The organism is Azospirillum endophyticum, assembly GCF_016595245.1.
Lineage (GTDB): Bacteria > Pseudomonadota > Alphaproteobacteria > Azospirillales > Azospirillaceae > Azospirillum > Azospirillum endophyticum.
Map to the genome: position 1 here is coordinate 1 of NZ_JAENHM010000087.1, position 55,287 is coordinate 55,287.

The 55,287-nt window shown below is 65.9% G+C and carries 58 protein-coding genes and 1 tRNA gene (1 of these 59 only partly in view); 35 read left to right on the forward strand and 24 right to left on the reverse strand.

The window, feature by feature from the left end; translation table 11 throughout:
• A partial coding sequence (locus JHL17_RS33955; protein WP_211113678.1) for a hypothetical protein occupies positions 1-397 on the forward strand: 397 nt, incomplete at its 5' end.
• Between the two features lie 119 nt (positions 398-516).
• On the opposite strand, the gene JHL17_RS33960 is transcribed toward JHL17_RS33955, so the two are convergent.
• The 4 genes from JHL17_RS33960 to JHL17_RS33975 form a co-directional block, all read right to left on the reverse strand.
• A complete protein-coding gene (locus JHL17_RS33960; RefSeq protein ID WP_200199080.1) occupies positions 517-1,752 on the reverse strand; it encodes an argininosuccinate synthase in 1,236 nt (411 codons plus the stop codon).
• A 61-nt stretch (positions 1,753-1,813) separates the two neighbouring features.
• Positions 1,814-3,019, reverse strand: coding sequence for an MFS transporter (locus JHL17_RS33965; RefSeq protein ID WP_200199081.1), 1,206 nt, complete (start codon positions 3,017-3,019; stop codon positions 1,814-1,816).
• Positions 3,016-4,374, reverse strand: a complete 1,359-nt coding sequence (locus JHL17_RS33970; RefSeq protein WP_200199082.1) for an HdeD family acid-resistance protein — start codon at positions 4,372-4,374, stop codon at positions 3,016-3,018. The genes JHL17_RS33965 and JHL17_RS33970 overlap by 4 nt, the downstream gene beginning before the upstream one ends.
• 134 nt (positions 4,375-4,508) lie before the next feature.
• Positions 4,509-5,036 (reverse strand): SH3 domain-containing protein, encoded by a 528-nt coding sequence (locus JHL17_RS33975; protein ID WP_247894020.1) that lies wholly within the window; start codon positions 5,034-5,036, stop codon positions 4,509-4,511.
• Between the two features lie 247 nt (positions 5,037-5,283).
• Between JHL17_RS33975 and JHL17_RS33980 the strand changes: the two genes are divergently transcribed.
• Positions 5,284-6,273: a 2-hydroxyacid dehydrogenase gene (locus JHL17_RS33980; RefSeq protein ID WP_200199083.1), complete on the forward strand. Its 990-nt coding sequence runs from the start codon at positions 5,284-5,286 to the stop codon at positions 6,271-6,273.
• Positions 6,274-6,327: 54 nt separating this feature from the next.
• Here JHL17_RS33980 and JHL17_RS33985 read toward each other — a convergent pair whose 3' ends face one another.
• From JHL17_RS33985 to JHL17_RS34000, 4 genes are all read right to left on the reverse strand, one after another.
• A complete protein-coding gene (locus tag JHL17_RS33985) occupies positions 6,328-6,786 on the reverse strand; it encodes a MarR family transcriptional regulator (protein WP_200199084.1) in 459 nt (152 codons plus the stop codon).
• Positions 6,787-7,125: 339 nt separating this feature from the next.
• Positions 7,126-8,664: a lysozyme inhibitor LprI family protein gene (locus JHL17_RS33990; protein ID WP_211113679.1), complete on the reverse strand. Its 1,539-nt coding sequence runs from the start codon at positions 8,662-8,664 to the stop codon at positions 7,126-7,128.
• A gap of 104 nt (positions 8,665-8,768) precedes the next feature.
• Positions 8,769-9,413, reverse strand: coding sequence for a PAQR family membrane homeostasis protein TrhA (gene trhA, locus JHL17_RS33995; RefSeq protein ID WP_247894021.1), 645 nt, complete (start codon positions 9,411-9,413; stop codon positions 8,769-8,771).
• A 183-nt stretch (positions 9,414-9,596) separates the two neighbouring features.
• The gene (locus JHL17_RS34000; RefSeq protein WP_200199086.1) at positions 9,597-9,866 is read right to left on the reverse strand and encodes a ribbon-helix-helix domain-containing protein; all 270 of its coding nucleotides are present in this window, start codon (positions 9,864-9,866) and stop codon (positions 9,597-9,599) included.
• Between the two features lie 163 nt (positions 9,867-10,029).
• Here JHL17_RS34000 and JHL17_RS34005 point away from each other — a divergent pair, with 163 nt between their 5' ends.
• Positions 10,030-10,206 (forward strand): hypothetical protein, encoded by a 177-nt coding sequence (locus JHL17_RS34005; RefSeq protein WP_200199087.1) that lies wholly within the window; start codon positions 10,030-10,032, stop codon positions 10,204-10,206.
• Between the two features lie 208 nt (positions 10,207-10,414).
• Positions 10,415-11,029 (forward strand): Hint domain-containing protein, encoded by a 615-nt coding sequence (locus tag JHL17_RS34010; protein WP_200199088.1) that lies wholly within the window; start codon positions 10,415-10,417, stop codon positions 11,027-11,029.
• A gap of 74 nt (positions 11,030-11,103) precedes the next feature.
• Here JHL17_RS34010 and JHL17_RS38095 read toward each other — a convergent pair whose 3' ends face one another.
• Positions 11,104-11,613 carry a VapC50 family PIN domain-containing toxin gene (locus JHL17_RS38095; protein WP_486598862.1) on the reverse strand — a complete coding sequence of 170 codons (510 nt, stop codon included), beginning with the start codon at positions 11,611-11,613 and terminating at the stop codon, positions 11,104-11,106.
• A gap of 44 nt (positions 11,614-11,657) precedes the next feature.
• Here JHL17_RS38095 and JHL17_RS34015 point away from each other — a divergent pair, with 44 nt between their 5' ends.
• Positions 11,658-12,455: an IS5 family transposase gene (locus JHL17_RS34015; protein ID WP_200199179.1), complete on the forward strand. Its 798-nt coding sequence runs from the start codon at positions 11,658-11,660 to the stop codon at positions 12,453-12,455.
• A 71-nt stretch (positions 12,456-12,526) separates the two neighbouring features.
• Here JHL17_RS34015 and JHL17_RS34020 read toward each other — a convergent pair whose 3' ends face one another.
• Complete coding sequence (locus JHL17_RS34020; RefSeq protein WP_200199089.1) at positions 12,527-13,051, reverse strand: hypothetical protein; 525 nt, start codon at positions 13,049-13,051, stop codon at positions 12,527-12,529.
• 28 nt (positions 13,052-13,079) lie between these two features.
• Positions 13,080-14,237 (reverse strand): hypothetical protein, encoded by a 1,158-nt coding sequence (locus JHL17_RS34025; protein ID WP_200199090.1) that lies wholly within the window; start codon positions 14,235-14,237, stop codon positions 13,080-13,082.
• Between the two features lie 740 nt (positions 14,238-14,977).
• Here JHL17_RS34025 and JHL17_RS37810 point away from each other — a divergent pair.
• The 18 genes from JHL17_RS37810 (at position 14,978) to JHL17_RS34115 (ending at position 28,385) form a co-directional block, all read left to right on the forward strand.
• The gene (locus JHL17_RS37810) at positions 14,978-15,541 is read left to right on the forward strand and encodes a helix-turn-helix domain-containing protein (protein WP_200199091.1); all 564 of its coding nucleotides are present in this window, start codon (positions 14,978-14,980) and stop codon (positions 15,539-15,541) included.
• Positions 15,542-16,025: 484 nt separating this feature from the next.
• A complete protein-coding gene (locus JHL17_RS34035; protein WP_200199092.1) occupies positions 16,026-17,258 on the forward strand; it encodes a tyrosine-type recombinase/integrase in 1,233 nt (410 codons plus the stop codon).
• Positions 17,259-17,393: 135 nt separating this feature from the next.
• Positions 17,394-18,218, forward strand: coding sequence for a hypothetical protein (locus JHL17_RS34040; protein ID WP_200199093.1), 825 nt, complete (start codon positions 17,394-17,396; stop codon positions 18,216-18,218).
• Positions 18,219-18,343: 125 nt separating this feature from the next.
• On the forward strand, positions 18,344-18,529 hold the full coding sequence (locus JHL17_RS34045) for a MerR family transcriptional regulator (RefSeq protein ID WP_200199094.1): 186 nt from the start codon (positions 18,344-18,346) through the stop codon (positions 18,527-18,529).
• 82 nt (positions 18,530-18,611) lie between these two features.
• Positions 18,612-18,758 carry a hypothetical protein gene (locus JHL17_RS34050; protein ID WP_200199095.1) on the forward strand — a complete coding sequence of 49 codons (147 nt, stop codon included), beginning with the start codon at positions 18,612-18,614 and terminating at the stop codon, positions 18,756-18,758.
• On the forward strand, positions 18,751-18,963 hold the full coding sequence (locus JHL17_RS34055; RefSeq protein ID WP_200199096.1) for a hypothetical protein: 213 nt from the start codon (positions 18,751-18,753) through the stop codon (positions 18,961-18,963). The genes JHL17_RS34050 and JHL17_RS34055 overlap by 8 nt, the downstream gene beginning before the upstream one ends.
• A gap of 1 nt (position 18,964) precedes the next feature.
• Positions 18,965-19,708, forward strand: coding sequence for a DUF1376 domain-containing protein (locus JHL17_RS34060; RefSeq protein WP_200199097.1), 744 nt, complete (start codon positions 18,965-18,967; stop codon positions 19,706-19,708).
• Positions 19,708-21,012: a replicative DNA helicase gene (locus JHL17_RS34065; RefSeq protein ID WP_200199098.1), complete on the forward strand. Its 1,305-nt coding sequence runs from the start codon at positions 19,708-19,710 to the stop codon at positions 21,010-21,012. The genes JHL17_RS34060 and JHL17_RS34065 overlap by 1 nt, the downstream gene beginning before the upstream one ends.
• On the forward strand, positions 21,009-21,398 hold the full coding sequence (locus JHL17_RS34070; RefSeq protein ID WP_200199099.1) for a hypothetical protein: 390 nt from the start codon (positions 21,009-21,011) through the stop codon (positions 21,396-21,398). Before JHL17_RS34065 ends, JHL17_RS34070 begins: the two co-directional genes overlap by 4 nt.
• Positions 21,395-21,895, forward strand: a complete 501-nt coding sequence (locus tag JHL17_RS34075; RefSeq protein WP_200199100.1) for a hypothetical protein — start codon at positions 21,395-21,397, stop codon at positions 21,893-21,895. The genes JHL17_RS34070 and JHL17_RS34075 overlap by 4 nt, the downstream gene beginning before the upstream one ends.
• 49 nt (positions 21,896-21,944) lie before the next feature.
• Complete coding sequence (locus JHL17_RS34080) at positions 21,945-22,157, forward strand: hypothetical protein (protein WP_200199101.1); 213 nt, start codon at positions 21,945-21,947, stop codon at positions 22,155-22,157.
• A 38-nt stretch (positions 22,158-22,195) separates the two neighbouring features.
• Complete coding sequence (locus JHL17_RS34085) at positions 22,196-22,474, forward strand: hypothetical protein (RefSeq protein ID WP_200199102.1); 279 nt, start codon at positions 22,196-22,198, stop codon at positions 22,472-22,474.
• A 6-nt stretch (positions 22,475-22,480) separates the two neighbouring features.
• Positions 22,481-23,428: a hypothetical protein gene (locus JHL17_RS34090; RefSeq protein WP_200199103.1), complete on the forward strand. Its 948-nt coding sequence runs from the start codon at positions 22,481-22,483 to the stop codon at positions 23,426-23,428.
• 53 nt (positions 23,429-23,481) lie between these two features.
• On the forward strand, positions 23,482-23,850 hold the full coding sequence (locus tag JHL17_RS34095) for a hypothetical protein (protein WP_200199104.1): 369 nt from the start codon (positions 23,482-23,484) through the stop codon (positions 23,848-23,850).
• Positions 23,851-23,858: 8 nt separating this feature from the next.
• A complete protein-coding gene (locus JHL17_RS34100) occupies positions 23,859-24,515 on the forward strand; it encodes a hypothetical protein (protein ID WP_200199105.1) in 657 nt (218 codons plus the stop codon).
• Between the two features lie 134 nt (positions 24,516-24,649).
• Positions 24,650-25,294: a hypothetical protein gene (locus JHL17_RS34105; RefSeq protein ID WP_200199106.1), complete on the forward strand. Its 645-nt coding sequence runs from the start codon at positions 24,650-24,652 to the stop codon at positions 25,292-25,294.
• 11 nt (positions 25,295-25,305) lie between these two features.
• Positions 25,306-27,234 (forward strand): transglycosylase SLT domain-containing protein, encoded by a 1,929-nt coding sequence (locus JHL17_RS34110; RefSeq protein WP_200199107.1) that lies wholly within the window; start codon positions 25,306-25,308, stop codon positions 27,232-27,234.
• An 89-nt stretch (positions 27,235-27,323) separates the two neighbouring features.
• Entirely contained in the window at positions 27,324-28,385 is a 1,062-nt protein-coding gene (locus tag JHL17_RS34115) for a phage baseplate assembly protein (protein WP_200199108.1), read from the forward strand.
• A gap of 142 nt (positions 28,386-28,527) precedes the next feature.
• Here JHL17_RS34115 and JHL17_RS34120 read toward each other — a convergent pair whose 3' ends face one another.
• From JHL17_RS34120 to JHL17_RS34135, 4 genes are all read right to left on the reverse strand, one after another.
• A complete protein-coding gene (locus JHL17_RS34120) occupies positions 28,528-28,977 on the reverse strand; it encodes a hypothetical protein (protein WP_200199109.1) in 450 nt (149 codons plus the stop codon).
• Positions 28,974-29,216 carry a hypothetical protein gene (locus JHL17_RS34125; protein WP_200199110.1) on the reverse strand — a complete coding sequence of 81 codons (243 nt, stop codon included), beginning with the start codon at positions 29,214-29,216 and terminating at the stop codon, positions 28,974-28,976. The genes JHL17_RS34120 and JHL17_RS34125 overlap by 4 nt, the downstream gene beginning before the upstream one ends.
• A gap of 158 nt (positions 29,217-29,374) precedes the next feature.
• Complete coding sequence (locus JHL17_RS34130) at positions 29,375-29,599, reverse strand: hypothetical protein (RefSeq protein WP_200199111.1); 225 nt, start codon at positions 29,597-29,599, stop codon at positions 29,375-29,377.
• 85 nt (positions 29,600-29,684) lie between these two features.
• Entirely contained in the window at positions 29,685-29,927 is a 243-nt protein-coding gene (locus tag JHL17_RS34135; protein ID WP_282189401.1) for a helix-turn-helix domain-containing protein, read from the reverse strand.
• A gap of 227 nt (positions 29,928-30,154) precedes the next feature.
• Between JHL17_RS34135 and JHL17_RS34140 the strand changes: the two genes are divergently transcribed.
• The 5 genes from JHL17_RS34140 (at position 30,155) to JHL17_RS34160 (ending at position 37,286) form a co-directional block, all read left to right on the forward strand.
• The gene (locus JHL17_RS34140) at positions 30,155-31,000 is read left to right on the forward strand and encodes a transporter substrate-binding domain-containing protein (RefSeq protein ID WP_200199113.1); all 846 of its coding nucleotides are present in this window, start codon (positions 30,155-30,157) and stop codon (positions 30,998-31,000) included.
• Positions 31,001-31,226: 226 nt separating this feature from the next.
• Positions 31,227-34,112: a hypothetical protein gene (locus JHL17_RS34145; protein WP_200199114.1), complete on the forward strand. Its 2,886-nt coding sequence runs from the start codon at positions 31,227-31,229 to the stop codon at positions 34,110-34,112.
• The gene (locus tag JHL17_RS34150) at positions 34,109-34,621 is read left to right on the forward strand and encodes a hypothetical protein (RefSeq protein ID WP_200199115.1); all 513 of its coding nucleotides are present in this window, start codon (positions 34,109-34,111) and stop codon (positions 34,619-34,621) included. The genes JHL17_RS34145 and JHL17_RS34150 overlap by 4 nt, the downstream gene beginning before the upstream one ends.
• Positions 34,622-35,451: 830 nt before the next feature.
• Complete coding sequence (locus JHL17_RS34155) at positions 35,452-36,027, forward strand: hypothetical protein (RefSeq protein WP_200199116.1); 576 nt, start codon at positions 35,452-35,454, stop codon at positions 36,025-36,027.
• Positions 36,024-37,286, forward strand: a complete 1,263-nt coding sequence (locus tag JHL17_RS34160; protein ID WP_200199117.1) for a helix-turn-helix domain-containing protein — start codon at positions 36,024-36,026, stop codon at positions 37,284-37,286. Before JHL17_RS34155 ends, JHL17_RS34160 begins: the two co-directional genes overlap by 4 nt.
• Positions 37,287-37,673: 387 nt before the next feature.
• Here JHL17_RS34160 and JHL17_RS34165 read toward each other — a convergent pair whose 3' ends face one another.
• Positions 37,674-38,564 (reverse strand): LysR family transcriptional regulator, encoded by an 891-nt coding sequence (locus JHL17_RS34165; RefSeq protein WP_200199180.1) that lies wholly within the window; start codon positions 38,562-38,564, stop codon positions 37,674-37,676.
• 348 nt (positions 38,565-38,912) lie between these two features.
• On the opposite strand from JHL17_RS34165, the gene JHL17_RS34170 reads away from it, so the two are divergent.
• Positions 38,913-40,016: a hypothetical protein gene (locus tag JHL17_RS34170; RefSeq protein ID WP_200199118.1), complete on the forward strand. Its 1,104-nt coding sequence runs from the start codon at positions 38,913-38,915 to the stop codon at positions 40,014-40,016.
• Between the two features lie 4 nt (positions 40,017-40,020).
• On the opposite strand, the gene JHL17_RS34175 is transcribed toward JHL17_RS34170, so the two are convergent.
• Positions 40,021-41,472 (reverse strand): DHA2 family efflux MFS transporter permease subunit, encoded by a 1,452-nt coding sequence (locus JHL17_RS34175; RefSeq protein WP_200199119.1) that lies wholly within the window; start codon positions 41,470-41,472, stop codon positions 40,021-40,023.
• Positions 41,473-41,761: 289 nt separating this feature from the next.
• The gene (locus JHL17_RS34180; RefSeq protein ID WP_200199120.1) at positions 41,762-42,553 is read right to left on the reverse strand and encodes an enoyl-CoA hydratase/isomerase family protein; all 792 of its coding nucleotides are present in this window, start codon (positions 42,551-42,553) and stop codon (positions 41,762-41,764) included.
• A 200-nt stretch (positions 42,554-42,753) separates the two neighbouring features.
• Between JHL17_RS34180 and JHL17_RS34185 the strand changes: the two genes are divergently transcribed.
• The 4 genes from JHL17_RS34185 to purH all read left to right on the forward strand — a co-directional run bounded on the left by JHL17_RS34185 (position 42,754) and on the right by purH (position 47,981).
• Positions 42,754-42,828 (forward strand) — tRNA-Gly (locus tag JHL17_RS34185).
• A 161-nt stretch (positions 42,829-42,989) separates the two neighbouring features.
• Positions 42,990-44,285 carry an RsmB/NOP family class I SAM-dependent RNA methyltransferase gene (locus tag JHL17_RS34190; protein WP_200199121.1) on the forward strand — a complete coding sequence of 432 codons (1,296 nt, stop codon included), beginning with the start codon at positions 42,990-42,992 and terminating at the stop codon, positions 44,283-44,285.
• A 167-nt stretch (positions 44,286-44,452) separates the two neighbouring features.
• Positions 44,453-46,105 carry a heparinase II/III family protein gene (locus tag JHL17_RS34195; RefSeq protein ID WP_200199122.1) on the forward strand — a complete coding sequence of 551 codons (1,653 nt, stop codon included), beginning with the start codon at positions 44,453-44,455 and terminating at the stop codon, positions 46,103-46,105.
• A 271-nt stretch (positions 46,106-46,376) separates the two neighbouring features.
• The gene (purH, locus tag JHL17_RS34200; RefSeq protein ID WP_200199123.1) at positions 46,377-47,981 is read left to right on the forward strand and encodes a bifunctional phosphoribosylaminoimidazolecarboxamide formyltransferase/IMP cyclohydrolase; all 1,605 of its coding nucleotides are present in this window, start codon (positions 46,377-46,379) and stop codon (positions 47,979-47,981) included.
• A gap of 148 nt (positions 47,982-48,129) precedes the next feature.
• On the opposite strand, the gene JHL17_RS34205 is transcribed toward purH, so the two are convergent.
• The 5 genes from JHL17_RS34205 to JHL17_RS34225 form a co-directional block, all read right to left on the reverse strand.
• Complete coding sequence (locus tag JHL17_RS34205) at positions 48,130-49,026, reverse strand: RNA polymerase factor sigma-32 (protein WP_200199124.1); 897 nt, start codon at positions 49,024-49,026, stop codon at positions 48,130-48,132.
• Positions 49,027-49,312: 286 nt separating this feature from the next.
• On the reverse strand, positions 49,313-50,293 hold the full coding sequence (locus JHL17_RS34210; protein ID WP_345773936.1) for a hypothetical protein: 981 nt from the start codon (positions 50,291-50,293) through the stop codon (positions 49,313-49,315).
• Positions 50,294-50,513: 220 nt separating this feature from the next.
• Entirely contained in the window at positions 50,514-51,014 is a 501-nt protein-coding gene (locus JHL17_RS34215; RefSeq protein WP_014248912.1) for a CarD family transcriptional regulator, read from the reverse strand.
• Between the two features lie 367 nt (positions 51,015-51,381).
• The gene (gene fdxA, locus JHL17_RS34220) at positions 51,382-51,714 is read right to left on the reverse strand and encodes a ferredoxin FdxA (protein WP_200199126.1); all 333 of its coding nucleotides are present in this window, start codon (positions 51,712-51,714) and stop codon (positions 51,382-51,384) included.
• 209 nt (positions 51,715-51,923) lie between these two features.
• Entirely contained in the window at positions 51,924-52,832 is a 909-nt protein-coding gene (locus JHL17_RS34225; RefSeq protein WP_247894022.1) for a LysR family transcriptional regulator, read from the reverse strand.
• Positions 52,833-53,007: 175 nt separating this feature from the next.
• On the opposite strand from JHL17_RS34225, the gene JHL17_RS34230 reads away from it, so the two are divergent.
• Positions 53,008-54,222 (forward strand): YbfB/YjiJ family MFS transporter, encoded by a 1,215-nt coding sequence (locus JHL17_RS34230; RefSeq protein ID WP_200199127.1) that lies wholly within the window; start codon positions 53,008-53,010, stop codon positions 54,220-54,222.
• 117 nt (positions 54,223-54,339) lie between these two features.
• Positions 54,340-54,750: a CBS domain-containing protein gene (locus JHL17_RS34235; RefSeq protein ID WP_200199128.1), complete on the forward strand. Its 411-nt coding sequence runs from the start codon at positions 54,340-54,342 to the stop codon at positions 54,748-54,750.
• A 47-nt stretch (positions 54,751-54,797) separates the two neighbouring features.
• Here the strand turns inward: JHL17_RS34235 and JHL17_RS34240 are convergent, their stop codons facing one another.
• On the reverse strand, positions 54,798-55,287 hold the 3' portion of the coding sequence (locus JHL17_RS34240) for a TerC family protein (protein WP_200199129.1). 230 nt of this gene lie beyond the right edge of the window; 490 of the gene's 720 nt are visible here — the last part of the coding sequence; its start codon lies off the right edge, out of view — the gene reads right to left on this strand; its stop codon occupies positions 54,798-54,800.

The following is a 55,287-nucleotide window of genomic DNA, read 5'->3' on the forward strand; positions in this document are numbered from 1 at the left end:
GAACAGCGCCGCAAAAGGCGCCATCCACCGTTCAAGACTGTCTGGAACGGGAGACATGACAGGGCTCCGCTGGTTGGAACCCTGGGGTCAACCCGACTGGAACCAGAGGATCACGATGACCGTGGACGCCATGCTGGAGCGTATCGAGAGCTTCAATCGTGCCCGAGGCGGCGGCGTGACCGTGCGCAAGGTCGCCCGTGGTTACACCCACCTCAGCCAGCGCACCGGTGCCCCTGTCGCGAGGTTCAGGATCACAGGCGACGACGACAAGGTCCAGGTTCTCTGGTGGAACGGCAAACGATGGGGAGCATCAGGGCCATTCGGCATCGCAACAATGCCGCTCGACCGGGCTCTCCAACACGTCGCAAATGAGCCTCACTTCTGGATACACGCCTGACGCAAAAACGCAAATTGGCCAAAGTCGAGCTGATCGTTGGTTACGGCAAACGAAAACCCGCCGGCGAGGTATCGCCGGCGGGTTCGGAACCGTGACCGTACACAGCTTTGGACGGTGGATCAGCCCAGCTTCTGCTTGGCCATCGCGCCCAGACGCAGGCGGAGTGCGTTCAGCTTGATGAAGCCTTCCGCGTCCTTCTGGTTGTAGACGCTGTCCTGCTCGAAGGTCACATAATCCATACGGTACAGCGAATTGGGCGACTGGCGGCCGACGACCGTGACGTTGCCCTTGAACAGCTTCAGACGGACGGTGCCGTTGACGAGCGACTGGGTCTGGTCGATCAGCGCCTGGATGGCCAGACGCTCCGGGCTCCACCAGTAGCCGCAATAGATCAGCTCGGCGTAGCGCGGCATCAGCTCGTCCTTCAGGTGGCCGGCGCCACGGTCGAGCGTGATGCTCTCCATCGCGCGGTGCGCCACCAGCAGGATGCTGCCGCCCGGGGTCTCGTAGACGCCGCGCGACTTCATGCCGACATAGCGGTTCTCGACCAGATCGAGGCGGCCGATGCCGTTCTCGCCGCCCAGGCGGTTCAACTCGGTCAGCAGGGCCGCCGGCGACAGCGCCTTGCCGTCGATGGCGACCGCGTCACCGTTCTTGAACTCGACCTCGATGTAGGTCGGGGTGTCCGGCGCCTTTTCCGGGGCGACGGAGCGGGTGTACATGTCCTCGTCCGGCTCGACCCACGGATCCTCCAGCGCCTTACCCTCGTAGGAGATGTGCAGGAGGTTGGCGTCGGTGGAGTAGGGAGCCTCGCCGCGCTTGTCCTTCGCGATCGGAATCTGGTTCTTCTCGGCGTAGTCCAGCAGCGTGGTGCGGCTGTTCAGGGTCCACTCGCGCCACGGCGCGATGACCGTGATGTCGGGGCGCAGGGCGTAGTAGCCCAGCTCGAAGCGGACCTGGTCGTTGCCCTTGCCGGTGGCGCCGTGGGCGACGGCATCGGCATCGACCATGTTGGCGATCTCGATCTGGCGCTTGGCGATCAGCGGCCGGGCGATCGAGGTGCCGAGCAGGTAGGTTCCCTCGTAGAGCGTGTTGGCGCGGAACATCGGGAAGACGAAATCGCGCACGAATTCTTCGCGCAGATCGTCGATGAAGATGTTTTCCGGCTTGATGCCCAGAAGCTCGGCCTTCTTGCGGGCTGGCTCCAGCTCCTCGCCCTGGCCGAGGTCGGCGGTGAAGGTCACCACCTCGCAGGCGTAGGTTTCCTGAAGCCACTTCAGGATGACCGAGGTGTCGAGGCCGCCCGAATAGGCGAGCACCACTTTCTTGATCTGTTTGCCGGACGCGCCGCTCATGGGACTGCTCTTGCAGTAGAGAAAGGTAAGGCGGCGACCGTACGGCCTTTCCCGCCCGCCTTCAAGCCCCCGTGCCCGATCCGGTCTCCGACGCCGCCCTTTCCCGCAGCGCCGCCGCCGCGAAGAGCAGGCAGGCGGCAGCCGCGAAGAAGGCCAACCCATGCCGGGTCAGCTCCATCGCCGCCCCTGCCAGCACCGGACCGGCGAGCGCGCCGACGCCCCACATCAGCCCCATGGCGGCATAGATGCCGACCAGCTCCGCCCCCTGGAACCGGCTGCCGACGATCGCCAGCATGATGGTGTAGACGCCGACGAAGGCCCCGCCCCAGACGAACAGAAGCGCGTAGGTCGCAAGCTCGCTCATCAGCGCGATGGGCCAGACCAGCGCCCCCAGGGCGGCGCAGGCCGCCAGCCCGATCACCAGCGTCAGCCGGTCCATCTTGTCGCCCAGCCAGCCGATGGGGAGCTGAAGCAGGATGGCGCCGATCATCATGCAGGACATCAGGCTGGTCGCTCCCGTCTCCGACCAGCCGAGCTTGGTGGCGTAGATCGCCAGGAAGGACAGGCCGGCGGTTTCGATGGCGGCGTTCAATATGATGGCGCCGATGGCGACCGGCGCCAGCCGGATGAAATGCAGCGGCCCCTGGCGCGACGGCCGTTCGAACTCCGGCGCCTGGATGCGGGGGGAAGCGACCAGCAACGCCGCGGCGGCGGCCACGCCGGCGCCGGCCAGATAGGGTAGCGCCCCGCCGGATCCCAGCAGCGACAGCATCAGCGGCCCGAGAGCGAAGCCGGCGGACAGCGCCGCGGTATAGACCGCCATGGCGCGGGCGCGGGTGGCCTCGCCGCTCAGGCTGTTGGTCCAGGTTTCCGACAGCACGAACAGGGTTTCCGAGGCGGCGCCCAGCAGGATGCGCAGGGGGAACCACATCCAGACCGGGGTGGCGGGAAACAGGGCGAGCAGCAGGGCCGATCCCAGCAGCGCCAGCACCACCAACCGGCGGATGCCCAGGCGGGCGACGATCCGCGGCAGCAGCACCGCCATCGCCAGGACGCCCAGCGCGTGCATCGCCGCGTTGGCGCCGATGGTCAAGTCGTCCAGGTTCCGGCGCGACAGGTCCAGCGCAATCAGGGCAGCGCTGAGGCTGTAGGTCAGCCCGAACATCATCGCCGTGGCGATCACGGCGGCGCGCGACAGCAGGCCGCCTTCATCCCGTGCCGGGGGCGGCGGTGCGCTTGTACCCGCAGTATGGTGCGTATCGGTCATGACGGCTGCGTGTCCAGTTGATCGCCCGGTTCGCCCGCCTGCGGCCGGCCGCGCAGCTGGCCGAGAAAGCCCGCGAGCCGCCGGTTCCAGGAGCGGCCGGGGCGGTCGACGACGCGGGCAAGCGCCGCCGCATAGTCCAGCACGAAGCCCGGGGTCCAGCTCATCGCATCGGCGCGGCTGCGGATCAGCGAGGCCACCCAGATGTCGGGATCCATCAGCAGGCGCAGCAGACGCAGCCAGGGGGAGCGGCTGGCCATCGTCCCTTCCAGCGCGGCGTCCAGCGCCGCGGCGACGACGACCGAGCAGTTCCGGTTGGCGAGGTTGTAGGTGTTGTCCTGCCGGTAGCCGGCCCAGAAGGCCCGCAGGCGCCGCGGATCGTAGGTCCACAGCTCCACGCCGGCATCGGCCGGGCACCAATCGGCGACCTCCGCCTCGTAGGATGGCAGGAAGCGGCCGGGCACGTCGTTCTCGGCGCCGGTGCGCAGCGCGGTCACGAAGCTGACGGCGGACCGGTCGACCTCGGTCGCCGGGTAGTGGCTGATATAGAGGTCGGGCGCCAGATCCAGGGCCGAATGCCCGGTGGACACCACGCCGTTGCGGTCGATGGCGGCGATGTAGCGGTCGATCACCAGCCGCCTGTCCAGCGGCGCCGTGGCCGAGGCGACCGGCGTCCACACCCGCACCACCAGGGGCCGGTCGCGCCGGCCCGCCGGCTCCTGGCCGTCGCCCACCAGCACCGGCGCGTTGTCGTACCAGCCCCGCCCGGAAAAGATCGGCAGGTTGAGGATCGCCGCCTCGTCCTCCAGACTGCGCAGCATCGTCCCCAGCCGCAGCAGAAGCCAGCCCGACAGGCCGATGAGCAAGCCGATGCACAGCGGCGTGTTGCGGTCGGACGGCAGCGGCCATTCCGCCAGCATCATCGCCGCCAGGCCCAGTTCCGCCAGCGCGCAAAGAACCAGGACCCGCCAAATCCGCACCCGGAACACCACCGCGGCACCTGCGCGGTTCATCCCGTCGAGCACCAGCACCGCGGCGAGGGGCAGCGCCAGGGTCCAGCCGCTCAGCAGCGGAGAAGCCAGCAGCAGCATGCCGGCGAAGATCGCCAGCACCGCGCGCGCCACGGCGAAACGCCGGTCCGCTCCCGGCGCGGCGGACAGGGCCATCATCAGGGTGACGGTACCTGCCGCCGTCAAGACCAGACCCAGGGCAGCATGGATGGCCTGGGTCAGTCCGTTCGACAGGCCAACCGCCAGCGCCAGACCCAGCCCCATCAACAGCAGCCCGAGCAGGACGATGACATACCAGCGCGACCGGAAGGCGCGGGGGCCGATCAGCAGAAACGCGAGTTTCAGCATCGTTTCGCCAAAATCGGAAGAAACACGGGTCCGTGCGTCTCCAGACTGGTGATCCTGCAATCGGTTTCTGTCAACGATGGCATCGGCGCCGGCACCGCTTCGCCGACGCGGTTCCTACCGAAGACTGCAAATGGTTACTCAATCTTCTCGCCGGCATAGGTGCCCCAGAAGTCGGCGCGCTTCATCCAGCCGCGATAGCCTTTCACATCGACCTCGCACCAATCTTCGCGACACTTCTTCAGCGAGCCGATGACGCCGGGTTCGGCCCGGGCCACCACGGCGCTGTCACCGCGCGGCGCCTCGTGGATCGGGCGGGTCTGGCCGACGATCAGCACGCCGCGCCGGCCCGACAGGGCGCTCTGGTGCACCCAGCCTTCCGCCCCCTCCCAGTCGCGGATGCGGCGCCAGGTATCGAATTCCTGGATGATCTCCACCGGCATGTCCTTGCGCCGGAAGACCCATTCGATGGGATAGCTGCCGTTGGGACCGGAACGCAGGTTCACCTCGCCGACGCGCACGGTGACGAAGCGGGGGATCGGCAGGCCCGAGGCGTGGGTCGGGTCCTTGCTTTCCGCGGCGAGCGCCGTGCCGCCGCCGGCCGCGACAAGCCCCACCCCCATGAGCAGAGCCAGGGAGGCGAGGACGGAGCGGCGGACAGGCATGGCGGCACCGGAGCTGGCGAAGGGGGAAAACCGGGCCGCACTATAGAGACCACCCGTTCGATAGGGCAAGCGCCGCCACCCCCGATTGGAGGGTGCGATCGCAGGCTGCAATCGCCTTGCCGCAGGGCGGGCTTCCGCGAGGGACTTCTGGACAGTCCCACGACCGCTTGGTATGGCAACCATGGACCGGAGCAGCCGCGCAGAACCTTGAGGGCAGGCGGGCCGGGGCAAGGGAGGACCAGCACCGATGACCGACAAGAAGAAGCCGCTCGTTGTCGTCACCCGCAAGCTGCCGGACGTCATCGAGACGCGGATGATGGAGCTGTTCGACACCCGGCTCAATCCGGACGACGTGCCGCTCACCTCCGCCCAGATCCAGGATGCGATGGCCGTCGCCGACGTGCTGGTGCCCACCGTCACCGACCGCATCGACCGCGCGCTGATCGAAGCCGCCGGGCCGCAGCTGCGGCTGATCGCCTCCTTCGGCACCGGCGTCGACCACATCGACCTGAAGGCGGCGCGAGAGCGCGGCATCACCGTCACCAACACCCCCGGCGTCCTGACCGAGGACACCGCCGACATGACCATGGCCCTGCTGCTGTCCACCGCGCGCCGCGTGGCGGAGGGCGAGCGGCTGGTCCGCTCCGGCCAGTGGACCGGCTGGGGCCCGACCACCATGCTGGGCCACCGCATCAGCGGCAAGCGGCTGGGAATCCTGGGCATGGGCCGCATCGGTTCGGCGCTCGCCAAGCGCGCGCGCGCGTTCGGCATGTCGATCCACTACCACAACCGCCGCCGCGTCCATCCGGAGTTGGAGCAGGAGTTGGAGGCGACCTACTGGTCCAGCCTGGATCAGATGCTGGCCCGGATGGACATCGTGTCGATCAACTGCCCGCACACGCCGGCCACCTATCATCTGCTGTCGGAACGCCGGCTGAAGCTGCTGCGCCCGCACTGCTACATCGTCAACACCTCGCGCGGCGAAGTGATCGACGAGGTGGCGCTGACCCGCATGCTGTCGAAGGGCGAGATCGCCGGTGCCGGGCTGGACGTGTTCGAGCATGAGCCGGCGGTCAACCCGAAGCTCCTGCGGCTGGACAACGTCGTCCTGCTGCCGCACATGGGCTCCGCCACCATCGAGGGCCGGATCGACATGGGCGAGAAGGTGGTGATCAACATCAAGACCTTCGCCGACGGCCACGCCCCGCCCGATCGCGTCCTGGAAGCGCTGCTGTAAGCGACGCCGGCGTCGGGGAGGTCGTCCTCCCCCGCCGATGGGCAACGGGGCCGTTCAGGGTGCGGAGGCTTCCAGCGCAGCAACCTCCAGCGCCGGCACCTCCTGCAACTCCGCCTGCAGTCTTGCCTTGGCGGCTGCGGCCAGTGCCTCGTCGGCCTGGATGCGGGCCATGTCGTCCGACGTGACGGCACCGGCGGCGATCACCAGCTCGGCGAAGTCGGAAAGATAGACGCTGCCCTTGACGGTGCGCTGGACCAGCACGTTGCGCTTGTCCTCCGCATCGCGCTTGCGCTTGACGAAGCCCAGCACCGAGAGGCGGTCGAGCGCACGGGTCACTGCCGGCTTGGAGATGTTCAGCAGCGATGCGAGGCCGCGCACGGTGTGCGGCGGATCGGTCAGATAGACCTGGAGAAGGATCGCCAGCTGCCGCGCCGACAGGTCCGGCGCGTCCTTGCGGACGCTGGCGACCAGCGCGGTGCGCCATAACCCGAGCGCCTTGAGGTTCCGTGCCATGCCTCCCCCCGGAAAGCCGCGCCCGGTTCCGCAACCGCAGCACGCGCCGCAAAGTGTCGCTTACCCGAACGATGCAGGCAAGACTTTCGCGTTCGCCATGCGGGTCCACCGATCAGGGGCCGCTGCGGAGAGCGACACCCTGCCGGACGCTTCAGGCCGGCAGGGTGTCTTATACCAATGCCGGAAAGTTCCGACCTTTGGTCGGCACTTTCCGGCCCCTCAGACGCCGGGCGGCCCGCTTCCGCGGGCCTTGGCTTTGCGGGCATGTGCCCGCGCGGCCGCAGTCGCGGCCGTACCAGAGCCGAAAAGTCGAAACTTTTCGACTCTGGTATTAGCGGCCTATTTCGCCTCGCGTTTCAGCACCACCGGCTTGGCCGTGCCGGCGACCAGCAGATTGCCGCCGGCCAGCGGGACGACGGTCAGGCCGTCGCCGGTCGCGGAGACCGCGGCCAGGCTGGCCGCCTGCTTGGCGGCGTTGGGAGCAAGCTTGACATCCTTCGGGATCTGCTTGGCATCGAAGGAGGCTTCCTCCCCCTGGCCGGCGAGGCTGTAGTCGCCGCACTCGCTGCCGACGCAGATGGTGGCCTCGTCGATCCGCGCCTTCCCGGCGGCGCCGGCGAAGGGCGTGCCCTCCGCTCCGCCGCCGCTCCAGCTCCAGTTGCCGCGCGCCCAGTCGGGGATGCGGGTGTCCTTCTGGACCTCCAGAGTGTCGGCGATCAGGCCGACGCTGCTGGTCAACCCCTGGGCGGCCACCGCTTCCGCCACCCGGCGGGCCTCCGCCGTGCCCATGCCGTAGCGGGTGGCGATCTGCGGCGTCCAGCCCGTCACCGCCGCATCGACCGCCTTGCGCAGGCGCTCGCCCCAGCCGGGGGCAATCCAGCGCGGGTTGGACCAGCCGGCGGTGTCCTTGACCAGCGTGGTCAGTTCCGGCGCGTCGGCGACGAACAGGCGCGGGTCGACGGCCGACTTCATGCGGTCGATGCCCATCTGGCGGTAGGTGGCGAAGCGGATGGTGCCGGTGAGAGTGGAGGCCGCATCCAGCATCGGGGCGAACAGGTCGTCCACCGCCTTCCAGGCCGGCGAGGCGAGCAGGGCATTGTCGTCTGCACAGGCGGGATGGGCACCGAAATTGTCGCGGGTGCTGCCATAGAGCGGCTCCATCGCCTTCCAGGCCGCCGCGCCGCGCCGCTCCATCACCGAACAGGGCCATGCCATCTCCACATCGTCGCTGACGACGCGCAGGGCGGTGAGGAAGCCTTCGTCGGTGGCGAGATCGCCGCCGGCCGCAATCTCGCGGGCATAGGAATCGTCGATGCCGGCGATGGCCTCGCGCAGCAGCGCATCCGCCTTGGCGCGGTCGGGGGAAGGGCCGAAGCGCAGCAGATAGGCGCTCCACCCCTTGCCCAGCCCGCCGCGGATCTCGGCCAGCCGCTTGGCGGCGCCGGCCGGGTCGTTGGCGATGCCGTCGACGACCGACGACACCGCGGCGACCGCCTTGGGCATCGACTCGGACAGCGCGGTGCGCCGGGCGTCCAGCACCGGGCCGAGACAGGCGCCGGGGGAGGGCGCCGTCGCACATTGGTTGCGCTGGGTCAGCCATGCCCGCTGCTCCGTCCGCAGCCGGTCGCGGTCGGCGGTGCCGGACAGATCCTGCAGAGCCTTGTAGGCGTCGGCGATCTCGCGGTCGGCATCGGCCAGCTTGGGATCGGCGCAGATCGCCTTTTCCACCGGCGTGGAAGCCGCCTTGCAGTCGAAGGAGGGTTCCGCCCGCGCGGCACCGCCCGCGACCATGACCGAGACGGCCAGCGCCACCCCCGCGAGCACCGCACCGCCGACCGATCGGTTGCCGGATCGCTTTCCGATATCTTTCCGGTTCATCTCTGCCCGGCCCATCATGTCTCCCTGGGACTGTGACCTGGGGAAGATACGGAATCCGACGGGGCTTGTCCTCTGCCGCTGCGGCGGCCCGGGAGGAATGTCACTCAAAGAAACGCCATGGCGACGGCGGCGAAATGGCAGCCGGCGGCGGCAAGGACCATCAGGTGCCAGACCGCGTTGTTGTAGGGCATCCGGTCCATCAGGTGGAAGACGACGCCGACGGTGTAGAGCAGGCCGCCGGCGATCAGCAGCCGCAGGGCCGACGCCGACAGCGCCGATCCCAGGGGTTCGAGCGCGGTGACGACCGCCCAGCCGAGTCCGAGATAGAGCGCCAGCCCCAAGCGATGGAAGCGGCCCGGAAAGCGCAGCTTCAATGCGGCGCCGAAGGCGGCCCCGCCCCAGACGGCTCCCCCCAGTCCGATCCCCTGGCCCAGCCCCAGCGTGAAGGGCGTGTAGGTGCCGGCGATCATCACGAAGATCATGGCATGGTCGATCCGCCGCAGCAGCGCCTTGCCGAATCCGGGTGGGGCGAGGTTGTAGGCGGCCGACGCCGTCAGCATTCCCACCAACCCCAGCCCGTAGATGGTCAGCGCCCATGCCGTGTGCAGCGGGACGGTGCCGGAGAACACGCCGGCATTCAGCAGCCAGATGAAGCCGGCGATGCCCGCAGTGACCCCGACAGCATGAACGACCGCATCCGCCCGCCGTTCACCGACGCTGTAGACGGGAAACTGGTGGGCATCCGGCATCGGTACACTGCCTCGGTCGACGTGAGGGAAAGCCGCCGTGGGACCGGGGCTTGCGTCGAACATGGTGTGCCGGCTGCGGCGGCGCCACGGGGCCTGCCCGATGGTGGAATTTCGGCAGCCGGTGCTTCGGCTAACCGCTATGCCGAACGAACCGGCCCCTTCACCCCGTCATCCGTCGCGCCGTCATTCCGCTGCGAAGGCCACGGCAGCCGTCGCGCGGTGGCGCGGCATCGGCTCCGACAGACGGGCGGCGTTGCGGAAGTAGCACAGCGCATAGACGCGGACGCAGCCGGTGAGGTTGTCGCAGTCCTGGCGTTCGGCTTCGATCTTCGATACCAGCTCGCTCATCGTCATGTTCTCGCGGACGCAGATTTCTTCGAGCGACTCCCATTCGACCGGCATCAGCTTCATGCTGGTCCGCTTGCCGTTCACCCTGATGTTGCGCATGTGCATGGGGGAGCCCTCCGTTGCTGATGCATAAATGGGTATGCGAAATGGCGGGAGGCCTGCTGTGAAGTTTTTCACAGGCGAAGAGAAGGGCGGAGAGCCGGGGACCTGTTCGAGAGGCAGGCGGGACGGCGTCATACCGTCCGGCACCATGGGATCGGAGGTCGGCATGACACGCAGCGACGCCTTGCGCGCCATCATAAATGAAGCCGCATCAGCACGTTCCGCCCTGTGCGAGAATGAGTTGGTCATCCGGCTGGACAACATCCTCGCCATCGCTCGGGCGGCGCTGGAGGAGCAGGAGGGGGACGAAATGCCGCAGCCGTCGCGGAAACCCGACCTATAGAGGGGGCCAAGCTGATCGATGCCGCATCCATCGTCCGGGTCCTCTGCGTCAATTGGTCACTAGCCGTCGTAAGTCCGCACAACTTCGCCGCCCCACGCATTGCTGGGCGGGGTAGCTTTTCAGGTGTGCGCCATTGATCGTGCAGGACATCGCAAATCCTGCATGGTCGGCGGAAGGCTCTTCAAACCGAAACAGGATTTCTCAGCCTATGGCTCCCTCTCCCACCCCGACCTGCATTCTCCGCGGCACCTATGTCCGTTCCATGTTCGGCGACGTGCCGGTCGAGAGCCTGAAGATCGGCGACATGATCCAGTCGTCGGTGACCGGCGAGTTCCGCGTCATCCGCTGGATCGGCCGACGCCTGCTGGCGGGGTCGTCCACCGACACCGAGCAGCTGCGCAAGGTCCATCTGCCGGTGCGGATCGCCCGCGATGCCATCGCCCAGGGCCTGCCCGCCCGCGACCTCTACATCTCCCCCGGCCACGCCCTGCTGATCGGCGAGTACGGCGTTTCGGCCCGCCTGCTGATCAACGGCTCGTCGATCCGCCAGGTCGAGGCGATGGAGGAGATCGACTACTTCCACATCGAACTGGACAGCCACGACGGCATGTTCGCCGAAGGCCTGCCGATCGAGACCTATCTCGAGGCCGACAACCGTCAGGCCTACGACAATGCCGCAGAATATGAGGCGCTGTATCCGGGCGACGATCCGCGCCTGCAGCAGCCCTGCGCGAAGATCGACATTCCGCTGGTGGTGCTGGAGCGCATCCGGGCGAACGTGAACAAGCGCGTCGAGCAGCTTGAACTCGCCGAGATGATCTGAGGGCAGACCGGGCTTGCTCGGCGGTGCAACTGTCGAGCCTCGAAGGGGCCGTCCCGCCGGGCGGCCTCTTTCGCTTACGTGAGGCACGGCATCGCCGTTGCGGCCGAATTGTGTCCGGCGCTATGGCTTGGCGCGTCTGCCGGCTGGAGCAGGAAGCAAGGCGTCTCGCTGCTGAGATCCAGGTCGGTGGGGCCGACGGGCTGGCGAGGCTGGACATCATCGCCGCCATGTGGGGGCCGGACGGTATGATCAGCAAGCCCGGTGCACCGGGATTCTAGCCAACGTGGAGGCGTTGCCGGCAGGTTACGCAGGTAGGGGAGAGAGGCCACGGCCCATGTGCGTTGACGGGCAGCCCCGGTCAGCGATGAGATGGCCCTGTTTCGCTTGGATCGAACGGCTTTGCTGGGTCTTGACCAGCGCCCTTGCAGCACGGCGGCGTAAGGCCTCAGAGCCGCCACCGTCTTGGGCAGCGACTGCGCATGGAGCGTGGCAAGGTAATCATCCGCCGTTTTCGGCGGCTTCTTCAGGCGTCTCAGAGCCTGACCCGAAAAGAGTTGAGTGATTTCAGCCCCTTGTGATTCGATCGATGTTGCGAATCATGACGAATGACAAGACGATGTGAACTGAAATCACCCGCTCGCAGTATCGGCGGAAAGGATTGCGGTATTCAAGCGACACGACGGACGCGGAGTGGGCGGTGCTCGAACCTCTCCTCCCTGCGGCTCGACGCTTGGGCCGTCCGCGGACGGTCAATATGCGGGAGGTCGTGAACGGCATCCTCTTTCTGGCGACCTCCGGGTGCCAATGGCGGCAACTACCGAAGGATTTCCCGCCGATGACGACGGTCCAACGCTATTTCTACCGCTGGCGGAACGATGGGACCTGGGAAACGATCAATCACGCCTTGCTGGTGAGGGTTCGGGAAACCATGGGTCGGGACGCCAGCCCGACAGCGGGGGTGATCGACAGCCAATCGGTCAAGACGACGGAAGCAGGTGGCCCGCGGGGCTACGACGCTGGCAAGTGCATCAAGGGACGCAAACGGCATGTGTTGACCGACACCAATGGCTTGCTGGTCGCCGCCATCGTTCATGCCGCCGACATCCAGGACCGTGATGGCGCCCCGGCGCTCCTCGCCTCCGTTCGCACGCTTCGCCACGTCTTCGCCGACGGCGGCTACGCTGGACCCAAGCTGGAAACCGCTTTGGCCCAGATCGGGACATGGACCCTGGAGATCATCAAGCGGTCCGACGCCGCCAAAGGATTTGAACTGCTGCCTCGGCGGTGGGGCGTTGAGCGTACAATCTCTTGGCTTAACCGCAATCGCCGCCTCGCCAAGGACTTCGAGGCCACCATCGAGAGTGCCGTCGCCTGGATCTTCATCGCAAGCGTCAAACTGCTCTCAAGACGGGTGGCCCGGACATAGACACAGCCATACCGATTTCGAGTCCGACTCTGAAAAGTTCTGACGCCGCTATCAAAGAAGGCTATGCTTCGTTAATTAGAAAGTGGACTGGAACTTAGTGTTTTCTCTCTTTGTATCTCGGCCACTAAGTGGTCTTTGGAGTTCAGAAAATCCTGATAACCGACCAGTACCGGACGCAGGGTCTTCCAGTCGTTTGCGTTCTTTACTCCCTCACGAATAGTGCGCGCATCCGTAAGGACCTTGGTAACGGCTTCCTTCATCGAGTCAGGCCACCGCGGATCCTTCGTATTAAGCCTAAGTTCAATCTCTGCAATAGTTGACAGAGCTTCTTGGCGCTTTTGGGCATCAAGAGGCTGACCCGTCAAAATATCGCCATTCACGGTCTGGAGCGTGGTGAATACCTTCAGCGCATAGTCTTGCAAATCTGTTTGCATTTGCTGCATTGTTGCAACTTTATTCTTTTGATTTTCCGCTTTGATTTCGAAGTGGTAAGTTACCCAAGCCGATGCGCCAATAGAGAAAAGGGAGGTTAGGCCTGCAACAACGACAGATAGCAAGTTGAAGCTGCCTCTGTTTCCGTTCGCATTGTTAGTCATGGCCGTGCACCTCTATACCAATTAATCATCAGTTTTTACTTTTAGCCTTCTTGCTGCTGCCATCCTTCGGAGTGGCAGCTGATGTGATCTTGGCGCCGGATTTCAGACCAACAGATTTTTGGGCGTTCTGGTTAAGCCGGCACATCTCGTTATATCGATCAATGCCCAGCTGTTCCATCACCCCTCGATAGCTTTCCTGTACCGCAACAACGCACGGGTCGTCGGCAGCTTGGCTGTTGGTGATCTGGGCCTCTAGTGCCTCAGCATAAGATATATTAGCTCCCGTTGCGGAAACGAGTGCGGAAAGGGATAGTGCAAGAACCGCATTCGTCACCCACACTCGGAAGCCACCAGGAGAGGCAAAATTTATCTCAAAATTGATGACATCCTCTGAAGCCAACTGATGATCGGCGAGTTCGGGCACATCGAGTTCCGCGATCTCTTCGGCCTGTCCATTAAGCACCGCATTGGTGGAACTCAGCAGAGCAGATAGTAGGGTGAGACCCGGTACTGGCGCATATGGTCTGTCGTCATATGACTCGCCGGCAAAATACTGCTTGGCGGAGTCTCCAAATACATAGTTCCCAAACGCAAGCTGAAGAATTTCAGCTTGCAGATGTTCTTCGGAAATTTCAGTAATTGCGCGAGGCCTGCTTAGTTTTTCTGAAAGCTCTCGTGTAATATCTGTGCGGAATGGGTTTGAAAGCCATCTTACGCTTCGGTAGGGGATTAGTTCTTTTTTGTAGTTCTCGACGATAACGGTGTTCTCAAAATCAGGATCATCAGTAAACATCCCAATAAGAACGTCTGCAAAAAGGCCGTCCCCTGGAACGATAACAAAATCGCCTCTCTTCGCCTCATGATAAAGACGCCTGACATTCCCCATCGCAGCAGAAACACTTCGTCCCTGGCGTGTGTCTGAGTAGTAAGTTAAATCAGTAGTAGGATATGCTTCTTTCTCGCGAGCTCTATACCACTTTGCAAGCAGGCGGGAGCGCACAACGCGCTCCTTTAAAAACTCATCGTCGCTAATACTCCCATCAGGAGGAATAAAGCCCGGAATGTCAAGGAAAACGATATCGTGTTCTCTGAAAATATCGATAAATTCTCTATACTGCCCAGAATGAAGCGCAAAGAACTTACGGTTATTGTTCAAGATAGGCGTATCGAGATCGATAACAATCACGTTGGACCTCAGGCTCGCATGCGACGCAGTATCGATAGAAGTAGGTTGACGCTATGTCAATATGAGCGGTGAATGTATCGGAAAGCGGTAGCCGACCCTTAGAACACTGAAATACAACAAGGAATCGGGTATCGGCATACAAAGATATGTACACGGAGCGTTGCTGGAGCTTAACGGTCAGTCCACTGCTCCGCATTCAGCAGGTCACCGAAAAAACTTCAGCAATGGGCTTTGCTCCGGCGTTTGCTACCTCGGTAGATGCTTGGCTGCTACCTTAAGGCTGCCATTCTCAGCTAATTTGACCGATCTGTTGCCGCGGATTGTGACATCTTGTCGCTGCCTTTGAGTTCGAAAAAATGATTCTCACGCCGGTCTTGCAGTCCAAATTGGCTTAGAGAGCACCGAACGCCGTTTCACCGCGTCTGTCCTCGTTGAGGCGGATGCTGGCCGACTCGAATACATCAAGATAGGCGCGGCTCCGCACCGGTCGGATCCGGTGAGGCGCCACCTGCCTGGAGCTTTGCAACATCGCGCTTCCATCATGGTATCGCCCCCAGTAGTACCGATGAGCGGAGGCGCTGACTCACGGAGAGGGGGCAAGGGCTGCAAACCGTGACTCGATGCCCTCTTTACGATGGGATGAGCACAAATCCGCAGCGTTGCCGATCCGAGAAGGCTTGGGCACCAGCGAGTTACGCGCCTTGGCGCGGCGAGAGAGCAATGGGTGGGTGGCGGCACGGATGTTTGCCATCACCCATGCGCTTGATGGGGCGAGCCGGGCGGAAGCCGCGCGATTAGCCGGCATGGACCGCCAAGCGTTGCGTGACGCGGTGGTGCGCTACAGCGCCGAATGCGTGGCCGAGTTCTATGATCGCCCACTGCCCGGCCGGCCGGAATGGCTGAGCGAGGGCGAACAGGCGACGCCAAGGCGCAAGCCGCATTCTAAAAAAAAGAGGCTGCGCGAAGCGCTGAAGGCTGCCGCGGCGGCGCAGCCTGGGCGCCGCCTCCAACTCTGGTTCCAGGGCGAAGCCCGTATCGGCCAGAAGGGCCGCACCGCCCTATCGCTGGCGCGGGCAGCGTCCGGCCGGGCTGTGCGACAAGCGCTTCACCTCGACCTACCTTTACGCTGCCGTCTGCCCGACCAGCGGCGCCAATTTCGCGCTGGTGATGCCGACCGTCTCCACCGCTGCCATGAGCCTGTTCCTGGCCGGCTACTCCCAGAGCCTGCAGCCGGACGTCCAGGCGGTGCTCGTGCTCGGCCAAGCCGGCTGGCATGGATCACTAGCCCTGGCGGTGCCGCATAACATGAGGCGATGCCCTATGTTGGGACTTGGACGCTGTTGAGTGCGCTTGGCTGCGTGGGCGCTTCCTGCCCCGATAGCTTCTAAACGACTAAGTCACCTAAGAACGGTCTCACCGCTCCGAATGAACCCCTGCGCCCCGTTACCCATAGGCTCCAGGTGTCCGTACATCGATTGAGAGATATGTGTTCGCCTAACACATTTTGCGGGTTCATTCTGTGCCCATGATGTGCCCACACCCCCCTATCCCCATAAAAAAACCGCCGCTAACCCGATGGATTAGCGGCGAGTTGAACAGGGAGGCTTCACGTCTGGGAGACGTGATTTCGCTGAACCGCGCCGGTTCCCTCCGGTTCGTCCGCATGAGCGGCTCTCATCCAATGCATTGAAGAATAAGGGTTTTGGATTTCGTCGCGGTTCGTTGCGGTTCCCGTCGTGCCGCGCTATTCTGTGGCCCCGGTGTGGCCCCAGACAGGTACGGCGTTCGATGGCGCGAGCCAAGCTGACGGATAGGCAATTGCAGTCCATGAAGCCGCCTGAGACGGGCCGGTTGGTGATCTACGACGAGGCCGTGCCGGGTCTCGAATTCCGAATGACGCCCACTGGTGCGAAGTCCTGGCGGATGAAGTACCGGGTGAAAGGCGCGGCGCTGCGCCAGGTATCCCTTGGCCCTTATCCGGCGATCAAGCTTTCGGACGCCCGGGATCGCGCTCGGGATATCTACACCGCCGCCAAGAAGGGTGTCGACCTGATCGAGCAGGAAAAGCAGGCGGCTGAGGACGACGAGCGTAGCGCCAAGCGCCCCGCGACCGTGGCGAAGCTGCTGAGCCGTTACGTCGAGGAGTACTGCAAGACGAACCAGCGCCGGTGGGAGACGGTCGAGCGGATGTTCAGCGCCCATGTCGAGCCGGCCATCGGGGCGAAAGCGCTGGACGATGTGCGACGGGCCGACATCGTGGAGCTGCTGGACGATCTCCAGAACAAGAAGGGGCTGAATGCCCAGGTGAACCGCATCCGCTCCCAGCTGATCGCCGCCTTCAATTGGGCCGTGGAACGGGAGTTCCTCGACGTCAACCCGGCCGCGACGGTGAAGCGCCGGAAGAACATCGAGGCGCCACGGGAACGGGTGCTTGAGGACAAGGAGCTTGCCGCGATCTGGAAGGCCGCCGCGAGCCTGACCTACCCGAGCAGCCAGCTCTTGCGCCTACTGATCCTGACCGGCCAACGCCGTGATGAAGTGCGGTGCCTTCCGTGGTCGGAGATCGGAGATGACCTGTGGACCCTGCCGGCCGAGCGCAACAAGGGCAAGCGGCAGCATGAGATTCCTTTGACCGCCGCGGCGCTGGAGGTGTTGGGCGGAGCGACGCGACTCGGACCGATGGTCTTCACCTGCGACGCCGAGGGGAAGAAGCCCTACGCCGGCATGAAGCGGCTGAAGGAGATCCTGGACCGCGAGAGCGGGGTGACGGGTTGGACCATCCACGACATCCGCCGCACGGTCGCCACCGGGCTTGGGCGCCTTGGTGTCGCCCAGGAGGTGATCGAGCACATCCTGAACCATTCCCGGCCGACGCTGCACAAGACCTACAACGTCCATGCCTATCGCGATGAAAAGCGCATAGCGCTGGCTGCTTGGGGTGAGCATGTCGGGAGACTGGTAGCAGGTGATGCGGCAAAGGTGGTGATCCTGGAAGGTCACCGTCGGGGCCGAGGCGGGTAGCAGGGCATTGATATCGCGCCTCCATCCGAGGCGTCCGAGTGTGGCACGGCTAGGTTTGGCCGCCGAAGAGCTGGGCACCGCACCCGGCCCGCCGCGCCACTCCCAATTGCGGACTAGCACCAGCGGAGTGCGGGAATGTCGGGCGGTTCTTGTCGTTTGCGCTGGCAGACGTTTGGTGACATCAAAAGACAATTTGTGTCGAGTAATCCGGCACTTCGTGAGAAATTTCAGAGCATTCTCATTCAACGCTCTGAAGCATATAACGATAAAATGAATGCAGCCGTTGGCAATGCTCCAGATCACATTATCAGGGTGTTCGAGGAACGTTTAAACAATTATGACTATGCTATAGAGCGTAATGGATTGAAGCTTGTTGAACAAATTATCGATATGCTGATATCAGGAAGATATTTGGCATTTGCAGATGTGACTCTGCTGCTTACGCGTAGGATAATACCATCAGAGTTCTGGAGGTTCGCTAGCATTGTGGACGATGGAAAGATTGTTAGGTTCGCTTCTCTGGGCTTTTCTGGAGAAGTGAACAACGTAAGATTTCTGTTGAGGTCCGAAATCCCAGATCAATACAGAATATCTTTCGATCAATGGGAAAGCGAAGACAGGGAACTTTTTTATAAGATTGCCTATGGAGTGAAATCTAAAAATACTGAAACAGGAGATGCAGTGATTTATAATATTCACCCGAATGGGGGTCATGCAGAGAAAAAACAAAATAGCAATCGCGGAAGAAGAAAGGGAAGAGGAGGTTATCAAGCCGCCGATGCCCCGCTTGTTGCTGAAGGCATCAAGGGAATCATGATGGGGCGTTGGGCATCCGCACTACAAGCCGCGCAGTATTTTGCCGACCAAGCGCAAGGGGCAGGAACACGGGAATCGCGTGTTGATCGACTTCAGCGGAGAATATCGGCCGAACTCAATCAGCTCGACAACCTCCCAGCCTGATTTAATCCCGAATTCTCCCGAATAAACTCATTTCATCCCGAGTGCTCACGACACCACTATAGGCGCATCGTCTCCGCAGCGGTTCACAGAGAACCGCATGAACTCGTAAGAGTGGAGACGATGAGATGGGCGAGTTTCAGCCGGTCCTGGTCGATACCGACACCGCGCGCCGTATGCTTGGCAATATCGGTAAGACCAAGCTTTTTGAACTCTTCAACGAAGGTAAGCTGGAGCGCCGTAAGCTCGGCGCGAAGACGTTGGTTCCGGTATCGAGCATTCGTGCTTTTGCCGAGAGCCTTGAGGCCGCCTGAGATGGGGCCGAAACACCACCGCCCCGACGCGCTGGCGGGCGCAGCCGGGGCGGGCGGTAGAATGGGCGAACTGACCGGGCCCATGAATACCGCAATCCGGACCTCCGCCGCAAGTCACCGCGCCACCCAGACCATCGCCCGCCGCTTCGGCCTCCGGGTGGCGACGGCCTGTGTCGTCGCCGAGTTGGCCGGGATTGGCGCCCAGGCCTCGGAGAGCGCGCATGGGTGATGTCCACCGCCTCCAAGTCAGCCGCCGGCTGCGAATCGCCCGACCGCTGACCATTCGCCAATCCATTGAAGGTATTGTCGCGGACCTTGAGCGGCTCCCCCAACAACCCGACCCCGCCGACGTTCGTACCATCGCGGGCCGGCTGCACACGCTGGCCGATCGGCTGGAGCGTGACGGCCGGGCGGGAACGTTCCGGGAGACGTGACATGGAGAAGGCACGTCGCGTCGACTATTGGCCGGACGAGGTGATTGCCGGCGTCGCTGGCCAGCTGGACCCGGAGGAGTTCGGGGTCTACTGGATGGTCTGCACCCTGATCTACAGCCGGGGTGGCAAGATCAAGGATGACCCGGAATGGATCGCCCGGATCTTCCGCAAAACCAGCGCCCGCACCATCCGTGCAGTGCTGAATCGCCTCGAAAACAGCGCGAAGTTGGTCCGAGTTGATGGTGAACTGGTGGTGAACCGGTGCCAAACCGAACTCGAACGCACTCTGAACCGTACCCGAACGTGGCGTGAAAACGGTACGTTCGGGGGGCGCCCCTCAAAGGAAAACAACAACATAGGGAAACCAAACGGTTTTTCTGACAAAGAGGCGACGGAAAACCGCGCCTTTAACTACCAACCAGCAACTAGCAACCAGCAACAAGAAGAAGGGCAGGATCCTCCAGGGCAACCGAGCCGCTACGCCTTTGAAGGGCGGGTGATCCGGCTGAACCAGAAGGACTTGGACGGATGGCGCGCTGCCTTCCACGCCATCCCTGATTTGCCCGCCGAGTTGACCAGCATTGACGGGTGGCTTTCCGACCAGCCGGCCGGGAAGCGTCGGAACTGGTTCAACGCCGTGTCCGGCATGCTGAACCGCAAACACCAAGAACTGCTGCAGAAGCGCCCAGCCGGCGCCAAGCCGCTGCCGCAGCTGTCCGACGCGCTCAAGCGGGGGGTGTACTGATGGCGATCGACACCCTGGAGTCGGAAGAGCGGCAGGTCTACCGCGACCTGAGCAATGAGGAGGCGGAGCAGGCGCTGCTGGGCGCGCTTCTGGTCAACAATCGCGCATTCGACCGGGTGTGCGGGCTGCTGGCCGCGGATGACTTCTACGACCCTGCGCATCAGCGCATCTTCGATGCCATCGCCCGGAAGATCGGCCAAGGGGAGCAGGCGGACCCCGTCACCCTGGCAGCCGAGTTTCGCGACGATCCCGAGTTGGCGCGCGACGGAGGAGCGGCGTATCTGGTCGAACTGGCCGGCAACATCGTGACGGTGGTCAACGCCCCGGACTATGCCCGCACCATCGCCGACCTATCCCGTCGCCGCCGGCTGGTGCTGGCCGGGTATGACGCCATCGCTGCGGCAGCCGACCAGACCCGGCCGGTGATCGAAACCGTCGGCGCGACGCTGGCAGACCTGGAGCGCTTGGCTGAAAGCCGGAAGGCTCGGACCGGCGACGCGGTGCTGGCGGACCTGCTGGACGCATGGCGCGGTGAACCGGTGATCTACTCGACCGGCTTTCCGACCATCGATGCGGCACTTGGGGGCGGGCTGATCCCCGGCGAGGTGCTAGGGCTGCTGGCGCACGACAAGGCCGGCAAGACGATGCTGGCCGCTTCGATCAGCCACGCGCTCAACGCCGCCGGCATCTGGCACGCCTATGCCGCGCTGGAGATGGGCGGCAGCCAGATCGAGCGGCGCCATATCGCCCGCGACCTTGGAATTGCCACGACGCGGCTCCGCGGCCGCATCGGGTCCGATGTCGTCGCGGCGGTCGGTCGGTACCGAGTGGAGCGGAAATCCCATGTGCTGTATCTGGACCTGCCCGGCGCCACGGTGGAGGAGCTGCGCGCGGAGATCGTCGCGGCGAAAGCGCAGCGGAAGGTGACGGGCATCGTCATCGATTATTGGCAGCTGATCACCGGGGGCAGCGACCGGGAGACGCAGGAAGCGCACCTATCCCGCGTGGCGAACTGGATCTCGACACTGGCGAAGCGCCTGGGGCTGTGGGTGATCCTCCTGGCCCAGATGAACGACGAAGGCACCGCGCCGGCCTACTGCAAGCGCGGGCTGAATCGTGCGGTCGACCATCTGCTGATCCTCCACCGGGAGGATGGCGCCGAAACCGCCTGGCTGTCGCTCAAGCGCAGCCGGCACATGCCGCCGGTCGATATCGGTGGGCCGAATGACCCGGTGCTGCGGATGCGGTTCCCTGGCCCGTATTTCGAAGATATCGGGACCAGTTCCAACGGAGGTGCAGTATGACCGACACCACCTCGACCACTACCGAACCTGCATCGGTCACGGTGCCGTTCGCCGGCATCAATGAGCAGATCGCCCGCTTGGTACGGCACGCCGACGAGTACCGGGCTGTGCTGGACGAGAAGTTGGGCGATCCAGCGGTCCGCCTCCGGCCCTCCTCCCTGTTCGCGGCTCACTGCCTCGCAGAGGCCGAGTCCGGGCAACTGCGGCATGCGCTCGACTTGGCGGAGATGGAGGTGCGCGACGCCACCACGCTGCTGGACGAAGCTATAGCCCTTCTGCGCCGAACCTCCATGGCCGCTGGCTTCTACGCCGAGCGCGCCCACCAGCTGGAGGAGGCGCTCGCCCAGGCGGCCGGAGTCGACATCTGGGAAGGGCGGCGCCAATGACCGCGGGGTGCCCTGACGCCCTAGCGGCGATCTCCGACCTTCGCGAAGCTGCCGCCGCGCTGGAGTGCATCCCCAACCCTCCGCCGTCCCTTCGGCGCGTGCTGGAGCGCTTACGCTGCTACGAGCGCGGGGCTGCCAATGGGCTGACCCTGGAACAGGCTCTGGGCCTCGCCCCCGGCCGCGGCGGTGAAGCGTGGTGGACGCTGGAGGAGCGCCAGCGACGCGACGCCGAGCTGGTCGCCATGGCGCGAGAGTTCTTCCCCGACATCGGCATCGAGGATCAGGCTCGGCGCATCGCCGCCGAGGTGCGCCGGTACCAGACCACAGGCTGGCGCTTCGAGCGGGAGAAGCCGTCCGATGCGCTTCCGGATCCGAAGCGTCGCCGCCTCCATCGCGCGCTGTCCGCCGCGGGCGAGCGGGGCATTCCAGGCCAACGCCAGCTTCAGAACATCCTGGAGAAAAGCGGCGTTCAGCCGGAAATGAAATCGCTGTTTTGATTTCACGCGACCGAGATGAACCTGCGGGAGCCACACGAAGAGGCTCCGCATGCTGAACCGAATCATTCCGACCATTTCCGACGACCTGACGCTCCGCATCGGCAACCGCAAGGCACAGCTGACGGCCAGAGATGGCATTCGTCTCGCCGAAGACCTGACCCGCCTGTCGTTCCGTCGCCTGCTGGTCGAAGAGGCGGAGAGCCTGCGCGGGCGCACGGCTGACCAGTCGAAGAGCGCCGGCCGCGGTCGCCGCGGTTCCTGAGGCAGACGACAGAACGCAGACGAAAGGATCAAGCGGAAATGACCACGACATCGCGCCGGCGCACCACCGGCCGGCAACAGGGCGACACCACCAAGCCCGGCAATGGACACCGGATGTCCTTCGACCACCTGGCCGGCGCTACTCTCTCGGACAGCTGCCGCGCCGCGTTTCAGAGCATGACCGCCAAGGAAGCCGCGGCGAGCTGGGATCGCGCCTTCGCCCGCACCCGGCAGCCCGGTTCACGCGCGAGCGGAAACCGTTCCGTCGCCGCATCCTGGGACCGTGCCTTCGGTCACCCCTCCACCTCCACCCGCTGAGGCGCCATGTTCGGCAAGAAGAAAAACCCCTACGCCCTCTCCCCCGAGGTGCGAGCGGCCATCACGGCCGGCGCTGCTGCGCTCCAGGATCGCAAGGCTGCGGACGCGGCTCTCTTGAAGCGAATGACCGAACTGCGGGCCGCAGAGGAGGTTGAGGCTGCTGCTGTGCGGGAGATGGAGCAGGCCGACGCGGCTCTCGCGCTGGCGATCGATCCTGAGCAGGCGGCGGGGCTGGAGAAAGCAGTCACCGCCGCGTCCCGGAAGCGGGACACTGCCGCGCAAAACGCCGAGCGCACCCGGCGCATGGTCAATGCCCTCCACGCCCATGCCCAGCAGGCGGACGAGCGGGTAAACGCGGCCCGACAGCAACTCGCTGCCGCCTTCGCCACCTTCCAGGCCGAAATCGTTGCGGCCTATGACGCCGATGTCCGCGCCGCAGCTGCGGCACTCGTCGCAGCCCTGAAGCGAGGTTGGGCAATCCGAACGGCCCTGCGCGGCAAGCTGAACCAGCCGCTGTTTCTGGACGAGATCAACGTGCCGTCGGTCATCTGGCGGCAGCCGGCCATCGTCCATGGTCCTCGCGCCAACCTCGGCGGTGAGACCATCGCACTCGACGCCGAGTGGAGCGACGAGCCTACGGCTGCCGATGCTGCCGGCGAGATGCAGGCGCTGAGTGAGATGCAGTCCCAACTGGAGCGTCACCGCCCGTTCGATCCGGCGAACCCGTTTCCCACTCCGTCCAACCGCGAGGCATTCGAGGCGGAGCTGGCCCGCGCCATTGCCGAATACAGCGCCCCGCCAGAGCCGCCCAAGCCGTCACGCGGCCTGTTCCAGTCCTGGACGCTCGGCGGACGCTGGGCACACCAGGATTCCCACGGGAACGAACTGAACATCACGACGGCGATTGCCTCTGATGAAACAGCCTACGAGCACTACCAGCCAGCGCAGCGCTGACGAATGCGCGCTTCGTTTTAGCCGACGGAGCGCCGTCCTTTCGGAGATGGATCGTGGAACTGAACCTCGACATCGAGCATCACGCCCGCACCCAGATCGCGGCCGTCGTTCAGCATGAGAACTGGCGCAAGAACCTGATCGCCTGGCTCGCCGAACTCCGCACGGGCGCCGAGGTGATGAAGCTATTCCATGAGGCCGTTGCAGCCCGTGCGGTCGAGATCCTGACCGAACTGGCCGAAGCCGATCCCGAGACGATCCAGGCGAAGTATGCCGATCTCGGGCCGGGCGCCCTGCCGGCGAAGCTGCTGACCACGGCGGTGGACATGATGGAGGCCGCCACCGTTGCCCAGGCGCAGGCGGCGACCGAGAGCGCGGTCCCTGCCCCTGTCCCTGCACCAGCCGACGCCCAGACGGTCCACTGAGGCCCCCTATGATCCGCATCGACGTGAAACTTGACATGAAGGGTTTGCAGAAGTCGCTGGACGATTTCCAGCGTCGGCAAATCCCCTTCGCCCTAGCGAAGACGGCGACGGGCGTTGCCAAGCAAGTCCAGAAGGCCGAGACCGACGCCATCTCCGACATCTTCGACCGGCCCACGCTGTTCACCCAGCGCTCGGTTGGGGTGAAGGCGGCGCGCAAGTCCGACCTGACGGCCACGGTGTTCGTGAAGGACATCGCCGCGAAGTACCTGGAGCCCTTCGAGCTTGGCGGCAAGCACTTCCTACCGCCGAGCAAACGGGGCGGGACGCTGCTGAACCCGAAGGCGGCCCAGCTCAACCAGTACGGCAATCTATCCAAGGGGCAGCTCCGCCGCCTCACCGGCCGGGCGGACGTTTTCGTCGGCGCCGTCAAGACGAGGGGCGGGGCGACCGTCAGCGGGGTGTGGCAGCGTCCTGCCGCAGCGGGAGCCAAGGGCCGAGGCCTGAACCGTGGCGAGAGCCTGAAGCTGCTGGTGCGGTTCGGCGACGCGCTGCCTGTCAAGCAGCGCCTGGGTTACCGGGAGCGTGCCCAGCAGGTCGTGCAGGCCACCCTGCGGACCGAGTTCGAGAAGGCCGTGGGCGATGCCCTGCGGACCGCCAGGGGGTGAGGGCAGGAGCAGGCACCCCCCACATGCTTGGGTCCCTCCTGAGGGGTTCAGCACACGCGGGCATTGCGCACCGCGGTGTCTCCGTAGCTCTGGTATCTGAAAATCACTTAACTGGTAACACCGGGTAATCCGCCATGACGATCATTACCAAGGCTGGTCTTGCCGCGGAGCTGGGAATTTCGAAGGCACGGGTTTCGCAGTATTGCAAAGCCGGCCTTCCTGTTCGTACTGACGGCAAACTTAACCGTGAAGACGCCCTTTACTGGATTCGCCACCAAGTTAACACTGGCTACCACCCCACGAAGGGAGCTGACCGGATCGAGGAGATGGTGGTACGGCAGCGCCACGCCGCGCGGATGCAGCCGACATCTCAGGCATCCGCCGCACCTGCCGAACCCGGCGCCATCGTTCGGGTGGATGGGCTGACCCCTGAGGCGCACGCCCTGCGCGACGCTCTGGGCAATGACGGCGCCGTCATCCTCGACCGCTTCCTCTCGGCCTATGGGGTGCCGGTGGTCGACCGGCTGAAAGCGTTCGAGGCCTTCACCCTGACCATCGGTTACCTCTTCCAGGGCCTCCATGATGGCCGCGGAGACCCGTGGGAGGACTTCACCGTCACTCGGCCGCCCGACTTGATGGACGCCGAAGTGTGCGCTGACTTCGACGACGAAATCGACGAGGCGAACAGCGCAATCTACGCGAGCGAGAACGATCCCGACAGCGCGCCCTATACCGCCATTTTGGCCGGCCGGCGGGCGCGCGTTGAGCACGGCTGCTGAAGGGAAGCACGATGGCGAACACCTTTCAAATCATCGTCGGCGCGAAGGATCAGGCTTCGCCCGTCATCGGCAAGGTTGAGTCGCGGCTCGGCAGGCTGCCGGGCGCGGTCGATACCGTGAGCTCGTCCTTCGAGCGTCTGGGCGACAGCAGCAGCAGTTGGGCCAAGGCGGAGAGGGGCATCTCGGGGGTTTCCTCCGCGGTCTCCGACTTGGCGCGTGGTTTCGGTGTAGCGAACAGCGCTGGTGGGCTCCTGGGGGTAATGACAGTCGCTGGCCAAGCCGCGCTCGTCGACCATTGGGGTAAGGTGGGGGTTGCCACCGCCAACGCTGCCAGCGGGATCGGCATCGCCGCTGGCCGGCTGCGCACACTCCAGGGCGCAGCAAAGTTGGCTGGGCTGTCGGCTGACGACATGACGAACAGCATGGCAGGGATGGCAACAACGCTCCAAGACGCGGCGTATGGTCGGAATCGTGAAGCTGCAGCGATGCTCAGTAGCTTGGGGATCACCGTCCGACGAGCTGCTGATGGCACGTGGGACCTTGAGCACGCTTTTCGTAGTTTGTCAGCAGTGATCGCTAGACAGAAAAGCCCGCAGACCCAGGCGCTTATTGCACAAACGTTTAAGTCCGAAGCTCTGCTGCCAATGCTGCGCAGGGGTACCGACGCCTGGGACGCCTACATCAAGGAAATAGAACGGCTCGGTGCTGTGTCCGAGGAAACTCAGCGCAATTCCGAGGAACTCGGTATCTCTCTGAACAAGCTGCATGTTGCCGTTGACGGTTTTTGGGTCGCTCTTGAAGGTCGCATGAACCAGCGCTACGGCGGCGCCATCGATAAGGTGACGGACCTCACGGCGGCCAACAAAGAGAACATCGCCAGTTGGGCGGACCTGACATCTCAAGTCGGCATGGCGTACAGTGGTCTGAGCGCCGTCGCGAAGCTTGCCGGTGAAGGATCGATCTGGGGGCGCCTGAGCCTTCTGGCTCGGGCCGGGCTTGCCAGCCCGTGGGGAATTGTCGCGGCGGGAGCCTATGCGGCATGGGCCACAGCGCCGGATGCGAACAAAAAGGTCGTGATCCGCAAGGAGACGCCCGAGGAGAAGAAAGAGGCGGAGGAATCATGGTGGCCGTCCTGGCTGCCCAGGATTGGCATCGACACCGAGAAGAGTCCTGATGCCACCCCCAGCCCGAATGCCGCCGACAACCAGCCGCCGAACTGGTGGCCATCCTGGCTGCCGAACCTGGGCATTTACTGGAAGGGGCAGGGCGCAGTCGACAAGGCGGCATCCCCCGCGGTCCCGCCGATCAGTTCCAGCGTCGTCCCGTCGGCATCCAGTTCGGTCGCCTCCTCCGCCGGAATCAGCGACAACGTCCGCCGCTGGGACCCGCAGGTGACCGCGCTGTCGGCGAAATACGGCGTCGACCCGGACTTTGTCCGCCGGATCATGCAGCAGGAATCGGGCGGCCGGACACATGACCGCTTCGGCAACCCGCTGACCAGCTCCGCCGGCGCGATCGGTCCGATGCAGGTCATGCCCGGCACCTACGCCGAGATGGCGCGGCGCTACGGCATCAAGGGCGGCATCACCGATCCGGACGCCAACATCGAGGCGGGCGTCGCCTACCTGTCCGAACAGATGAAGCGGTTCGGCAACGAGGCCGCGGCGGCTGCCGCCTACAATGCCGGCCCCGGTCGGGTGCAGCAGAACATCGACAGCGGCAAGGCCCTGCCGTCGGAAACCAAGAACTATGTCGCCTCCATCGCGGCGATGCAGCGGCAGCAGCCCCAGGCGGCGGGTGGCGGCGAGCAGAAGGTGAACGTCACCGTCACCCTTGGCGGCAACGTGCCGGAGGGCACCTCCGCCACCGCTCAGACCGGCGCCGGCACCGCCGTGCCCACCCGCATCGATTATTCCCTCCCCTCGTTCGCGAGGCCATGAGCCTCGACCAGCCGGGCATGCGCAGCATGTAAGCAACAACGCGGCCCGGCTGGCTTGCGGCCCTTCCTCCCAGCTTCAAGCGAGCCCCTATGGACGACCTGACCCTTACCCTCAAGAAGCCAGCCGTGAAGCTGTCGGGCTGGCAGGCTGTGCGCGTCACCCGCGGCATCGAACGCATGCCCTCGGATTTCGACATCGAGTTCACCGAGCGCTTCCCCGGCGAGGCGGAAAGCGTCGTGGTGAAGCCTGGCGACGAGTGCCAGGTGCTGATCGGCAGCGATCTGGTGATCACCGGCTATGTCGATCGCTTCATGCCAACGATCGACCGCAGCCGGCATAGCCTGCGCGTCACGGGCCGGAGCAAGTGCCAGGATTTGGTGGATTGCTCTGTGGTGTGGGACAGCAATCAGATGAGCGGCGCCACGGCGCTGACGGTCGCGCAGAACTTGGCGGGAAAATACAACATCACCGTCAAGGCGCTGACGGACGTCGGCGACCCGATCAAGCAGGTCAACTTCATCTGGAGCGAGACGCCCTATCAGGTGATTGAGCGGGTGGTGCGGTCTCAGGCGCTGCTGGTCTACGACTCCCCGGACGGCAATCTGATCCTGTCGCGCGTCGGGACGGAGAAACACGGGAGCGGCTTCCAGCAGGGCAAGAACGTCGAGCGGGCCACGGCCATGTTCGGCATGGACCTGCGGTACAGCGAGTACCGGGTGCGGATGCACAACATGACGCCCCTGAGCGAAACCGGCGATGCGGGCGACATCCTCACCATCGTCGAGGACAAGGACGTCCCGCGCTTCCGACGCCGCGAGATCATCGCCGAGACCGGCGTTCTGGTCGCTGGTCTGGCCCAAAAACGCGGCGTCTGGGAAGCGGCGCGGCGCGCCGGCCGGTCCTACTGCGTCCAACTGACCACCGACAGCTGGCGTGACGGCGATGGCATGCTGTGGACGCCGAACCGGATGGTGCGGCTGCAACTGCCGAGCCTGAAGATCCCGGACGTCCAGTGGATCGTCGCCGAGGTGACCTATCGACGGGATCGGGCCGGCACCGCCGCCGATCTGGTGCTGATGCCGCCTGACGCATTCTCGGTGCAGCCCATCGTGCTGAACCCAATCCCTGCCGACGTGCAGACGCGGGGATGAAGCGAGAAGGGGGTGGACAGGTTGTCTGCCCCTTTTGATGTTCGGGGTGTGGTGATGTCCACCATACCCTCTCCGGAGCGGAGGAGCAGAAGAAAGCCCGCCGGCCGGGTGGCGGGCGGGCTGTTGCGGTGGCGAATACCGGTCAGGGCTGAGTTGCGGCGGGCTGCTGGACCTGCGGTGCCGGCACCAGGATCACCTGTGGAGCCTGTTGTTTCGTCGCGGTGATGACGTTGGCGATGGCGCTGGTCTGGGCGGACTGTTCGGCTCGCATCGCTCGAAACTCGTCGGTGATGCGCGGCACGATGGCGTCGACTTTCGTCTCTACGCGATCCATCCTCGTCGATAGGGAACTGGCTGTGAAATAGACCATGCCGCCCACCAACGCGACCATTCCCACAAGAACACTCGCGGCGATCTTCAGCCCGTCGAGCGAGCCCTTCAGCCCCTCGACGCTCTTTTCCAGGCCGTCAAGCCTTCCGTCTACCTTGGTGCGCCATGCGTCGTCCATGGGAGGATCTTGGGGGCCATCTCCATGCTTGGCAAGCGCATCCTTGATCCGCTCGTCAAGAAGTTTGGTAGCGGGATCGCTCATCGTATATCCAGCAGGTTAACTGCCTCCTCAAGGCTTTTAGTCGAGTTTCTCAAAAGTTGTATGTACTCACGTTGATGCTTGTGGTCCATGTCGCTCTTATCTGCTAAATAGTCCGCAATAATTGAAATAGCTTGGTGTGTTCTATTTACGGCTCGCACAATGTGAAGAGACGCAATGCGATTCCTTTCTGTTTGATCAATAGAGTTTTTGTCTACTGGAGCCGCTTCACGCTCATCCATTTCTTTCCCTCACCTTCTTACCATTACTATAACAGGACGATGATCCGGATCGTGCGCAATCCACCGCCCCGATCATCCCTCCTCCATCCTGTTCATCACCCGCATCAGAAGCGGCCCGGCAGCTCCAGGGCGGCGACGCGGGAGGTCAGCTGTCCCCCTCACGAATTCCGCATCCGGTCCGCGATCTCCAGCATCCTCAGGATGGCGTAGGGCGTAATGATGCCGAACATCCCGACCGCAACCGTCGCAATCTGCTGAATCCCGTTCTCAGCACCAGCCAAGCCCCGCATCGTTCCAATAGCTGAGACGATCACCACTCCCAGCATCAGAATGTAGAAAAGGCCCGAGATCAGCTTCCCGATCCCGCGCACCAAAGCCCCCATCTGACACACCCACCTCAGAACGCGAACGACACCCGTTCAACGCAACCGAGAGAGATTGCACGAGGCAATGGTCAGTTGTCGAGTCTCAGGCTGTTGCTTTTAGCCGCACGCCCGGGCCGCCTTGCCCGTTGTACTGACCGGCCGGAATGAACTCTACGCCTGCCGTCTCTAGGGCGGTTTGAAGCTTGCTAAGTGTGCCAGCCAGTGCGTCCCCGCCACTCTCGATCCTGCTGACGGTGTTTGGCGTGACACCCGCCTCCTTTGCCAATTCGCGGACACCCCACTGAACTGCAGCACGGGCCATGCGAATCTGATCCCCCGTAATCATCCGGCATTACCCTGTATCGATGGATAGCGATTTTGTATTGACGGGCTACCCCTTCCGTCGATACATTGTACCTATCGAGCGAGACAGTGCAACGCTTAACAGGGGCGGTTAGTTGATAGGCGCCCCACCATACCCCCGCTGATCGCCCGCTAATCCCAGGCGCTCGCCGCCGAGTCCACAACGCGCCGTCCGGCGCGAACGCCGCTCCTTTGCCTGGAGGATCCTGCATGAGCCGCCTTGCCCTATTCGCCAACGCCATGGCGGTCGCCGCCACCATCGCCGCCGGCTCCGCCTCCTTCGCCAGCCAGCAGCCGGAGCCGCCCCCGGTGCTGCGCATCGCCACCGAGGGCGCCTTCGCCCCGTGGAACGCAACCACCGCCGCCGGCAAGCTGGTCGGGTTCGAAGTCGACCTGGCCAACGATCTGTGCCGCCGGATGCGGGTCCGCTGCGCCATCGTCGCCCAGGACTGGACCGGCATCCTGCCCGGCCTGCAGCAGGGCCGGTATGACGCCGTCATGGCCGGCGTGACCGTCACCGCCGAGCGCGCCGCCGTGGTCGACTTCAGCGCCGCGTATGCCGCCGACCCGGCGGTGTTCGCCGTGCGGCCCGGTTCCGACTTGGCCAACGCCTTGCCGGATGCCGAGCGCGCCGACCTCTCCACCCCGGCCGGCCGGCGCATCGCCAGCAGCGCCGCCTGCGCCCTGGACGGGAAGGTGATCGCCGTGCAGGCCTCGACGATTCACGCCCACATGATCGAGACGCTGTTCCCCCGCGCCCGGTTGCGCTTCTACGAGACGGTGGACGCCGCCGCCCTGGACCTCACCGCCGGCCGCGTCGACGCGATGCTGACCGCCCGGACGTCGGTGGAAGCCCTGCGCGCCGCCGGCGGGAACCTGATCCCGGCCGGCCCCGCCTTCAGCGGCGGCGTGCTGGGCGGCGGCGTGGCTGTCGCCGTCCGGAAGGGTGATCAACTGTCCGCCCGCTTCACCCAGGCCATCGCCAGCGCCGCCGAGGACGGCACCACCGCGCGCCTGTCCGGCCGCTGGTTCGGCGCCGACCTGTCGGCAAAATAGGTGCTGTCCGCCAATCCCCCACTCTTCGATGGAATGCCCGAACGCGAGCGACAATCCATCAGGCGGCAAGCAAGTTCCCAACCGGCATCAGGGAGAAATCCTTTCAGTAAACATACTATTTAGGATCTCAACGCGCCTCCGTGTTCAGCGGTTTTATTCAGCAAGCGCACCGGCATTTACACCCTGGCCAAGCGCTTTCCTGCATCGCTCAACCATGGAGGCAGCTATGCCCGACACCCATCTCGCCATGCCCCGCACTCTTTCGGCTCCCTATGCCGAGTTGCTGGAGGCAGACGCGCCCCGCACCAAGACGACGAGCGATGCACCCCCGAACGGCACGGCTGCGGCAGCAGCTGCGTTCGCGCGGCTCCTCGCGTCCGGAGATCAAGCGATGCAGCCAGAAACCTCCACCATCACCGACATCCATCCTCACAAGTCATCAGCCTTTGACGGGGTGCACCGCCCTCAGGGCTTGCGTGCCATGCTACTGGGCAGCACCACCATTCCGGCACTGGGCATGACCATTGCCGAGGCGAGCCAGAGGACGGCCGATCTACTGGCGGAGAATGACGGTCCCGGTCCGCTGACCGACGAGCAGGCCGAAGCTCTTGCCGCGCGGTGGAGCGTGCTGGAGAGCGCCGTCGTTGGCTCCGTCCCGCAGACGATCCTGGACGCGGCGTCGATCCTGGACCGCATCTTTCCCGACGACGCCACCCACATTCCGCATCGCGATATCCCCGCTGTCCGCCGAGTCGCGACCTTTCTGCACCAGATCGTGGAGGCGGCCCGAAGCGCGTCTCCGAACGAGACCAGCATCATCCCCAGCATCGGCATGACCTTCCGGCAGGCCGCCGACCGCGTCCGAGAAATGGTAGAGCGCGCGAACAACAGTCCGCGGGGTGAGGACGACGGCATCGAGGACAAGGCAGAACTCGAACGGCGGGAGGCAGCGCGAATCGCTGATTGCCACGAGTGGTGTCGAATCATAGACGCCATGATGGCCACTCCTGCGCAGACCATGGGCGACCTGTTCGCCAAGTTGGAGCGCATCGCCTGTCCCAGTCTCGGCATCCGCCATCTGGTGTTTGCAGATGAGGAAATCGCTCTGCTGGATGAGGACGTGCAGCGACTGCAGCCGCTGTGGAGTGGACCCCACCTTGCAGCACGGGCGGGGGAGCCACTACAGGACGCCTCGATCTTCGCCGCCTATAGCCGTTGGTCCCAACTGGTGCGGGACTGCTACGCGGCGACGACTGATGAAGATTGCGACCGCCTGTCGGATCAGGCCGACGAAGCCGCGCTCGATGTCATGACCCACGAACCGGCAACCCGGGAAGGACTGGCGGCCCAGGTCTTCGTCATGCTCCACCTGGCGCACGGCGGAAGCACGGCGGACCACCTGGATATCGACTTCTCGGCATTGAGCGGGGGCGATGGCCCGGACAGCGCAGCGGTGCAGGCGCTCGTGGAGCGCGTGAAGCGGATCGGCCGGCGGGATGGAGAAGAGACACCGCAAGGTGCACTCACCAGCCTCTATGCGCGGTGGGTGGAGGTTCGCGCCCGCTATCTGGCGGACGACGAAGGCGACACGTTGCGGGCTGAACTCGACCAGATCGAAGACCGGTTGGAAGCCGAGCCGGTGCGCTGCGTCGCCGATGCTATCGCGAAGCCGGGCTACTTCCTGACCGCATCAAATTCGATGCTGGACGACGGGATCCTGCCGAGCATTGACGCGGACGGTTCGGCCGCATGGCCGCGGCTCCTGCTCACCGTAGAAGACGCGGCGGAGCTGCTGGCGGTCGATGCGCAAGCGCCCTTCAGGGCGATGGTGGCCGGTCTGCGCCAGTTGATGCAGCGGCACGTGAAGCTGGAGGAGGAGGCCGAGCGCAGGGCTGAAGCTTACCAGATTCCCGAGCAGGTCGCGTTGGCCATGCAGACAGTTTGTGTGCGCAACAGGGTGGCGAGTGCTGAAGAGGATGTCCGGGCGCCTGATCATGCACAAGGACAGCGCGAAGAAGCACTCACCCTCCTCCATGCGCTGAAGCCGGAAAGCCGTAAGAGCCTCCTATCGTTCATGCGCTTCTTGCCCGTTTCCTCACACCTGCATGAAGCCATGCTCGACTTTGCTCGCGAGCACGGAATGGCACCGCACTACCGCCAGTGGCTGGAAGGTCATCTCGCCGATCTTGGAGACACGTCGGGCGTTGCCATCGCAGGCGATCGGCTCCGGCAGGCGTGGAAGGATCTGCACACGCTCGACATCGAATGCGTCCCGGACGACCTTGATGATCGCGCCGCCTGTGACGCCTATAACCGAAGCGTCGCCGAGGCCTGCAAGCGCCTCCTCGCCGTCCCCGTTCAAACGGTCGGCGATGTCGCCATCCTGGCGCGGTTCGCGCTACGGGGCGTAACGATCCACTGGGGAGCGGATGAAACGATCGCCCAGGAGCTGGATGCCAAGGGTCAGCCGCCAGAGGATCGGGGCGAGCAGCTTATGGTCGCACTCTGGCGGGTCGTCGAGCACCTGACGCGGCAACAGCACATCGCCACCCAGTTGGCTCCCGTCTTTCAGCAGGATGACGACGCCGATTTGCTGAAGGCATTCGACGAGTGGCTGATCGCCGCTCGGTCGCTGGACGCCATTCCAATTGAAGCGTCGGAAGAGGAGAGGGAGCCGTACGAGCAACGCGACGAGGACGCAGTCGGTCGCCTGCTGGAGTTCTCGCCCAAGACCCCTCGAGGTACGGCCGCTATCCTCCGGTATCTCTTCCTTCGCAGCGCGGGCACGGTGGAAGCTGAACGCACCGTTCTGCACGGAGGCGAGCCGAACGGAGAAGACCTTGCCGACCTCCTGCCCCAAGTCCTGTGGCAGCTGATCAAAGCGTTGGAGGCGTTGCCGGCTGCAGCCAACGATCTGCACCAGGAACCCGACGCCTTCGCCGAAACGGTCGCCGCCTTCGAAGCCGAGGCGCCCGCCACGCTGGCCCTGCCGCTGGAGCCGACCGGCCGCATGGTCGACGCCGCCGCCAGCGCCGCCGGCATCACCCCGGCGCAGTTCCAGGCGGCCTACGCCGCCGCGGTGGAGGCCCTGAAGCTGGAACGCGCCGCATGACCATCCTCGCCTTCCCCACCCAGGACCGGGGCGCCCAGCGCCCCGCCGTCCGGCCGGAAACCAGCATCGCCCGGCTGACGCTGGCCGAGGCGACGGACTGGCAACGCACCATCATGGCGGAGTGCCGGCGCCAGCGCGTGCTGTCTCCGTCCTTGCCCGCCTTCCTGAAACGAGCCGGCTTGATGGACCGCTGCACCTTCCTGTCCAGCGCCGGGCCGGCCAAGCCGCTGTGCTTCCGGCATCTGGGGGTGCCGACCCTGTCGGTTCTCGGGCGCGCCTGGGGCCGGGCCGTCATCAACCAGCCCGACGAAGCGGATCCGCATGTCGAGTTCGCGCACAGTGTCGGGGCGCAGTATGCCGAGAGCATCGGCGCCGGCGAGGCCGTCTTCAACCGCGTGACCGTCTCGGGCGTTGGCCAGCCCTTCGTCTATACCCACGCCCTCTATGGGTGGGAGGACCGGGGGCGCCGCGCCGTCCTGTCCGCCGTGGACGTCCAGACCCTGCATTGAGCATGATCGGCGAAGGGCCCCCGTTTCCGGGGTACCCTTCCTGGCCGCGTCCTGCAGGTCGAGCAGCACCGCCGGCCGACTCCACCGCATGAAGTGGAGCGGCAGCCGCCCGACGCCCGCCTGCTGGTAGAGCACCGCGGGCAGGGGCTCCAACAGCGCCCGACCGGCGCAGCGGCGCACCCACACCGGCACCGTCTCCGGGTCGACCAGCCCGACCACCCAGCGCGGCGACCAGCGGTCCAGCGCCACCAGACGCGCCACGGCGCCCAGCAGGTGGAATAGCCCGCGCTCGCGCCAGTCCGGCCGGTTCCATCCGGCGACGATCCAGGCCACCGCCCCGCGCGTCTCATGGGCCGACGGCGAGGCGCAGAACCCGAACTCCCCGACCGGAGCAGCACCAGGATCATGGAACGCCGTCAGGTCCCCGACCCGCGCGCCAAAGCTGGCCGCCGAGCAGTCGAGCAGCACCACGCCATGGGTGGCGACGAACTCGCCGTCGGCATCGACCGCGGCCACCCAGAAGGACGGCGTCGCCGCCGGCCGGGGGAGAAGCGGGAACCAGTCGCCGCGGTGCTGGGCGTTCAGCTTCGCCAACGCCTCCCATTCCTCGACCAGCACCAGCGTGACGCCGGCCGCCAGCCCAGCCGCGCACAGGGCATCACGCGCCGCGCGCAGCACCGGCCCGTGCGGGCTCCCTTGCAGGGGAATCGTCTCCACCAACCGCCGTTCAGCCATGCCCGTTCCTCGCTCCCGAAGTGTTCGAATGCGAAGGAGTCACACCATGGCAACCGGTCGCCCGTCCCACGGTCCCACGATGGGAGGCCGTTCCCATGACCGCCAGCGCGGCATGGCGTCGGTGGAGCGCGGTCCGGATCGAGTTGGCCGAGCTGCTGGCCGAGCAGGAGCGACAACACCGCAAACAAGCCGTCCCGGCGGTGCTGGTCGGGCGTCAGCGCTACGCCGATCCTGCCCAGCTGGAAGCCACGCCAGCACCAGGCTGGACTGCCATCAGCGACGAGGCCGCCCAGCGGTTCCGGAGGATGATCGCTGCCAAGGTTGCCCGGTTGAAGGCCGGCAAACCCGGACATGAGGTGTCCGGCACCGCGGCTTGGCGTGTCCGCCGGCTGGAGCAAGAGGCGCGGCGGCTCGCCGCCGAGATGCGGGCCCGGCCTGTCATCGGCGCCGCCGATGTCCTGGCGCGCCTCGATGTCATCGCCGCCATGTGGGGACCAGACGGGACGATCACCGAGCCCGGCGCGCCACTGGCCGAGGTGCTGGAGCTGCTGGACGAACTGAGCCGCAGCGTGCCGGGCTTTACGGCGACGTGGAGGCGGTGCCGTCAGATTGAGCACAAGACGGGATGCGCATCCCGCCAGTTACGATGTGCCGTGCGGAGAAGCAGTTGAACGACGTCCCCGATGATCTGACCGACGGCGAGCCATACGCGATCGTGCCGGCATGGGTGCTGGAGGACGGCACCCTTTCACGCAACGCCCGCTGGCTCTACGCGATCCTGTGCCGCCACGCGGACCGGCATGGGCTGTGCCGTCGGTCCCTAACCCGCTTGGCACAGCAGGAAGGCTGCACCGCGCGGGCTCTCCAGAAGTGGATGTATGAGCTGGAGGGGCACGGATTGGTGATGAAGCTGAACGACCGCGGGAAGGTGGGCCGGTTCAAGGTGATTCGCCGCAAGGGGGAGCGCGAGGAGGCCCGGCGGCACAACCTCGCCCAGGCTGTCGAGCGACGGATCGAGTTCGGCGAATACGGGCGGATTGGGGCTGCTGCGAAGGCTACCCGTGAACCGTCGTTCAGGGGTGAACAGATGCAGACCCCTGAACAGCCGTTCACGGGTTCGGCCCCCTCCGACACCCCAACCCCTGAACAGCCGTTCGCACCACCCCTGAACAGCGGTTCAGGGGGACCCGTGAACAGCGGTTCGCACAGAACAGTACCCTTTGAACAATACCTGTTGAACAGGCCGCGCGCGGGCGCGGGAGCCGCCGCTGGCGACGAGGACCGGAGCCTGGAGAACGCCGAGCAGGCGCGGGAGGCGTACCGGCGCCTCCGAGATCGTCTCGGGGCACTCCGGCCGGGCGAGAGCTGGCCGCCGGGGAGGATCGAGGTTCATATCGGCATCGGCCCTCATGATCGGTTGTCGCTGGTCGACCTGCGCAAGGGCACGCTCCCGCTGACCGTTGCCGAGGCCGGATGGCTGATCGAGGCTTTCCGGCGCATGGCCGCCGAGATGCTGCCGCTGGTCGCCCAGGAGCAGGATGCCGCGGACCGGCGGGCCGGCCTGATCCCGCTTGAGGGTGGAAAGGCGAAGCGGGGACCGGCGGATCGATTCGCAGCGATGGAGGAGGCTGCGAAGCAAGAGCTTGCTCGTCAGCGTGCCCGCCGGGCGATGCAGTTGGCGAAGGAGGAGGCCGAGGAGGAGGAGCGGGCGGCGTTGCTCGACAGGATCGCCCGTATGATCGAGAGGGAGCGCGGTGTCGAGGCTGATGCGGCCGGTGCGCTGGCGCGGTTGGTCATGTCCTGCATCCAGGGGCACCCAGCCGTCGTCGACGCGATAGCGCGAGAGCGGGCGGTGCCGGATGACAAGCTGTGGTCGCTGGCGGAGGCTGTGATTGCCGATCTGGGCGGGATCATCACGCGGCGGGCTTGATGAGCCGCTTGCGAGTGTGGCCCCGGTGTGGCCCCAGACCCTGCCCACATAAAAAAACCGCCGCTAACCCGTTGGATTAGCGGCGAGTTGAACAGGGAGGCTTCACGTCTGGGAGACGCTGGGTCCGAGGACCCAACCCCGGAGGGGAGACCTCCGGGACGAAACATCGGATGCTGCGTCGCAACATCCAACGATCAAAATTTGACCATTCTGCTGCCAACTTTCCAGGCATAAATATATAAATCTACCATGCAAGCAACGCATGGCTTCAAAAATCCCTTAGAAGGCTAATAAAAATGCCGAAATCGACGGTGTCGCTCCGCAAAGTCGGGAGGACGGCGTCGATTTCGGCAATTCTCTTTCCAGATCACTGAAAAATGTTTGAGGTCAGAACGGAGTTTCTGCCACTTTTTTAACCAGGAAGTCGCGGAAGACCGCGATGCGCTTGGAATGGCGCAATTCTTCGGCATAAACGAAGTAGGCGTCGACCTTCGGCCCATCGACGTCCGGCATGATCCGGGTCACGTCCTTGGAGAAGCTGTCGACCAGGAAGTCGGGCAGCGCGCCGATGCCGAGCCCGCTCTCCACCGCGCGATAGATGGCGTAGACGCTGTTGACCTGCAGGATCGGCTTCCGGTTGGGCGAAGGGTCGCCCATCTCCATGATCCAGTTGACGTTGGGGATCGGCGCCCGCACGTCCGGCGGATAGGTGATCAGATCGTGGCCGTCCAGCTCGGCCAGCGTCTTGGGCGTGCCCTTCTTCTTCAGGTAGCTCTGGCTGGCATAGAGGTGGAAGCGGATCGACATCAGGTGCCGCTGGATCAGGTCCGGCTGGCGCGGCGTGTTCATGCGGATGGCGATGTCCGCCTCGCGCATCGCCAGATCCAGTTCGTCGTCGTCGATCAGCAGCGTCAGCTGGATGTCGGGGTAGATCGACATGAACTCGTTGATGCGCGGCGTCAGCCAGGTCGATCCGAAGGCGACGGTCGTCGTCACCCGCAACGGTCCCTTGGGATGCTCCCGGCTCTCGGTCAGCATCGCCTCGGTCATCGACAGCTTGGCGAAGACGTCGCGGGCGGTGCGGTGGAGCAGCTCGCCCTGTTCGGTCAGGATCAGCCCGCGGGCATGACGGTGAAACAGCGGAACGCCCAGGCTTTCCTCGAGCGCGCTGATCTGGCGGCTGACCGCCGACTGGCTGAGGTTCAACGTCTCACCGGCATGCGTGAAGCTGCCGGCTTCGGCCACGGCGTGGAAGACCCGAAGCTTGTCCCAATCCATCATGCTGTCCCGCCCCGGTGCGCAACCGCCCGGAGCCTCCCATTTATCTTGAGGACGGCGCATGGCCGCCATGCATGTTTATAGCGGGAACGCGCCCGGAACGCACGCGCTAGTGAAAGCGACTCGCACGAAAATTAATCATGATCGCCGGAATTATTCTCATCCGAGCAGCCCCCTATCTCGACTCATGTGGGTTTGAAAGTCGAGGGCGACGACGGCCGGAAGGGGGGCGCGGCGAAACACTTAGTTATCTAGGGTTGTGTAATTAAATAATAGTAAACCTTTTTCGGAAAACCATGCGACTTCGGCCGTCTCGTGGGCGGTCCTTCGTCATCGGGAGCCTCCGCCATGACCTTGAAACCCCTGTCCGGCTCATTCGTCTCGCTGTTCACCGCGACTGCCTCAGGGGCGTCCGGAAAGGCCGCCGCCCGGAACGACGCGGCCAGGGCCGTGTTCAAGGAAACGAAAAGCGGCCCTCCCAGCGACAAAGTCGAATTTTCCGCACAGGCGCTGGCGGCCTTGAAGAGCGGCGCGGCCATGCCCGTCCAGGCCAAGGCCATCGCGCCGGCATCCGCGGCGACGGCGGCTTCGGCGACCCTCGCGAAAGCGCCAGGGGGCGGGGCGACGGCCGCCCCGGCCGCTACGCCGTCGGCCCCGCAAGCGACCGCGGCACCGTTGGACGGGACCGACACGCCGCCCTTGCTGCTGAACATCGACGGCACTCTGCCGAGGTTCGATCCGCACCGGAATGACGAGATCATGGCCTATCACGAGACGGTGTTCGCTCACCATCTCCAACGCAACGACCTTCTGCGCAAGAACTTCGGGTTGCCACAGAACATCGAGGATGGCGGCGGTCTGGCATTGTCCGGGAACATCGCCAAGGTCATCGACCGAACCATGGTGCTCGACGGCGCCGTGCTGCCGGAAAAGCCACCGGCACTGCTGGCCAAGGAACAGGGAGCGGCGGCATCTCCGTCGACCATGCCGGAGGGGTCGGCCAGCACCTCCATGATCACGCTGTACCTGCCGGGCTCCCAGGGGACCGGCAGCGAACAAATCGAAATCATGTTCGATGACAAGGCGATGGCCAAGCTCGCCGGCATGTCGCCCGACGCGGTCAAGGCCGGCATGATCGATATGCTAGCGGGCACAGAACAGGGAGCGGCTGGCAACGCAGCGATGAAAAAAGGGATGATGGGCAAGATGATGGAGGAGAACGCCGGCTGGCATCCCGAATTTGCCGCATCCAAGGCACGCTTCGGTATCTTCGATCCCGATCAGGGAACCAATGCCCAACCCATGATGATGATCCAGTCGGAAAGCCGCCCCGACTATGTGAAGGAGCATGTCGGCGATCTGGTCGACGCGGTGATGGGCCTGCTGCGCGGTGCGGCGCCTACCGCGACCACCCCCGGCCCTGCCGTCCCCACCGCGACTGCCAGCGCCTAAGCGTTCAGTCGGCAGCGTCGGTCAGGGCGGCGGCCTTGACCGTTGCGCTGCGGGCGTCACCCTGAACCGTGTTCGGGCGGGGATTTCCGATATGCCCGCTGATCTCGTCGCCGGCATCGGCAGGCAAGCGCCAGAAAGGCAGGCTGGAGGCGCAGGCCATCAATCCCACCGTCACGAAGGCGGGAACGAAGGAGGCGGGGGTCAGCGTGCCGCTCCACTGCACGGTCAGGTGCAGCGCGGTGGCGCCGACGGCGACGCCGAGGCTCAGCGACAGCTGCTGCATCACGCTGGCCAGCGTGTTGGCGCGGCTGGTCATCGCCTGCGGCACTTCGGCGTAGCTCAGCGTGTTCATGCCGGTGAATTGCAGCGACCGGAAGAAGCCGCCGAGCAGCAGCGCGCCCAGGATCACCAGATGCGGCGTGTCGGGGCGGAAGGCGCCGTAGCTGGCCAGGATCGCGCCGCTGACGACGGAGTTCAGCGCCAGCACCAGACGGAAGCCGAAGCGCCGCAGGATCGGGCCGGCCAGCGCCTTCATGGTCAGCGCCCCCGCCGCCCCGGCGAAGGTCAGGGCGCCCGACTCGAAGGCGGTCAGGCCGAAGCCGATCTGCAGCATCACCGGCATCAGGAAGGGCACGGCGCCGATGCCGATGCGGAACAGCGTTCCGCCCAGGACGGAGGCGCGGTAGGTCTGCAGACGGAACAGCGACGGGTCCAGCACCGGCCGCGCCACCTGGCGGGCATGGCGCAGGTAGGCCAGCGTCGCCAGCAGCGCCACCCCCAGCAGGATCGCCACCGCATAAGCCGGCAGCAGGTCGCGCCCGACATTCTCGAAGCCGAACATGAAGGCGGCCAGCGCGACGGAACTCCACAGGAAGCCGCGGGCATCGAAAGGATCGCGCTGCTCCTCCTTCAGGTTGGGGATCAGCGCCAGCACCAGCGCGATGCCGACCAGCCCGATCGGTATGTTGATGAAGAAGATCCAGCGCCAGGAGGCATAGGTGGTGATGGCGCCGCCGACCAGCGGCCCCAGCGCCGGCCCGATCAGCGCCGGCAGGGTCATCCGCGCCATGGCCGTCACCAGCTGGTCCTTCGGCACGGTGCGCAGCAGGATCAGCCGGCCGACCGGCACCATCATCGCGCCGCCCAAGCCCTGGAGGATGCGGGCGGCGACCAGCTCCGCCAGCCCGTTCGACAGGCCGCAGGCGACGGAGCCCGCCATGAAGACGCCGATGGCGCTGGCGAAGACGGTGCGCGCGCCATAGCGGTCGGCCGCCCAGCCGCTGACCGGCAGGAACACCGCCAGCGCCAGCATGTAGGACGTCATCGCCAGGCTGAGCCGCAGCGGATCCTCGCCCATCGACTGCGCGATTCCCGGCAGCGCGGTGGCGATCACCGTCGAGTCGAGGTTTTCCATGAACAGGGCGCAGGCGATGATCAGCGGGGTGGCGCGCGACATGACGGACCGTCAGGCAGGGAGCGGAATCCCCTCAATGTGAGGCGTCCCGCCGCATTGACCATCGCACAGGCGAAAGCCCTGCCATGCATAAGCGCGGTTGGAGGTGCCCGCTTCTTGGGAAGAGCGAGTTCGGCGGACAAGATCGACACGGATGTCACGTTGCTCAGGTTCTTGCCTGCCGGGAGAGGCCGGAGCGTCCCCACGATCAAGAAAAATCCGTGTAATCCGTGTCTAAATCCGTGACATCCGTGTCGATCCTGTGAACCGCGACGACACTTTCTCCCCAGGGTCAGCGCCCCGTGAACACCGGCTTCCGCTTCTCCAGGAAGGCGCGGTAGCCCTCGCGGAAGTCTTCGGTGCCGAAGCAGCGGTAGCATTCGGCGATCTCGGCCTCGTCCAGCGGTGCCGGGTCGGACAGGCGGTGGACATAGTGCTTGTGCAGGGTCGCGGCCAGCGGCGCGCCGGCGGCGATGCGCTGGACGGTGGCGGTGATCTCCGCCTCGAAGCCTTCGTCGGCGACGACGCGGTGGACGAGCCTCTTGTCCTTGGCCTCGACGGCGGCGAAGACGCGGCCTTCCAAAAGGATTTCCAGCGCCGCCGGGCCGCCGGCGACGTCGGCGACCAGCTTCAGCTCCGTCGGCCCCATCGAGATGCCGAGCCGGCTGACCGGCACGCCGAAGCGGCTGCTTTCCGAACAGACCCGGAGGTCGCAGGCCAGCGCCACCGCCAGGCCGATGCCGCAGCAGGGACCGTCGATGGCGGCGAGCACCGGGTGGCGCAAGGTGCGCAGACCGTCCAGCCCCTCGTCCATCAGGTCGCCGTAGCCGGCGCCCTGTTCGGGGGTGTTGCGCTCGCTTTCGAATTCCGAGATGTCGGCGCCGGGAGAGAAGCTGCGCAGTCCGGTGGCGCCGGGACCGCCGCGCATCACCACGACGCGGGTTCCCTCGTCGGCCTCCAACGCCGCCAGATGGCCGATCAGGGCGTGCCACATCGGCTTGTCGAAGGCGTTCAGCTTGTCCGGGTTGGACAGGGTCAGGGTCGCGACGACTCCATCGCGGGTCAGGGTGATGGTGCCGGCCATGCCTCAGTCTCCATCCGTTGCCGTATGGCGGCACACCATAGCGCCCCGTCCGGGGGACGCAAGGCACCCGGTGCCGCGGCATGGAGAGGGTGCGCGAAAGGGGAAGGGGCGCCTTCGGCAAAAAAGTGCGAGGCCGGCGAATTTTCCTCTTGCGGCAAAGGCCGTGTTTCCGTAGAAAGCGGCTCCCGGACGACGGGAGCGCGGGCGTAGCTCAGGGGTAGAGCACAACCTTGCCAAGGTTGGGGTCGAGGGTTCGAATCCCTTCGCCCGCTCCAGTTCTCCGGTGAAGCGAAGATCCAAGGGCCGGGCGGCGACGCACCGGCCCTTCGCTTTTCGGGGCTTGGCCTTTCCCTCTCGATGTCCTGGAAACAGGCTGTTTGAAATCGTCGGCCATCCCTTATCGACACTGGCCGTCCGGCGCGCTAGATCCATGCTCATGACCGACACCTCCCTCGCCGCCCGCGGCGTTGCGCTCGACCTGCTGCGCGACGTGCTGCGCAAGTCCGTTCCCTTCGACGACGCGTTCGACGCGCATCCCGAACTGGCGGCGCTGCAGCCGCGCGACCGCGGCTTCGTCCGCCTGCTGGTCGCCACCGTCCTGCGCCGGCTGGGCCAGATCGACGAGATGATCCAGGCCTGCCTCGCCAAGCCGGGGCTGCCCAAGGCCGCCATCCACGACATGCTGCGGCTGGGCACGGCGCAGCTGGTGTTCCTCAACACCCCCGCCCATGCCGCGGTCGACACCGCGGTGGAACTGGCCGCCGCCCGCAACGCCGCTCCCTACAAGGGGCTGATCAACGCCGTGCTGCGCCGGATCGGGCGCGAGGGCGCGGAGATGGCGGCCCGGCAGGACGCCGGACGGCTGAACACGCCGGACTGGCTGTGGCTGTCCTGGCGCTCCGCCTACGGCACCGCCCGCACCCGCGGCATCGTCGAGGCGCATCTCCACGAGGCGCCGCTCGACATCACGGTGAAGTCCGACCCCGCCGGCTGGGCCGAGCGGCTGGGCGCCACCCTGCTGCCGACCGGATCGCTGCGCCGCCCGCCCGGCGGGTCGGTGATCGAGCTTCCGGGCTTCGAGGACGGGGAGTGGTGGATCCAGGATCTCGCCGCCTCGCTGCCGGCCAAGCTGTTCGGCGATCTGGCGGGCAAGCGCGTGTTCGATCTCTGCGCCGCTCCCGGCGGGAAGACGGCGCAGCTGGTGGTGCAGGGCGCGCAGGTCACCGCCATCGACCGGTCTGCCCGCCGACTGGAACGGGTGACGGAGAACCTGAAGCGCCTGAGGCTGGAAGCCGAGGTGCTGGCCACCGACGCCGCGACCTGGGAGCCGGAGGAACCGGCCGACGCCGTGCTGCTCGACGCCCCCTGCTCGGCCACCGGTGCGATCCGGCGCCATCCCGACATCCTGCGGGTCAAGACGCCGGACGACATCGCCAAGCTGACCCGCGCCCAGTCGCGGCTGCTCGCCCGCTCGGTCGAGCTGGTCAGGCCCGGCGGCACTCTGATCTACTGCACCTGCTCCATCCAGCCGGAGGAAGGGGAGGCGCAGGTCGCCCGCCTGCTGGAACAGGATCGACGGGTGGAGCGTTGGCCCGTCACCGCCAACGAGCTCGGTGGCCTGTTGGAGCCGATCAACGAGGCTGGCGAGGTCCGCAGCCTTCCAGGCATGCTGGCCGATCTCGGCGGGATCGACGGCTTCTTCGTGGCGCGGCTCCGCCGCCGTCCGGACTGAGGCCACTCACCCGGGCCGCGCTGCGGGATAAATCCCAGGCCCGCCTTGCGATGCGGGCGGCGAATTGATACGACACGAGTCATGCTTCCGTCCGCGTCTTCCCGCACCGCATCATCACCCTCCGCCGGCCGTCGACGCCGCTCGCGGTCCTGAAGGAGTCGGCGCTGATGGGCGACGGAAACGGACGGTTTCGCAGCGGCGTGGCGCGCCTTGCCTATGGCAATCCCCTCTATGCCCTGATGCTGGGCGGCAAGGCGCCGGGGGCGCTGGCGGTGATCCCGCCCGATCCCTGGCCGGGCGATACCGACAACGGCAATGCCATCCTGGCCGGCCGGATGGGCTTCGCCGGGCAGGTGGTCATGGTCGACCCCAACGGCGCCCCCAATTGGCGGCCGCAGGGTACCGGCCCCGGCTGGCTGCGCACCGCCCATGGCTTCGAATGGCTGCGCGACCTGCGCGCGATCGGCGGCGACACGGCCCGGCGCCGGGCCCGGGTGCTGGTGTGGTCGTGGCTGGACCAGAATGGCGGCTGGCACGCCCAGAGCTGGGCGCCCGACGTGCTGGGCGTGCGGCTGGCCAGCTGGATCGGGTTGCATGACTTCTACTGCGCGTCGGCCGACGACGAGTTCCGCGCCCGCGTGTTCGAGAGCATGGCGCGCCAGCTCCGCCACCTGCTGCGGGTGGCGCCGGCCAAGCTGGATGGCGAACGGCTGATCGGGGCGATCAAAGGGCTGCTCTATGGCGGCTACTGCCTGCCCGACCAGGACAAGGCGGCGCGGGAGGCGTTGCGCCTGCTCGACAAGGAGCTGCCACGCCAGATCCTGCCCGACGGCGGCCATGTCGAACGCAACCCGTCGATCCAGATGCGGGTTCTGCGCGACCTGATCGACATGCGCGCCGTGCTGCGCGTCGCTCGGGAGGAGGTGCCGGAAACCCTCCAGCATGCCATCGACCGCATGACGCCGGCATTGCGCTTCTTCCGCCATGTCGACGGCCGGCTCGCCCTGTTCAACGGCGGGCGGGAGGAGGATCCGGCGCTGATCGACACGGTGCTGGCCCAGGCGGACGCCCGCGGCCGTCCGTTGAAGAGCGCGCCGCACACCGGCTTCGAGCGGCTGCTCGCCGGGCGCACCCTGGTGCTGCTCGACACCGGCGCGCCGCCGCCGGAGGGGCTCGACCGCAGCGCCCATGCCGGCACCCTGTCGATGGAGGTCTCCGTCAACAAGGAGCGGCTGATCGTCAACTGCGGCAGCCATCCGTCCCAGCGCGGCCCCTGGCGCGCGGCGCTGGCCGGGACGTCCGCCCATTCGACGATGGTGGTGGCCGACACCAACTCCTCGGAAGTGCTGGAGAAGGGCGGGCTGGGCCGCCGGCCGTCGAATGTCAGCTGCGAACGCCAGGAATCCGACGGTGCCATGCTGGTGGTCGCCAGCCACAACGGCTACAGCAAGGGCTTCGGCCTGCTGCACCGCCGCCGTGTCTATCTGGCCGATAACGGCGAGGATCTGCGTGGCGAGGACACGCTGGAGCCGGTGATCGGCGCCACGCCGCAGCCGCAGTCCTACGCCATCCGTTTCCATCTGCACCCCAATGTCGATGTCGTGCCCGTCCAGGGAAACGATCAGGTGCTTCTGCGCCTGCCCAGCGGCAATGCCTGGCGCATGCGGGTGACCGGCGCGGTGCTGGAGGTGGCGGAAAGCGTCTATCTCGGCAGCGGGGACGAGCCGCGCCGCACCCGGCAGATCATGATGCAGGGACAATGCGGCCCCGAAGGGCTGACGGTGAAATGGGCCTTGCGCCGCGAGCGCAAGGCGGCGTAAATCCCGCCCATCCGCGGTGGCCGGGCCTATTTCCTTAAGGAGAGGGCGTGGAAACACGGATGAACACGGGATTTCAGGGCACGGACGCCCACGGAACTCTTCACGCCGTGCTTATCCATGCCCGTCCGGGCCGAGATGTCCGGGCGGGCGGGGATAAGCACGGTTGAACGGCATTTCCGTGGCCGTCCGTGCTTTTCTTCTTCCGTGCTTGTCCGGGTCTCCCCGGTTGCCTGCGGCTTAACGCACCCTCCGCAGCGATCAGGATGACGCCATGAGCCCGCCCAAAGCCAACCACGCCCCCGCTCCCGACAAGGTCCGCATCGCCCGCGCCCTAATTTCCGTGTCCGACAAGGCCGGGCTGGTGGAGCTGGGCAAGGCGCTCGCCGCCCGTGGCGTCGAGATCCTGTCGACCGGCGGCTCGGCCCAGCGTCTGGCCGAAGCCGGCGTCCCGGTCAAGGAGGTCTCCGACCACACCGGCTTCCCGGAGATCATGGACGGCCGCGTCAAGACGCTGCATCCGCGCGTCCATGGCGGCATCCTGGCCCGCCGCGACATCCATGCCGACGCGATGGCCCGGCACGACATCCCCGGCATCGATCTGGTGGTGGTCAACCTCTACCCCTTCGAGGCGACGGTTGCCAAGGGTGCGGCTTATGACGACTGCGTCGAGAACATCGACATCGGCGGGCCGGCGATGATCCGCGCCGCTGCCAAGAACCATGATTTCGTCACCATCGTCACCGAGCCGTCCGACTACGAGGCGGTGATGGGCGAACTGGCGGCCCATGACGGCTGCGTCACGCTGGCCCTGCGCCGCCGGCTGGCCCAGCGCGCCTATGCCCGCACCGCCGCCTACGACGCCGCCATCTCCACCTGGCTGGCCGGCCAGCTGGGCGAGACCTTCCCGCCGCGCGCCACCCTGTCGGGCGCGCTGGCCCAGACCCTGCGCTATGGCGAGAACCCGCACCAGCAGGCGGCCTTCTACGTCACCGGCGAGAAGCGTCCGGGTGTCGCCACCGCCGTGCAGCTGCAGGGCAAGGAACTGTCCTACAACAACCTGAACGACACCGATGCCGCTTTCGAGTTGGTGGCGGAGTTCGAGCAGCCGGCCGTCGCCATCATCAAGCACGCCAACCCCTGCGGCGTCGCGCAAGGCTCCTCCCTGCTGGAGGCCTACCGGTCGGCCCTGCTCTGCGATCCGGTCAGCGCCTTCGGCGGCATCATCGCCGTCAACCGCAGCCTGGATGCCGAGACGGCCGAGGAGATCTCCAAGCTGTTCGCCGAGGTGGTGATCGCGCCGGACGCCGACGAGGCCGCCCGCGCGCTGCTGGCGACCAAGAAGAACCTGCGGGTGCTGCTGACCAGGGACGTGCCGAACCCGGCCGAGCCCGGCATGATGGTCAAGCAGCTGTCGGGCGGTTTCCTGCTGCAGAACCGCGACAGCGGCCGCGTCGACCCGGCCGCGCTCAAGGTCGTGACGAAGCGCGCGCCGACCGAACAGGAGTTGGCCGACCTGCTCTTCGCCTTCCGCGTCGCCAAGCACGTCAAGTCGAACGCCATCGTCTACGCCAAGAACGGTGCCACGGTGGGGGTGGGCGCCGGCCAGATGAGCCGGGTCGACAGCGCCCGCATCGCCGCCATCAAGTCGGCCGAGGCCGCCAAGGCCGCCGGCCTGCCGGAGCCGCTGACCCAGGGCTCGGTGGTTGCGTCCGACGCCTTCTTCCCCTTCGCCGACGGCTTGCTGGCGGCGGCGGAAGCGGGGGTCACCGCGGTGATCCAGCCGGGCGGCTCGATCCGCGACAACGACGTGATCGCCGCCGCGGACGAGAAGGGTCTGGCGATGGTGCTGACCGGAATGCGGCATTTCCGGCATTGAGGTGGCGATGGGGTGGGGAAGTTGGACCCCCACCCTAACCCTCCCCCGCTGGGCGGGGGAGGGAACTCCGCCGCACTTCAGCAACGGTCCTGGCTCCCTCCCCCGCCCAGCGGGGGAGGGTTGGGGCGGGGGCAAACAGTGCGCCCCCTTACGCCTCTGCCAGCAGGTCGTCGGAATCCTCGACCCGCTTCAGCATCGACTGGCGCAGTTTCAGCAGGGCCCGATGCTCCAGCTGGCGCACGCGCTCCTTGCTGACGCCCAGCTCCCGGCCAAGCTCTTCCAGCGTGGCGCCTTCCTCGCGCAGGCGGCGTTCGCGGATGATGGTGCGTTCGCGCGGGCTCAGTTCGCCCAGCGCTTCCGCCAGCCATTGCGAGCGGGTGTTGGCGTCGCGCATGCCGATCACCACGTCCTCGGGCGAGGGGCGCTGGTCGGCCAGGAAATCCTGCCAGTCGTCGTCGGAGCCGTCGGCCACCGGCGTGTTCAGCGACTGGTCGGAGCCGGACATCCGCATCTCCATCGCCTCGACTTCCGACACCTCGACCTTCAGTTCGCCGGCGATCCACTCGCGGCCTTCCCTGGTCAAAGGCGCGCCGCTGCCGTTCTGGGTGGCGCTGTCGATCTTGGCGCGCAGGCGGCGCAGGTTGAAGAACAGGGATTTCTGCGCGGCGGTGGTGCCGGTCCGCACGATCGACCAGTTGCGCAGGATGTAGTCCTGCATGGCCGAGCGGATCCACCAGGCGGCATAGGTGGAGAAACGCACCTCGCGGTCGGGTTCGAAGCGGCTGGCCGCCTGCATCAGCCCGACATTGCCCTCCTGGACGAGATCGCCCATCGGCAGGCCGTAATTGCGGAAGCGCGACGCGGTGGCCACCACCAGGCGGGTGTATGCCCGAACCAGATGATGCAGGGCGCGTTCGTCGTTGCCCTCGCGCCATTTTCGGGCGAGATCGAATTCATGGTCGCGCGACAGCAACGGTTCGCGCATGGATGCCTTGATGAAGCTCAGATTAGCACGCTGAGTCTCCGGATCGTCGATGTATGCCATCCGTCCCTTCCTTCCCGTCTGGGCGGCATCGTGTTCCTTCGCATATCCCCGTACTGCCGGGTCTTCGCCGCTTTGCCGCCTGCCCCCGGTCGATGCCGTCGGGTTAAACAACAAGCATGGGCGCGCCCTGTTGCGGAATCATACGCAGGTGTAGGGGGGGTGGATCACAAGGGGCGGGGAAATTTTGCCGGCGGCCTGTCGTAGGCCTGCCGGGTGGTTGCCGGACGGCTGGCTGGCCCCGTCCACGGGAAGGGGATGGCTGGGGCAAGCTGGACCTAAGGATGGGTCACGCTTGGAAAAGGTCCAGCATCTCGCCGAAAGAATCGAAGCAGGCGCAGACGAGGTAGCCGCCGCGGCCGCAGCCGCCATCTAGCGTCACCGTCACCGGCCCGACATCCACGCCGGGACTTTCCGGCGACCAGCTGGGGTCGTAGCCGCGCACCAGGCGGCGGAAGCCGCCATAGGGCTGCTCCAATCGGGCGAAGGCGGCGCTGCCCCACCAGAAGGCGTCGCCCTGGCCGGTCAGCGGACGGCGGGGGTCGATGCCGGAATTGACCAGCAGCAGGCTTCCGCCGCCCCGGTTGCTGCCGGTCCAGCCATCGTCGTTCGAAGCCCCGTCCGGCGCGCCGGCATTGGTGACCCCGTCCTTTCCGGGCCCATTCTTTCCAGTCTGGCCGCCGGTGTAGGCGGCCCGACGCAGTGCGTTGAACAGCGCTTCATGTCCGGGTCTCGCGGCCACCGCCTGCCGCAACTCGCGCGTCCAGCGCCCCAGCATCACCGCCCCGCCGCGTGCCGCCGCCATTCCGGCATCCTGGTTACCGCCATAGGCGGCCAGCGTCGGCGCCACGCCCTGGCGCAGCATCCAGTCGAGCACGGTGCGCGGGTCGGGAGCGAAGTGGAGTTGCAGCAACTTCTGCCACATCTCCTCCTGCTGGCCGCGCAGGTAGACGATGTCCGATGCGAACATGCCGGGCAGCGCCAGCAGCGCGATGCGGAAGGCCAGCAGCCGGTCGACGGTTTCCACCACGCTGGCGCCGAAGCCGATCATGTTGCCGAGATAGACCAGCCGGTCGCCGGGGCGGAAGCGCTGGCCGATGGCTTGGTGGATCACGTCCAGCCGCTCGGGCTCGGCATGGATGGCACCGATGGCCCAGACACGGCGCGGGCGGCCGAGCGAGGCGAAACGGCTGCCGTCCTCGACGGTACCGACGACGGCTCCGGCATGCCGGTTGGCTTGGCGGCCGGGAAGATCAAGGCGTGGTGGCAAACCCAAACTCGATCCCCCAACTCGGTCCGCTTGGACATCTTGCGTGGAGCCGCATCCCGAGCCGTCGCGGCGGACGCCCGCCGGGGGCCGGGGCTGGAAAGCGGCGGGGAGTTTAGGCGTGTCACGTCATGGAAACAAAGGTGAAAAACGAGACGGGCGCGCGGCGTGACGTAGCAGCCGCGCGCCCGTTCGTGTCACGGACGTATGAGGGAAGACCCGATCAGGCGGCCTTGGACAGCACCGACTCCAGACGCTCCGTCGCCTTGGTCTCGTCGATCTTCTCGACGGCGGCCAGTTCGCGGGCCAAGCGCTCCAGGGCGGCCTGGTAGATCTGGCGCTCGCTGTAGGACTGGTCGGACTGGTCGGCACCGCGGTACAGGTCGCGCACCACCTCGGCGATGGACACCGGATCGCCGGAGTTGATCTTGGCCTCATACTCCTGGGCGCGGCGGCTCCACATGGTGCGGCGGACGCGCGACCGGCCCTGCAGGGTCTCCAGCGCGACCTTGATGCGGTCCTTGGAGGACAGGCGGCGCAGCCCGGCGTTGCGGGCCTTGGTGACCGGAACCTTGAGCGTCATGCGCTCTTTCTCGAACGTGATCGCGTAGAGTTGAACCTCGAGTCCGGCAATGCTGTGGGTCTCGATCCCCTCGACCCGACCGACGCCATGAGCCGGATAAACGACGAAGTCACCGGCTTCGAAGTCAAGCTTGTTCGACATGTGGATTGGCTCTCACTTCTCGCGATCACGCCATTTTTGCCGCCCCGGTGGAAGGGACGAAAAAGGACCCCGGACAGTTATGGCGCCGTGGGGATGGGACCCATCCACGACGATCACAAAAGCCACGAGTCCTGGAGCAAAGGGAAAACCGGCAATGGCGCGACGGCCGGCCCCGGGCGCACATTATATCGATGTTACGCCCGAGTTACAAAGGGAACGCGCAACCATCGGGCGGAAATCGTCCATCGCCCGGCCATGGCCGCCCCGTCGATTTTGCATGGCAACATCGGCGTATGCAATCGGTTGATGTGGCCCGACTCGATAAATCCGGCTTGGAAAAAGCCGGGCCGCATCCGCTGGTCTGGTCTCAGCCGCCCGCCTTGGGCGAGAAGAACTTCTCGAACTTGCCGTCGACACCCTTGAACTCGTCGGCGTCGGCCGGCGCGTCCTTCTTGCGGGTGATGTTCGGCCATTGGCCGGAATAGTCGCGGTTCATCTCCAGCCACTTGGTCGCACGGTCGTCGGTGTCGGGGACGATCGCCTCGGCCGGGCATTCCGGCTCGCACACGCCGCAGTCGATGCATTCGTCCGGGTGGATGACCAGCATGTTCTCACCCTCGTAGAAGCAATCCACGGGGCAGACTTCGACGCAGTCGGTGTACTTGCACTTGATGCAGCCGTCGGTGACGACGTAGGGCATGATCTCTTCTCCGCTGTTCCGGCCGACGGTGCCAGCCGCGCGTCCGTGGTCCCGCTCTCGCCCATCGGGGCCGATCGGAGCCGTTTCCCGGGAATGGGCACGCGCAGGGCATCGGGCCGGATGGCAAACCCGCGCCTGCCTAGCACGCCGCCGACGAGCCGTTCAACCCCGCGCGTGATGTGGGCGGCCCTGTCGCACCCCTGGCGGCATCATTCAAGGGCCGGGCAAGGGCCGGGGCAAGGCCCGGTCAGGGTCAGGGCCTGATGCCGGGCTTCGGAAAACGCCTCCAGGAAGGCGCGCAGGCTGCCGGTCTCGATGGCGTCGGCGCGGCGCACGAACTGGGTCGGCATGCGGGCGAGGGCATCGGGCAGCGGCCGGGCCGCCAGCAACTCGCGCCAGGGGTCGCGCTCCACCACCGACCGCGGCATCACCGTCACCCCCATGCCGGCGCCGACGCAGCCCAGGATGGCGTCCAGCGCCCCGAACTCCATGACCCGGAAGGGCACGCGGCCGGCCTCGCGCATCGCCATCTCCGCCCGGCCGCGATAGGCGCAGGCGCGGCCGAAGGCGATCAGGGTGCGGCGCGCGGAATCGGTGGTCAGCCCGGCGGCGGGTTCGGCCAGAACCAGCTCCTCGTCGAAGATGCGCCGGGCGACCAGGTCCGGGTGGGCCACCTCGCCGCCGACGAAGGCGCCGTCCAGCCGTCCGGCCAGCACGTCCGCCAGCAGGACCTCGGTCGGGCCGGGGGCGATGGTCAGTTCCACGTCGGGATGGTCGCGGTGGAAGCGGGCCAGGATCGGCGGCAGCCGCACCGCGGCGGTCGATTCCATGCTGCCCACCGCCAGCCGCCCGCCGTGCCCGGCGGCTTCCGCAACCGCGTCGCGGGCCTGGGCGACCAGCCGCAGCACCCGGTCGGCATAGCCGCTCAGGACCCGGCCGGCCGGCGTCGGCTCCATCCCGCGGCTGAAGCGCCGGAACAGGTCGACGCCCAGATCCTCCTCCAGCCGCTTGATCCGCGCGGTGACGTTGGACTGCACGCAGTTCAGCGTCTCCGCCGCCCGGCTGACGCTGCCGGTGTCGGCCACCGCCTTGACCACCCGCAAACCGGCCAGATCCATCGCTCGCTCTCCCTCGCCGCAACGCATACCACCCATCACTGAAAGTGGAGCTTATCATCAGAACAATTCATTGGAAATGAGGGCTGTGCCGCGGCGATGATGGATGTCAAATCAATCGGCTGGCCGAACGGTTCCTGGTCAAACGAGCCGGCCGAAAACCGAGAGGGCGTGGATCATGGTTCGGGTGCTGGTCGGCGGCCTGATCGGGCTTGCCATCGCGATGGGGATCGCGCGTTTCGCCTTCACCCCGATCCTGCCGGCGATGCAGGACGCCACCGGGCTGCGGGCTGATGGCGCGGGGCTGCTCGCCTCGCTGAACTATCTGGGTTATTTCGTCGGGGCGCTGGGCGCCGGGCTGGTGCCGCACGGCGCCACGCGAACCGCCGTCTTCCGGCTGTCGCTGGTGGTCAGCGTCGCCACCACCGCGGCGATGGGGGGCGATTTCGGCGATGCCGGGCAGGCGATGCCGATCTGGTTAGTCCTGCGTTTCCTGTCTGGGGCATCGAGCGCCGGCATCTTCATCCTGGGCATCGCCATGGTGCTGGACACGCTCGCCCGCGGTGGCGGGGAACGGCTGGCCGGCTGGCTCTACACCGGGATCGGGCTGGGCATCGCCTCGTCCGGACTGTTCGTCGCGCTGTTCGGCGGGCAGTTGGGCTGGAACGGCGACTGGCTGGCGCTGGGGGCGATCTGCGCCGTGCTGGGGGTGATGCCCGGCCTCTGGGTGCGCGATCCGGCCCCGCAACGCCCGGCGGCTGCGGCGAAGGCGGAAGGGGCCTCCCCGGCGCGGACGGGCAGGCTGTCGGCGCCGCTGCTGCTGCTGACGCTCGCCTATTTCCTGGAGGGCGGCGGCTATATCGTCTCGGCCACCTTCCTGGTGTCGATCCTGAAGACCGATCCCGGCACCGCAGCGATCGGCGAGGCCGCCTGGATGGTCGTCGGGATCGGAGCGATGGGGGCCGGGGTGTTCTGGGCCGCCGTCGCCCGGCGGTCGAGCAGCTGGTGGTCGCTGATCCTGGCGCACCTGACGCAGACGGTGGCCATCCTGCTGCCGATGACCGGCTCGCCGACCGCTTCCGTCATCTCGGCGCTGCTGTTCGGCGGCACCTTCGTCGGCATCGTCTCCCAGGCCTTCGCGCTGGGGCGGCAGCTGTCGGCCGGCGCGTCGGCGCGGGTGGTCGGGGCGCTGACCGCTGCCTACGGGCTGGGGCAGATCATCGGGCCGTTGCCGGCCGGTCTGGTGGTGACGCGCACCGGCAGCTTCAACGCCGCGCTGCTGGGGGCGGCCGGCGCGGTGATGCTGGGGACCTTGCTGCTGGCGCTGGGCATGGTGATCGCCGGGCGGCAGGCATCGGCCGGGCCGGCATTCGCCTCATCCAAAGCTTCGTAAGTATTCGTAAGGTCTGCCTGCGACAATCGGCGGCGCATTTTCAGCATTGCCGTTGTTCTCCCCGATCGTCCGCTTTGGCTACAGTCTAGCCTGCAACAACCAGACCCCGGGGGAGTCATGAAACGCAAGCTGGTTCCGGACGTCGTCAAGTCGCAGGAACTGATCCTGGTACCGGAGGACACCTCCGTCGCCACCGTGTCGAAGATGATGGCGGACAAGAACATCGGCGCAGTGCTGGTGGTCAACCACGGTGCCTTGATCGGTATCGTCACCGAGCGCGACCTGAACAACAAGGTGCTGTCCAAGGACCTCGACCCGTCGGCGGTGGAGGTCGGTGCGGTGATGACCCGCAACCCCGACAGCCTGCCGCCCGATGCCGACGCGGTCGACGCGCTGACGCTGATGCACGACAAGCATTACCGCCATCTGCCCATCACCCAGGGCAAGCGCGCGGTCGGCATCGTGTCGATCCGCGACCTGGTCAAGGTCGCCTACGAGCATCTGATGGCCGAACGCGCCAAGGCGTGACCGGGGAGATGAAGGGGGCGACGCTTTTCGCGCCGCCCCCTTCATCGTCAATGTGCCGCGCTTCGCTTGCGCCGGGCCAGCAGGTTCAGCGCTTCCACCAGGGTGGAGAAGGCGATGGCGAAGTACAGGTAGCCCTTGGGAATGTGGAAGCCCAGGCCGTCCGCCACCAGCGCCACGCCGACCAGCAGCAGGAAGGACAGCGCCAGCATCTTCACCGTGACGTGACGGTTGACGAAGTCGCCGACCGGGCCGGAGGCGAACAGCATCACCGCCATGGCGATGACGACGGCGGCGACCATCACCGGCAGATGGTCCGACATGCCGACGGCGGTGATGACGCTGTCGAGCGAGAAGACGATGTCCAGGAACATGATCTGGACGACGACCGAGGTGAAGGTGGCGTGCTTGGGCGCCGATCCGCCTTCCTCATGGCCTTCGACGGTGTGATGGATCTCCAGCGTGCCCTTGGCCAGAAGGAACAGCCCGCCCAGGACCAGGATCAGGTCGCGTCCCGAAACCTCCCAGCCGGCGACGGTG

Coding starts and splice junctions, on each gene's coding strand:
- JHL17_RS33960 (WP_200199080.1), bottom strand. CDS start 1,752: ATGAGCGGCGCGTCCGGCAAACAGATCAAGAAAGTGGTGCTCGCCTAT.
- JHL17_RS33965 (WP_200199081.1), bottom strand. CDS start 3,019: ATGACCGATACGCACCATACTGCGGGTACAAGCGCACCGCCGCCCCCG.
- JHL17_RS33970 (WP_200199082.1), bottom strand. CDS start 4,374: ATGCTGAAACTCGCGTTTCTGCTGATCGGCCCCCGCGCCTTCCGGTCG.
- JHL17_RS33975 (WP_247894020.1), bottom strand. CDS start 5,036: ATGCCTGTCCGCCGCTCCGTCCTCGCCTCCCTGGCTCTGCTCATGGGG.
- JHL17_RS33980 (WP_200199083.1), top strand. CDS start 5,284: ATGACCGACAAGAAGAAGCCGCTCGTTGTCGTCACCCGCAAGCTGCCG.
- JHL17_RS33985 (WP_200199084.1), bottom strand. CDS start 6,786: ATGGCACGGAACCTCAAGGCGCTCGGGTTATGGCGCACCGCGCTGGTC.
- JHL17_RS33990 (WP_211113679.1), bottom strand. CDS start 8,664: ATGAACCGGAAAGATATCGGAAAGCGATCCGGCAACCGATCGGTCGGC.
- trhA (WP_247894021.1), bottom strand. CDS start 9,413: ATGCCGGATGCCCACCAGTTTCCCGTCTACAGCGTCGGTGAACGGCGG.
- JHL17_RS34000 (WP_200199086.1), bottom strand. CDS start 9,866: ATGCACATGCGCAACATCAGGGTGAACGGCAAGCGGACCAGCATGAAG.
- JHL17_RS34005 (WP_200199087.1), top strand. CDS start 10,030: ATGACACGCAGCGACGCCTTGCGCGCCATCATAAATGAAGCCGCATCA.
- JHL17_RS34010 (WP_200199088.1), top strand. CDS start 10,415: ATGGCTCCCTCTCCCACCCCGACCTGCATTCTCCGCGGCACCTATGTC.
- JHL17_RS34020 (WP_200199089.1), bottom strand. CDS start 13,051: ATGACTAACAATGCGAACGGAAACAGAGGCAGCTTCAACTTGCTATCT.
- JHL17_RS37810 (WP_200199091.1), top strand. CDS start 14,978: ATGTTTGCCATCACCCATGCGCTTGATGGGGCGAGCCGGGCGGAAGCC.
- JHL17_RS34035 (WP_200199092.1), top strand. CDS start 16,026: ATGGCGCGAGCCAAGCTGACGGATAGGCAATTGCAGTCCATGAAGCCG.
- JHL17_RS34040 (WP_200199093.1), top strand. CDS start 17,394: ATGTCGGGCGGTTCTTGTCGTTTGCGCTGGCAGACGTTTGGTGACATC.
- JHL17_RS34045 (WP_200199094.1), top strand. CDS start 18,344: ATGGGCGAGTTTCAGCCGGTCCTGGTCGATACCGACACCGCGCGCCGT.
- JHL17_RS34050 (WP_200199095.1), top strand. CDS start 18,612: ATGAATACCGCAATCCGGACCTCCGCCGCAAGTCACCGCGCCACCCAG.
- JHL17_RS34055 (WP_200199096.1), top strand. CDS start 18,751: ATGGGTGATGTCCACCGCCTCCAAGTCAGCCGCCGGCTGCGAATCGCC.
- JHL17_RS34060 (WP_200199097.1), top strand. CDS start 18,965: ATGGAGAAGGCACGTCGCGTCGACTATTGGCCGGACGAGGTGATTGCC.
- JHL17_RS34065 (WP_200199098.1), top strand. CDS start 19,708: ATGGCGATCGACACCCTGGAGTCGGAAGAGCGGCAGGTCTACCGCGAC.
- JHL17_RS34070 (WP_200199099.1), top strand. CDS start 21,009: ATGACCGACACCACCTCGACCACTACCGAACCTGCATCGGTCACGGTG.
- JHL17_RS34075 (WP_200199100.1), top strand. CDS start 21,395: ATGACCGCGGGGTGCCCTGACGCCCTAGCGGCGATCTCCGACCTTCGC.
- JHL17_RS34080 (WP_200199101.1), top strand. CDS start 21,945: ATGCTGAACCGAATCATTCCGACCATTTCCGACGACCTGACGCTCCGC.
- JHL17_RS34085 (WP_200199102.1), top strand. CDS start 22,196: ATGACCACGACATCGCGCCGGCGCACCACCGGCCGGCAACAGGGCGAC.
- JHL17_RS34090 (WP_200199103.1), top strand. CDS start 22,481: ATGTTCGGCAAGAAGAAAAACCCCTACGCCCTCTCCCCCGAGGTGCGA.
- JHL17_RS34100 (WP_200199105.1), top strand. CDS start 23,859: ATGATCCGCATCGACGTGAAACTTGACATGAAGGGTTTGCAGAAGTCG.
- JHL17_RS34105 (WP_200199106.1), top strand. CDS start 24,650: ATGACGATCATTACCAAGGCTGGTCTTGCCGCGGAGCTGGGAATTTCG.
- JHL17_RS34110 (WP_200199107.1), top strand. CDS start 25,306: ATGGCGAACACCTTTCAAATCATCGTCGGCGCGAAGGATCAGGCTTCG.
- JHL17_RS34115 (WP_200199108.1), top strand. CDS start 27,324: ATGGACGACCTGACCCTTACCCTCAAGAAGCCAGCCGTGAAGCTGTCG.
- JHL17_RS34120 (WP_200199109.1), bottom strand. CDS start 28,977: ATGAGCGATCCCGCTACCAAACTTCTTGACGAGCGGATCAAGGATGCG.
- JHL17_RS34125 (WP_200199110.1), bottom strand. CDS start 29,216: ATGGATGAGCGTGAAGCGGCTCCAGTAGACAAAAACTCTATTGATCAA.
- JHL17_RS34130 (WP_200199111.1), bottom strand. CDS start 29,599: ATGGGGGCTTTGGTGCGCGGGATCGGGAAGCTGATCTCGGGCCTTTTC.
- JHL17_RS34135 (WP_282189401.1), bottom strand. CDS start 29,927: ATGATTACGGGGGATCAGATTCGCATGGCCCGTGCTGCAGTTCAGTGG.
- JHL17_RS34140 (WP_200199113.1), top strand. CDS start 30,155: ATGAGCCGCCTTGCCCTATTCGCCAACGCCATGGCGGTCGCCGCCACC.
- JHL17_RS34145 (WP_200199114.1), top strand. CDS start 31,227: ATGCCCGACACCCATCTCGCCATGCCCCGCACTCTTTCGGCTCCCTAT.
- JHL17_RS34150 (WP_200199115.1), top strand. CDS start 34,109: ATGACCATCCTCGCCTTCCCCACCCAGGACCGGGGCGCCCAGCGCCCC.
- JHL17_RS34155 (WP_200199116.1), top strand. CDS start 35,452: ATGACCGCCAGCGCGGCATGGCGTCGGTGGAGCGCGGTCCGGATCGAG.
- JHL17_RS34165 (WP_200199180.1), bottom strand. CDS start 38,564: ATGGATTGGGACAAGCTTCGGGTCTTCCACGCCGTGGCCGAAGCCGGC.
- JHL17_RS34170 (WP_200199118.1), top strand. CDS start 38,913: ATGACCTTGAAACCCCTGTCCGGCTCATTCGTCTCGCTGTTCACCGCG.
- JHL17_RS34175 (WP_200199119.1), bottom strand. CDS start 41,472: ATGTCGCGCGCCACCCCGCTGATCATCGCCTGCGCCCTGTTCATGGAA.
- JHL17_RS34180 (WP_200199120.1), bottom strand. CDS start 42,553: ATGGCCGGCACCATCACCCTGACCCGCGATGGAGTCGTCGCGACCCTG.
- JHL17_RS34190 (WP_200199121.1), top strand. CDS start 42,990: ATGACCGACACCTCCCTCGCCGCCCGCGGCGTTGCGCTCGACCTGCTG.
- JHL17_RS34195 (WP_200199122.1), top strand. CDS start 44,453: ATGGGCGACGGAAACGGACGGTTTCGCAGCGGCGTGGCGCGCCTTGCC.
- purH (WP_200199123.1), top strand. CDS start 46,377: ATGAGCCCGCCCAAAGCCAACCACGCCCCCGCTCCCGACAAGGTCCGC.
- JHL17_RS34205 (WP_200199124.1), bottom strand. CDS start 49,026: ATGGCATACATCGACGATCCGGAGACTCAGCGTGCTAATCTGAGCTTC.
- JHL17_RS34215 (WP_014248912.1), bottom strand. CDS start 51,014: ATGTCGAACAAGCTTGACTTCGAAGCCGGTGACTTCGTCGTTTATCCG.
- fdxA (WP_200199126.1), bottom strand. CDS start 51,714: ATGCCCTACGTCGTCACCGACGGCTGCATCAAGTGCAAGTACACCGAC.
- JHL17_RS34225 (WP_247894022.1), bottom strand. CDS start 52,832: ATGGATCTGGCCGGTTTGCGGGTGGTCAAGGCGGTGGCCGACACCGGC.
- JHL17_RS34230 (WP_200199127.1), top strand. CDS start 53,008: ATGGTTCGGGTGCTGGTCGGCGGCCTGATCGGGCTTGCCATCGCGATG.
- JHL17_RS34235 (WP_200199128.1), top strand. CDS start 54,340: ATGAAACGCAAGCTGGTTCCGGACGTCGTCAAGTCGCAGGAACTGATC.